Source organism: Cellulophaga sp. L1A9 (assembly GCF_009797025.1).
Classification (GTDB): domain Bacteria; phylum Bacteroidota; class Bacteroidia; order Flavobacteriales; family Flavobacteriaceae; genus Cellulophaga.
This window is the reverse complement of sequence record NZ_CP047027.1, coordinates 3,690,973-3,748,643: the sequence shown is the minus strand read 5'-3', so window position 1 is coordinate 3,748,643 and position 57,671 is coordinate 3,690,973. Positions and strand designations below refer to the sequence as shown.

39 protein-coding genes and 1 tRNA gene (2 of these 40 only partly in view) are annotated in these 57,671 nt (G+C 34.0%); 23 read left to right on the top strand and 17 right to left on the bottom strand.

All coding sequences use genetic code 11. The features are described 5' to 3' along the window. Both GQR94_RS16530 and GQR94_RS16525 read right to left on the bottom strand, forming a co-directional pair. On the bottom strand, positions 1–1,463 hold the start of the coding sequence (locus tag GQR94_RS16530) for an Ig-like domain-containing protein (RefSeq protein WP_158977032.1). It extends 6,244 nt beyond the left edge of the window; only the first 1,463 of its 7,707 coding nucleotides appear in the window; its start codon is at positions 1,461–1,463; its stop codon lies beyond the left edge, outside the window. Between the two features lie 310 nt (positions 1,464–1,773). After that, positions 1,774–2,742, bottom strand: coding sequence for a bile acid:sodium symporter family protein (locus tag GQR94_RS16525; RefSeq protein WP_158977030.1), 969 nt, complete (start codon positions 2,740–2,742; stop codon positions 1,774–1,776). Positions 2,743–3,327: 585 nt separating this feature from the next. On the opposite strand from GQR94_RS16525, the gene GQR94_RS16520 reads away from it, so the two are divergent. The 6 genes from GQR94_RS16520 to GQR94_RS16495 all read left to right on the top strand — a co-directional run bounded on the left by GQR94_RS16520 (position 3,328) and on the right by GQR94_RS16495 (position 15,443). After that, positions 3,328–5,694, top strand: coding sequence for a hypothetical protein (locus GQR94_RS16520; protein ID WP_158977028.1), 2,367 nt, complete (start codon positions 3,328–3,330; stop codon positions 5,692–5,694). After that, positions 5,695–6,411: a hypothetical protein gene (locus tag GQR94_RS16515; protein WP_158977026.1), complete on the top strand. Its 717-nt coding sequence runs from the start codon at positions 5,695–5,697 to the stop codon at positions 6,409–6,411. Further along, a complete protein-coding gene (locus tag GQR94_RS16510) occupies positions 6,411–7,676 on the top strand; it encodes a cation:proton antiporter (RefSeq protein ID WP_158977024.1) in 1,266 nt (421 codons plus the stop codon). The genes GQR94_RS16515 and GQR94_RS16510 overlap by 1 nt, the downstream gene beginning before the upstream one ends. 1,155 nt (positions 7,677–8,831) lie before the next feature. Next, entirely contained in the window at positions 8,832–12,530 is a 3,699-nt protein-coding gene (locus GQR94_RS16505) for a gliding motility-associated C-terminal domain-containing protein (protein WP_158977022.1), read from the top strand. 21 nt (positions 12,531–12,551) lie between these two features. Continuing rightward, positions 12,552–13,490: a type IX secretion system membrane protein PorP/SprF gene (locus tag GQR94_RS16500; RefSeq protein WP_158977020.1), complete on the top strand. Its 939-nt coding sequence runs from the start codon at positions 12,552–12,554 to the stop codon at positions 13,488–13,490. A 12-nt stretch (positions 13,491–13,502) separates the two neighbouring features. Further along, on the top strand, positions 13,503–15,443 hold the full coding sequence (locus GQR94_RS16495; RefSeq protein WP_158977018.1) for an OmpA family protein: 1,941 nt from the start codon (positions 13,503–13,505) through the stop codon (positions 15,441–15,443). A 536-nt stretch (positions 15,444–15,979) separates the two neighbouring features. On the opposite strand, the gene GQR94_RS16490 is transcribed toward GQR94_RS16495, so the two are convergent. From GQR94_RS16490 to GQR94_RS16455, 7 genes are all read right to left on the bottom strand, one after another. Next, positions 15,980–16,651: a DDE-type integrase/transposase/recombinase gene (locus GQR94_RS16490; RefSeq protein ID WP_233268380.1), complete on the bottom strand. Its 672-nt coding sequence runs from the start codon at positions 16,649–16,651 to the stop codon at positions 15,980–15,982. Between the two features lie 221 nt (positions 16,652–16,872). Further along, positions 16,873–17,184, bottom strand: coding sequence for a transposase (locus tag GQR94_RS16485; RefSeq protein WP_158977016.1), 312 nt, complete (start codon positions 17,182–17,184; stop codon positions 16,873–16,875). 389 nt (positions 17,185–17,573) lie between these two features. Beyond that, a complete protein-coding gene (locus tag GQR94_RS16480; protein ID WP_158977014.1) occupies positions 17,574–18,035 on the bottom strand; it encodes a hypothetical protein in 462 nt (153 codons plus the stop codon). Between the two features lie 1,134 nt (positions 18,036–19,169). After that, positions 19,170–19,244, bottom strand: a tRNA-Pro gene (locus GQR94_RS16470). 127 nt (positions 19,245–19,371) lie between these two features. Continuing rightward, complete coding sequence (locus GQR94_RS16465) at positions 19,372–27,939, bottom strand: T9SS type B sorting domain-containing protein (protein WP_158977012.1); 8,568 nt, start codon at positions 27,937–27,939, stop codon at positions 19,372–19,374. Positions 27,940–28,558: 619 nt separating this feature from the next. Next, entirely contained in the window at positions 28,559–29,374 is an 816-nt protein-coding gene (gene murQ, locus GQR94_RS16460) for an N-acetylmuramic acid 6-phosphate etherase (RefSeq protein ID WP_158977010.1), read from the bottom strand. 4 nt (positions 29,375–29,378) lie between these two features. After that, positions 29,379–30,128, bottom strand: coding sequence for a DeoR/GlpR family DNA-binding transcription regulator (locus GQR94_RS16455; RefSeq protein WP_158977008.1), 750 nt, complete (start codon positions 30,126–30,128; stop codon positions 29,379–29,381). A 170-nt stretch (positions 30,129–30,298) separates the two neighbouring features. Between GQR94_RS16455 and nagB the strand changes: the two genes are divergently transcribed. The 12 genes from nagB (at position 30,299) to GQR94_RS16400 (ending at position 44,768) form a co-directional block, all read left to right on the top strand. Then, positions 30,299–32,233 (top strand): glucosamine-6-phosphate deaminase, encoded by a 1,935-nt coding sequence (gene nagB, locus GQR94_RS16450; protein WP_255451571.1) that lies wholly within the window; start codon positions 30,299–30,301, stop codon positions 32,231–32,233. Between the two features lie 23 nt (positions 32,234–32,256). Next, entirely contained in the window at positions 32,257–32,379 is a 123-nt protein-coding gene (locus GQR94_RS22840) for a hypothetical protein (protein WP_255451524.1), read from the top strand. 108 nt (positions 32,380–32,487) lie between these two features. Next, on the top strand, positions 32,488–34,002 hold the full coding sequence (locus GQR94_RS16445) for a glycoside hydrolase family 10 protein (RefSeq protein ID WP_158977004.1): 1,515 nt from the start codon (positions 32,488–32,490) through the stop codon (positions 34,000–34,002). Next, entirely contained in the window at positions 33,995–35,269 is a 1,275-nt protein-coding gene (locus GQR94_RS16440; protein ID WP_158977002.1) for an AmpG family muropeptide MFS transporter, read from the top strand. The genes GQR94_RS16445 and GQR94_RS16440 overlap by 8 nt, the downstream gene beginning before the upstream one ends. Beyond that, the gene (locus GQR94_RS16435) at positions 35,262–36,836 is read left to right on the top strand and encodes a glycoside hydrolase family 3 protein (protein WP_158977000.1); all 1,575 of its coding nucleotides are present in this window, start codon (positions 35,262–35,264) and stop codon (positions 36,834–36,836) included. The genes GQR94_RS16440 and GQR94_RS16435 overlap by 8 nt, the downstream gene beginning before the upstream one ends. Positions 36,837–36,846: 10 nt before the next feature. Next, positions 36,847–37,923 carry an anhydro-N-acetylmuramic acid kinase gene (locus GQR94_RS16430; protein ID WP_158976998.1) on the top strand — a complete coding sequence of 359 codons (1,077 nt, stop codon included), beginning with the start codon at positions 36,847–36,849 and terminating at the stop codon, positions 37,921–37,923. A 268-nt stretch (positions 37,924–38,191) separates the two neighbouring features. Continuing rightward, the gene (gene acs, locus GQR94_RS16425) at positions 38,192–40,099 is read left to right on the top strand and encodes an acetate--CoA ligase (RefSeq protein ID WP_158976996.1); all 1,908 of its coding nucleotides are present in this window, start codon (positions 38,192–38,194) and stop codon (positions 40,097–40,099) included. Between the two features lie 241 nt (positions 40,100–40,340). Then, a complete protein-coding gene (locus GQR94_RS16420) occupies positions 40,341–40,538 on the top strand; it encodes a hypothetical protein (RefSeq protein ID WP_158976994.1) in 198 nt (65 codons plus the stop codon). A gap of 1 nt (position 40,539) precedes the next feature. Continuing rightward, positions 40,540–41,154 carry a ferric reductase-like transmembrane domain-containing protein gene (locus GQR94_RS16415; protein WP_158976992.1) on the top strand — a complete coding sequence of 205 codons (615 nt, stop codon included), beginning with the start codon at positions 40,540–40,542 and terminating at the stop codon, positions 41,152–41,154. Between the two features lie 33 nt (positions 41,155–41,187). After that, positions 41,188–42,048, top strand: coding sequence for an SDR family oxidoreductase (locus GQR94_RS16410; RefSeq protein ID WP_158976990.1), 861 nt, complete (start codon positions 41,188–41,190; stop codon positions 42,046–42,048). Between the two features lie 11 nt (positions 42,049–42,059). Next, the gene (locus GQR94_RS16405; protein ID WP_158976988.1) at positions 42,060–42,788 is read left to right on the top strand and encodes an SIP domain-containing protein; all 729 of its coding nucleotides are present in this window, start codon (positions 42,060–42,062) and stop codon (positions 42,786–42,788) included. 141 nt (positions 42,789–42,929) lie between these two features. Next, complete coding sequence (locus tag GQR94_RS16400) at positions 42,930–44,768, top strand: PLP-dependent transferase (protein WP_158976986.1); 1,839 nt, start codon at positions 42,930–42,932, stop codon at positions 44,766–44,768. 480 nt (positions 44,769–45,248) lie between these two features. Here GQR94_RS16400 and GQR94_RS16395 read toward each other — a convergent pair whose 3' ends face one another. The 3 genes from GQR94_RS16395 to GQR94_RS16385 all read right to left on the bottom strand — a co-directional run bounded on the left by GQR94_RS16395 (position 45,249) and on the right by GQR94_RS16385 (position 48,292). After that, positions 45,249–46,304 (bottom strand): NAD(P)/FAD-dependent oxidoreductase, encoded by a 1,056-nt coding sequence (locus GQR94_RS16395; RefSeq protein WP_158976984.1) that lies wholly within the window; start codon positions 46,302–46,304, stop codon positions 45,249–45,251. 182 nt (positions 46,305–46,486) lie between these two features. Then, on the bottom strand, positions 46,487–47,203 hold the full coding sequence (locus tag GQR94_RS16390) for an RluA family pseudouridine synthase (RefSeq protein WP_233268379.1): 717 nt from the start codon (positions 47,201–47,203) through the stop codon (positions 46,487–46,489). Between the two features lie 24 nt (positions 47,204–47,227). Then, positions 47,228–48,292, bottom strand: coding sequence for a methyltransferase (locus GQR94_RS16385; protein WP_158976982.1), 1,065 nt, complete (start codon positions 48,290–48,292; stop codon positions 47,228–47,230). Between the two features lie 790 nt (positions 48,293–49,082). Here GQR94_RS16385 and GQR94_RS16380 point away from each other — a divergent pair. From GQR94_RS16380 to GQR94_RS16370, 3 genes are all read left to right on the top strand, one after another. After that, positions 49,083–50,999: a DUF294 nucleotidyltransferase-like domain-containing protein gene (locus tag GQR94_RS16380; protein ID WP_158976980.1), complete on the top strand. Its 1,917-nt coding sequence runs from the start codon at positions 49,083–49,085 to the stop codon at positions 50,997–50,999. Then, the gene (locus GQR94_RS16375; protein ID WP_158976978.1) at positions 50,999–51,661 is read left to right on the top strand and encodes a PolC-type DNA polymerase III; all 663 of its coding nucleotides are present in this window, start codon (positions 50,999–51,001) and stop codon (positions 51,659–51,661) included. The genes GQR94_RS16380 and GQR94_RS16375 overlap by 1 nt, the downstream gene beginning before the upstream one ends. 164 nt (positions 51,662–51,825) lie before the next feature. After that, the gene (locus tag GQR94_RS16370; RefSeq protein ID WP_158976976.1) at positions 51,826–52,014 is read left to right on the top strand and encodes a hypothetical protein; all 189 of its coding nucleotides are present in this window, start codon (positions 51,826–51,828) and stop codon (positions 52,012–52,014) included. 3 nt (positions 52,015–52,017) lie between these two features. Here the strand turns inward: GQR94_RS16370 and GQR94_RS16365 are convergent, their stop codons facing one another. Together GQR94_RS16365 and GQR94_RS16360 are read right to left on the bottom strand one after the other, a co-directional pair. Next, entirely contained in the window at positions 52,018–52,974 is a 957-nt protein-coding gene (locus GQR94_RS16365) for a phosphoribosylaminoimidazolesuccinocarboxamide synthase (protein WP_158976974.1), read from the bottom strand. Positions 52,975–53,019: 45 nt separating this feature from the next. Then, the gene (locus tag GQR94_RS16360; RefSeq protein WP_158976972.1) at positions 53,020–53,973 is read right to left on the bottom strand and encodes a PhoH family protein; all 954 of its coding nucleotides are present in this window, start codon (positions 53,971–53,973) and stop codon (positions 53,020–53,022) included. A gap of 128 nt (positions 53,974–54,101) precedes the next feature. On the opposite strand from GQR94_RS16360, the gene GQR94_RS16355 reads away from it, so the two are divergent. Together GQR94_RS16355 and dnaN are read left to right on the top strand one after the other, a co-directional pair. Beyond that, positions 54,102–54,932, top strand: coding sequence for an S-adenosyl-l-methionine hydroxide adenosyltransferase family protein (locus GQR94_RS16355; RefSeq protein ID WP_158976970.1), 831 nt, complete (start codon positions 54,102–54,104; stop codon positions 54,930–54,932). 307 nt (positions 54,933–55,239) lie between these two features. Further along, on the top strand, positions 55,240–56,358 hold the full coding sequence (gene dnaN, locus GQR94_RS16350) for a DNA polymerase III subunit beta (RefSeq protein ID WP_013551970.1): 1,119 nt from the start codon (positions 55,240–55,242) through the stop codon (positions 56,356–56,358). A 79-nt stretch (positions 56,359–56,437) separates the two neighbouring features. Here dnaN and GQR94_RS16345 read toward each other — a convergent pair whose 3' ends face one another. The 3 genes from GQR94_RS16345 to GQR94_RS16335 form a co-directional block, all read right to left on the bottom strand. Continuing rightward, positions 56,438–56,776: a DUF4870 domain-containing protein gene (locus GQR94_RS16345; RefSeq protein ID WP_158976968.1), complete on the bottom strand. Its 339-nt coding sequence runs from the start codon at positions 56,774–56,776 to the stop codon at positions 56,438–56,440. A 69-nt stretch (positions 56,777–56,845) separates the two neighbouring features. Further along, complete coding sequence (locus GQR94_RS16340; RefSeq protein ID WP_158976966.1) at positions 56,846–57,403, bottom strand: hypothetical protein; 558 nt, start codon at positions 57,401–57,403, stop codon at positions 56,846–56,848. 140 nt (positions 57,404–57,543) lie between these two features. After that, positions 57,544–57,671, bottom strand: partial view of a glycoside hydrolase gene (locus tag GQR94_RS16335; RefSeq protein WP_233268377.1) — the 3' portion only. It continues 604 nt past the right edge of the window; only the last 128 of its 732 coding nucleotides appear in the window; its start codon lies beyond the right edge, outside the window; its stop codon occupies positions 57,544–57,546.

Here is a 57,671-nt window from a genome sequence, read left to right as displayed (position 1 = left end):
GTATATGCCTGTCTATGTCCGGCTTCTACAACATCATAAATTCCGTCATTATCCGTATCGAGATCCATTGGGTCTGGAACCCCATCCGCATCAGAATCTATGTCTTTACAAGCTGCAATAATTAATTCTATTTCATCTCCAACACCGCCAGTTCCTCTTTGCACAAATTGCAAGGTAAACGAGCTCACTTTTTCGTTAATTCTAAGTGTCCCTGCTGCTGTTCCGTTTTCGTCATTCTGTGTGCTTTCTGCAGAATATCCTGAGGAAGCAAGTCCCGTTCCTCCATCATATACCGTATTTGATGTAGTCGCAAAATCAAACGTTCCTGATAGCTTAGACCATGTATTCCCGTTCAATAATGTAATTGTAGCCGAATTTTGAATACCGCCAAATTGACCTCCTATGCGATCTAAATGAAGTATTGGTTGGTCAACCTCTATAGGAATATCAAAGGCATCGACGAAACTAACAGTCATAGTACTATTCCATACGTAAGTACTTGCTAAGGATAGTGTTCCTGCTAAATTTTCTGACCAAAAATTAGTTGCGGGAGACGTAAAATTACCACTAGAAAAAGCATTTGAGTTTGTAGTACTTATATTAATTTTTACGCCGTTTCCATAATCATACGAAGCTGTAGTACCTGTTGCCGTCCAGCTTCCTGTCGTAGTTGGTGTACACTTCCCTTCATCTGTATCTAAAATACCATCATTATCATCATCTAAATCACAACTGTTATTAACACCATCTCCATCTATATCCAATGCCGTTGGAGTACCTACGATAGCTCCGTAAGTACATGGGTTGATGACTAAGTTTGATAAAACAAATTCTACAGTATCGTCATTAGCACCAAGCCCTAAGAATGGAAGATTAACCGTTGTATCTATAGTAAGAGAACTTACCATAGCATTTAATTGAAGACTACCGCCTGCCGCTCTGGAACATTCATCCCCAACTCCTGTCAGTAAAAAACCTAAATTAGCTTCAACCGAGTTTGTAGTAGACTGAAAAGAATTATTATTGGAATTTAATTCTGTCCAAGTACCATCCCCTAAAGTAAAAATACCAGAAGCACTTCCAGCAACAGCTACAGTACCTAATCTATCTATATGTAATATAGGATTAAGAATATCCACAGATAAGCCTGTGGCTATTTCTATAAAACTAAACGTAATCGAACCTGCGGAACTTATTACATTAAATTCTAATGATGGATTATTTAATATCCTTGGATCACTATAGGCTTCTGAATTACAACCCATACTTTCAACCCCAGTAATTGTTGCTCCTCCAGTACGTTCTGCTCTAACAAGAACTAACCCGTCTGAGCTCGTTGCTTCCCATACCCCAGAACCTATATTAGTCCACGTACCAGTAGTCTGCGCAGCTATAAATTGCGTAAAAAATAAAATAAAGCATAGAAAAATTAATTTCCTAATTATAGATCTTTGAGCCGTCAATCTTATGTCTTTTAAAATTGCATTTTTACAAATCTTCTAAATGACAGCAGTAAACATTGGCTCTCAAATACTAAAATGCAATAAATCAAACGTAAAAAAAGAGGAAACTAGGCTAGAAAAAAAACAAATGTTGTGAAGCATGTTAAAAATGAGTGCGAAATTAACATTGAACAACATTTAACCTATAAAAAGAATATATCCTACAAGCATATTACAAAAATAGGGTGCTAAAAAGCCGCTATACACAGTTATAAACCGACGAAATACAAGGTATAGCTCTCCCTGAAAGTTTTAATAACTAGAGACTAAATTAAGCGGATTTATTTCTTCCCATTTTTCCTGCAATAATGCTTATTATTAAAATTTGTGTGGCATGAAAAATCATTAAAGGCAACAATATAATCCCTAAAGTAGCCATGTTCCCAAACACAATTTTAGAAAAAACAGTCCCGTGAACTAATGATTTTTTAGTCCCGCAAAAAGTAGCCGTTATTTGATCTTTTTCAGTAAATCCTAATCTCTTGGAAACAAATTTTATCCCAAAAAAAACAACTGCAAATAACAATAGAATAATCCCTAATAACACCAACAAATCTACTAAAGAGACACTACTGAATATCTTTTCTTCAAACGAAGAAGCAAAACTTTTATATATAATCAATAGAATTATAGACTTATCAAAAAGCGTAAGCTGTTTACTGTATTTTTGAGCAAATTCACCTAAATATTTTTGCAAGATTAATCCAAGAACCACAGGTACCACTATCTGACCAATAAGCTGTAGGTAAATACTGGAAAAATCAAAATTAGCATCCGCACTATTCACAAAGATTCCCATCCAAAGTGGTGTCACCAAAATACCAATTATTCCCGAAATACTTGCATTAAAGATAGCGGCAGGAATATTCCCCTTGGCCACCGAAACCATAACTACAGAAGAAGATACCGTTGAGGGTAATGCTGCTAAAAAAAAGATAGCCAACCATAACAATTCTTGTTCCGCTGTTTGTAACAAAGGTTTAAATAAAAGTACTATAAGTGGAAAAAACAGAAAGGTAGTCCCCTGTATTAACACATGTAACTTCCAATTTTTAAGTCCCTCTTTAATTTTAGTAGGGCTCAATTTTAATCCGTAAAAAAAGAAAATTAAGGATATTCCTATCGTACTGATGGTATTGATAGGAATAGGACTTGATGCAGTTCCCCATTGTGGGAAAACATAGGCTAATCCGATGATAAAAAGTATGCTTACTACAAATTTATCGAGCTTTATATTCATTGCTGTGGTGCGACTTTGGGTTGAGACTTACGATGCTGTAAAATTAAGGTTAACTTTTATTCAATATGTTTTTATTTTTAACTTAAATGAGATTTTCAAAAGTGATAAGAATCTTTCATTTCAATAAAAAAGCTTCTCTAATATTAGCTAATGCTCATTTTTATATTAAAAACACCTCCCTAGTATACCGAAGTCGTTAGAAAAGCGTTATTTATTAAAGATTAGTAACCTTCAAAATTTTCAAAGCAACATCATGGAAAAGTATAGAAAAACAAAAGGCAAAAAATACGCAGCTATTCTATACTGATACGGAAATGCCCCAGAAAAAAAACTCTAAACCATTCGTTTAAATACTCCTTTTTTAAAGGGACGGGGTATCCATTATTCTAATATAATTAAAATTCTATTGGTCTAATTTTAGTTAATTATGCATAAATTAGTAGATTCCGTCAATAATATTGCTAAAAAAAGATGAAAATAAACCTAGTACTAACCAAATGCTATTGAATAAATAAGCGATACCTTAAAATATACTTATATTCATTGAACTCATATTTATATAAAAAATTTCTGAAATAATTTTATATGCAGAATAACCAATCCGTAGTTAATGCCCCTTTAGTAAAATCTGTATTAGAACCATTAAGCGAAAAATTTGATTCTTATAAAAACGCACTAAATAACAGTACAGCCATAGCTGCGATCAATAACTTAATTTCTTTTGATTTTTTTAAACTTTGCAATCAATATATCAACTATGCGGATACTGAAAACAAGGAAATGGCCATTGATCAAAAAGACACTTATTTATTACAATATGTGCTTTCTGAGCCTTTAAAAGATCTTATTATTTTACATCGTGATGTTTTGCTACAATTACAAATTGGCAAGCATAAAAATCTAGAACAACAAGCATCTGATGATTCTTTAGAACAGCTTTTAAATGAATCAAAAGAGCTATTGACCAATGCAGTTTCCTATTTTATTTCTGTCATAGGGAAGGAAGAAAAACAACTCCATCAATTTTTAGCTACATCAAAAAAAATAGAAGCTAAAACAAAACATCATTTATCACCTTGGGAAGTTTACAGAGAACAGTTTAAGGTTTTACTTGCTCAATTCTCTTTTATTTTAACTACAAGTAAAAAAACAGAAAAAAACATAATCGCTTTTAATGAAATAAATCAACATACCCACACCGTAATTGACCAAGTAATTAAAGAATCTGAAGTTTTATTAGAAGTTTCAAATACTGCTGTTGCTAAAATTGAAGCAAAAGAAGATAGTAAAGAACTACTTTCCTGGATAGAAAATTGCTTAGCTCTTATTGCAGCTACCGATTTAAATAGTAAAGAAGAGTTTACAACAGATATAGAAAACAAAATAAATAACTTAGATGCGTATGCGATCCCTGTTGGTACCAACCAAGGTTATTTGTTAGACAAGAAAATAAACTTTAATAAGAGTGTCAAAAAATGGATGGATTACAACCTCCTCCCCTTGTTAATGGATCTTTGGGATGGGAATAATAATCTAAATCACTTTATAAAATTATCGTTGTTAAATTTAAAATCTAGCTTAAAACTAGGGAAAGAAAATGATAATTTAATAGTGTATGACATACAGTTAAAATCCTATCAAAAAATTAAAAAATCCTTATTAGAGAATATTGAGACCCAGAAAACGATTGTTTCTCAAATACGGCAAATGTTAGCTACGGAGTTTTTAGTAAGCAACTGTTATAACCGTGATGAGTTTCTTGAAGTCACCATTCAAAATTCTATAAATCAATATACCTCAGAAACAAATAATTTAGTTGCTGGTTTTAAGAGTGTTTTTGAACGGTTAATCGCTAAATTTAATCAGAGCTATAAAAAAGTTGTCTTAGAAGATCCCCAGTCTAAAATAGACAAAGCCTCAAATTGTATTTCCCAAAGAATGTATAAAGAGGTAAATGCTGATTACGACACGTTGTTCCTAAATAAAAAATTTATAGGTGATTTATTTTTGGTTTCTAGAAGTAGCCAAGAAGCAAAACTAAAGGACGCCATAACACAATGGAATGAAGGTTTTAATAAATCTATTCTTGTTTTAGGGAATAGACTTTCGGGAAAAACTACTTTTATTCATCATTCAACAGAAGTTTTATTAGATCAAAAAACTATAAAATTGAACCCTAATGATAGTGTAACTATTGAAGGTAGAAAAATTAAAACCACAAAAAACCTAAAAGAAGCCCTTGATGAAGTGAAGAAAAGTTCATTTTCTAAAAAAAGGATTTTACTAATTGATGATTTAGAACTTTGGCGTGATGATAAAAACACCCTTTTAAATAACACTAGAGCACTTATTGATTTTATTGAATCTGAGTCTGATAATGTACTGGTTATAGTAACAACAAACCCTTCTATGGCTGTTCATTTGAATACAAGGTGTAATTTTTCTAATGTATTTAGCACACATATCGATATAAATAAATGCAATCAAGAAGAAATTTTTAAAGCAGTAATAATACGCCACAGCGCAACGCATAGATCCGTAATCAATAGTGGAAACGAACCTTTGACGGAATCGCAAATTAATGCTAATGTAACCAAATTAAGCAAAAAATTAGATCATAATATTGGGGAGGTATTACAAGCTTGGACCTATGGAACAACAGTGACAGAAGATGGTTCTATTTTATATAAAGACTCTTATTTACCTTTTCCTGATTTTTTCACAAAAGAAGAAATTTTAATCGTTAAATACACTTTACTGTATACCTATATAAGTGAAAAAATATTGAAAGAATTCACGGGAGAATTTTACGAAACTAGCTTAAAATCTAGTTTAAAAAGATTGATAAATACTAAAGTAATTTTAAGAAATGATGTTGGTCTTTTAAAACTTAATCCTGTGCTAAATCACGACATCTATCAAATATTAAAATATAGAGATATAATTAACTAAATGGAAAATATATTTACATTCTACACTTGGTTGGGTTTAAGAAACCTAATTCTAATTTTATTTTTCGGGTATTGGGCTATAAAATTAATTACATTTTTAATTCAAAAAATCACAGTCACTCAAAGGGTTAATAAAAACGTATTAGCAATTTTGAATAAAGTTTTACTCCTGTATAAGCCTATAAGCATATTGCTTATTCTATTAGGTTTTATTGCAATAAACTACATTGTTCATGGAATATTTTTACTTCTAATCTGCGCCATTGGCTATCCTTTTATAAGGAATTATGTAGGTGGTGTTTTATACAAAATTAACTCTATTTTAGCAAGAGGGGTTTCTGTTACCATAAATGAAACTACGGGAGAAATAAAAAAGTTTCTTCCATTTGGAATTGTCGTAAACACAGAAAAAGGAGACAGTTTTATAAATTACACCACTATAGACGAATCCGGATATACTGTAAACTCAAAACACGATACCGTATTAAGACAAACTTTATTTATTAGAACGCTTCTTTCTAAAAAAGAATTACTTGATTTACTTTTTGATAATCCTTTATTAAATTATAAAGAAACCCCTGTTTTGAAAGAACAAGAAGGATCTAATACTTTAAAATTACAATACACCTTAGAAAAAGGAATCCAAGCAGAAAGTTTGATAGCCTTTTTAACAGCGAACAAAATAGAAACAAGTTTAACTAATACCCCAATTGCCTAATGGAAATATTATCTTCTTATAATCTTATAATTGAAGTTTCTGTAATCATAATTTTATCATTTTTATTCAATTCTATAGCTAAAAAAACAAACATCCCTGCAGTATTAATGCTCATTGTATTAGGGGTTGGCTTACAATTTGGTTTAAAATATGTGAATAGTGATGCTATTGATTTTTTTCCTATTCTTGAAATATTAGGTATTGTTGGATTGATCATGATTGTTTTAGAAGCCGCACTTGAGCTAGAGCTTAAACGTGAAAAATTAATGCCCATTTTAAAGTCTTTTGTAGTGGCTCTTTCAGGTTTATTTTTATCTGCTTGGGTTGCTGCGTTGATACTGTATCAATTTATTCCGGATATGAATATGCATTCCGCATGGTTGTATGCTACGCCATTATCCATTTTATCTAGTGCTATTATTATACCCAGTGTAAATGACTTAAAATCACATAAAAAGGAGTTTCATATTTATGAGAGTACTTTTTCAGATATTATCGGGATCATGATGTTCTATTTTCTAGCCGGAAAACTTAACCCTGCAGAAGACACTGGATTTGTTGGCTTTACTAGTAATTTATTGTTAACGATTGTAATTTCATTGGTCGCCAGTTATGCGATAATTCTTATTTTTCAAAACATTAAGAGTCAAGTAAAGTTGTTTTTATTAATTGCTGTTCTTTTACTTCTATATGCTGTAGGCAAAAAAATGCACTTATCATCGCTAATCATTATCTTGATTTTCGGATTGGTAATCGCTAATATGAAATTATTTTTCAAAGGCAAGCTCCTTTCTAAGCTCCTAGACTATAAAAAAGCGCATCATATTTATCATGAATTGCATACGATAACAGCTGAAACAGCATTTGTAGTGAGAACCTTTTTCTTTGTTATCTTTGGTTTAACTATAGCAATTACTTCTATTTTTAATATTAATGTTGCCATAATAAGCTCCCTAATCATTGTCTCTATATACGCAATAAGAGCTGTATTAATGTTGATTTTTGTGGGGAAGGATATGTTACCACAATTATTCATTGCGCCTAGAGGACTTATTACAGTGCTATTGTTTTATGCGATACCTGAAGGAGCTAAAGTAGAAGGATTTGATTCTGGAATTTTATTATTTGTCATTATAGCCACCAGTTTAATTATGACCTTTGCTATGATTTATGATAAGAGGCGTGCAAATGCAGCTATTAATAAAGCAAACATAAACAAAGTAGGAACCACAAAATGGGTTGCTCCTACGATAAAAGAAGAGTAGAAAACTATTCAGCTTATAAAAAAAGGGTTTTGATCGCAATCAAAACCCTTTTTTTTGTTTACCCTATTATAGGGAAAGTAGAATATTTAAAACTCAACTTAACGCTAGTTCACAACTTCAACTGATCGTATTCCTTAGGAGGTTTTGTGATACTAAAAACTTAGTACAACTATCAAACTAGGCGTATGTTTCTCATTTCTAATATTCTGAAACCGTATAAAAGACAAAAAAGCTTCTGTTTTCACAGAAGCTTTTTTCTCGGGGTGGGAGGATTCTAAAATAAATAACAAACACCTAATTAACAATATTTTTAAACACTTTTAATTTTGTATTATTTACCTAATTGAACATTAAAGTCAAATCAAACTATTTATAAACAAATTATATTCCTCTTTATTGCTATAAAGATAGATTATTATAGTCTAAATTAAACATACTATCATTTATTTAGAAAAGCAATAAATGATGCAAATTCTAATTCATGGGCAACCGTACATAAGCTACCTCATTCATTTGCTAACCGTTGTGTAGAGAATAAAATAAATAGTAGGCATTTATAGAATATGTTGTGGTATAGTTCGCCTAAGTAAACTAAATGTATACCAAAACTATTGAAATTAATAATAAGTTATTTAAATTCCTCATTAAAAAATAATATCTACAAAATATAATCGATGCAACTACAACAAATATACTATTCATTGTAGTAGTAGAAGTTTTAGTAGTAATTTAATTAGTTAGCGGTCAAAGAATGTTATGAAGTGATTGTAAAATCGAATTATGAACTTTCCTATTTATAGGGAAGCCTACAAAATGGCACTAATACTTTCCCTAATGTAATTCAAATACCTATAAAAAATAAATTAAATACTATATAACACAAATTAACTTTATTGGAATAGTATAATATTCTTCAAAGAGAAACCAAAAAAATCAGCTTCAAAAGTAAATTATTACCCTGCTAGCCTCCCGCATTTTCATTGATTTTAACCAATATTAACCCTTTTTAACGAAAATTGTAGTACACAATTATTTTTTAATATAATTTTACTTTCGAAATGATTTTTACAAATTTTTAAATTATGTATAAAATCCATATTACAATAAAATTACGTAGATATAATCTACAACACTAAATCTTTTAAACCTAAAAATATGAAAAAAATATACTTTTTTTTGATTTTCCTCTGCATTACTAATTGGTCAAATGCCCAATTAAGTGACCTTCATTATTTGCCTCCACTAAAATTATCAGACAATACGGCAATATTTACATCCCAAGCATTATTTATATCCACTCCAGAGACAGATCCCTTTGATATTGAAATTTATAGAGGAATAAACCCTACCCCAATAACAACAATAACAGTATCAAATGCTACTCCCTACAAGTACAATTTACCCGGTAATAGTAATGATATAACCATGGTTTCTGAAAGTAATACGGGTATTGTATTACAAAATAGTGGACTTAAATTGCAATCTATTGGAGGTCAAGAATTTTATGTGAGTTTTAGAGGAAATTCAACTTCACAGGGAGAATCCTTAACTAGTAAAGGAAGAACAGCTTTAGGTACCAATTTTAAATGGGGGGCTATACCTAATGTAGATACTAGCACTCGTAATAGTAATCACAATATAACAATGGGTATTATGGCCACAGAAGATAATACAACTGTTGTAATATCTGATTATGATACCGATTGTACTTTTCGTTTAGGTACAGATATAGATGGTATTACTGATGATTCTATTACAATAACTTTAAATGCAAATGAAACTTTTGTCTTAGAGGCTCCCTCGTCAGGCAATCCAGATAATAGATTTGGTACTATTGGCGCAAGTATTGTATCAGATAAAAACATAGCATTGAGCAATGGAAACCTTATGGTAGGTTTGATTCAAGATGTTAATAACCAAGATGCAGGTATGGACCAGTCAGTACCAATTGATAGGTTGGGTAGGGAATATGTTTTTATGCGTGGGAATGGTAGTGATGCATTAGAATTTCCCGTAGTTATTGCAACAGAAAATAGAACCAGAGTATTTGTTAATGAAGGCACTACCCCTTTTGCTACATTGAATAAAGGAGAATATATCGCCATTGATGGATCTAATTATTCAGGTAATGTAGCTGGAGATAATATGTACGTAAGAACTTCTAAAAACGCCTATGCCTATCAATTAACTGCAGGTGACGATGGGTATCCTAACCTAGGGATGAATTTTATTTCTCCTGTAAATTGCTTAATGCCCCAGATTGTGGATAATATTGCGAATATAAATCAATTACCAAATGTTACAGTTACAGGAGGCATTACACTTTTGGCATCTACGTCAACTCCAGATGCCAATATCATTGTAACTGATAATAATGGTGTAGTAACCTTACCTACTTCTAAAACTGTTTTGGGGAATACAGATTGGAAAACTTTTTATGTACCTAATCTAATCGGTGATGTCAAAGTTGCATCATCTGGGCCAATTTCAGTCGGATATGTAGGATTTAATGGAGCTATTGGCACTGCATCTTATTTTTCTGGCTTTGATACCGTCCCTGTTGTTGAAATTAAAGAAAGCACTGAGGACTTGTGTTTAGGTAATACTATAACATTATCTGCTATATTTGATACTTATCAATGGTATCATAATGATCAACCAGTTATTGGAGCTACTTTACAGAGTTATACACCTACAGCCATTGGAGAAGTTTATGTAGAAGTAACCTCTGGTGGTTGCGCCTTTACCTCGAATTCATTCAGTATATATTATTGTGAGCCAGAATTGGTTATTACCAAAACGGTTGACCAACAGAGCGTAGAAGAAGGAGATGTGGTAACTTTTACAATTACAGTAGAAAGCCTTGGTATAGATAATGTTACCAATCTTAATCTTGAAGATTCATTACCCACAGGCTTAACATTAGTTGACGGGGCACCAAGCAAAGGAACTTGGATTAGTCCAAATTGGGCAGTTGGTACTATGTCAGCGGGAGAAATACAATCAATATTAATTACGGCAACTGTCAATGCATTGCCAGCTAATAATAGCTCTAACATTTTAACCAACACTGTTTATAACACACAAGATCAGATAGATAGTAATTATACTCAGGATAACCCGTCAGCGTCAATACTAGTGGGTAATGATAGTGATAATGATGGCATTGAAGATGATATTGATTTGGATGATGACAATGATGGTATTTTAGACACAGATGAAACAACATTAGATACTGACGGTGATGGTCTCCAAAATCATTTAGATATTGATTCTGATAACGATGGTATCTTAGATATTACCGAAGCAGGTGGTGTTGATACTGATGGTGATGGTAGAGTTGATTATCCAACTTTAGGAGATGCCTCAACAATGGTAGATATAAATAATAATGGAGTTGCTGATAATATAGAAACAAACCCATTAGCAGATAAAGATTTTGATTTGGATGGCAAAAAAGACCGTTTGGACATAGATTCAGATGATGATGGTATTCCTGATAATATTGAAGCACAAACTACTCTAGGTTATATTTCACCAAATAATGATACAGAAAACACCTATGCTTCTAACAGCGGAATAAATAGCGCCTACCTTGGAGGTATAATACCTAATAATCATGACAGCGAGGATAACCCTGATTATATTGATCTAGATTCTGACAACGATTCGGTTCCAGATAGTAATGAAGGAAACGACTTTAATTTTGATGGTATTCCAGATCAAACTTACACAGGAGTAGATACTGATGGAGATGGTTTAGATGATGGTTTTGAAGGATCAAATATTAATGATGGTTTTGATGTAAATGATGAGATCAATGATCCCTTGAATGATTTACCAGATACTGATGAAACAGAAGATGTTAATTATAGAGATTTAGACGATGATGCTGACACAATAAATACATCAGATGAAGATACCGATAGTGATGGTGATCCAACAAATGACGATACTGATGGCGATGGTACACCAGACTATTTAGACGCAACAGATGACAGACTTGATACTGACGGTGATAATGTTCCTAATACAATAGACTTAGATGATGATAATGACGGAATTTTAGATACTGTTGAGGATGCCAATATTGATGGTGACAATAACCCATTAACAGATCCAACGGATACTGATGACGATAGTATTCCAAATCATTTAGACATTGATGCTGATAATGATGGTATTCCAGATAATATAGAAGCTCAAGAGACATTCAATTATATAGCTCCTACTGAAGCTGTTAATTTAGAAGGGATTGACTTGGCTTACTTAGATGCACTTATGCTAATTGACACAGATGATGATGGTATATTAGATTATTTAGACGCTGATGCAGATAATGATGGACTATCAGACATTATTGAAGCAAATAGAGGTTCTGTTACCAATATTGATACCGATGGTGATGGTTTAGACGATGGCTTTGAAGGTACTGATGTTAATGATGGTTTTGATGTTAATGATGAAATAGAAGATCCGTCGACTTTACCAGATACACAAGTGTCAGGAGGAGATGTTGATTATAGACAGTCATCTTTAGAAGAATTGGCTGAAGACACTATAATTATAGACAATGAGACTGTAGGGCCACAAATAGATGAAGGTTTCTTTAGAATTATAAACATTGAGAATTATCCAGATAATAATTTCCAAGTCTACAACCGTTGGGGTGTAGTTGTTTTTGAAAACAGTTCATATCAAAATGGAACTAATGATTTTAGAGGTATTTCAAACGCAAGAGCTACTGTAAATCAAGAAGATCAACTACCATCAGGCGTATATTTTTACATTCTAAAATATGTTGATGGAGAAACCTCAAAAACAAAATCTGGCTTTTTATACATTGTTAGATAAACAAAACATATTTCTAAAATTATGAAAAAATATATATTATTAACACTAATTATATTAAGTGTTATTACCGAAATAAAAGCACAACAAGACGCTCAATATACTCAATATATGTATAATACTTTAGCTGTTAACCCTGCTTATACAGGGGCAAGAGGCGTATTAAGTATAGGGGCATTGCATAGGTCACAATGGGTTGGACTTGATGGAGCGCCTGTTACTCAAACATTTAATATTCATTCACCAGTTGGAAGAAGAGTAGGTCTTGGCTTATCCATTGTAAATGATCAAATAGGAAATGGTACCAATCAAGAAACAACTTTTGATGCTACATTTTCTTATACAATACCTGTTTCTGATAAAGGCAAGCTTTCTTTAGGATTAAAAGCTGGAGGCCATTTTTTAAATATAGATTTGAATAAATTACAATCATATAGGCCTGATTTAAACCTAGGTGGTGAAGAAACTGTAGATAAAAATTTCTCTCCAAATTTTGGAGCTGGTGTATATTATCATACAGACAAATTCTATCTTGGATTATCTGCACCTAATTTTTTAAAAACACAACATTTTGATAATTCAGGTAATGTAGATTCTTTCACTGCTGAAGAGAGAATTAATTTATATCTAATTTCTGGATATGTATTTAATTTAAATCCTAATTTAAAATTTAAACCATCAACCCTTATAAAAGCTGTAAATGGAGCTCCTTTACAAATAGATGTATCAGCTAATTTTATGTTTAATGATAAGTTTGTATTAGGTGCGGCATATAGATGGGATGCTGCTTTAAGTGGCCTGTTTGGCTTTCAAGTTTCTGATCAGTTTATGTTAGGTTTAGCATATGATAAAGAAATAACTAACTTAGGCAACACTAGCTTTAATGATGGTTCTTTCGAAGTTTTTTTACGTTATGAATTAATATCAAAATTTAAAAAAGTTAAAACATCTAGATTTTTCTAAAACCCAAAAAAAATGAAATACAACTACATATTTATATATATATTATTTGCGTTTGGATATCTTAAAGGCCAAACTAAAATTGAAAAAAAAGCAGAAATTCAATTTGATAACTATGCATTTGAAAATGCAATAGAAGCATATGAATATCTAATTTCAAAAAACTATAGTTCTTATGATGCTTATAAGAATTTAGGAGATGCATATTATAATTTAGGTGAGTATGGTAGAGCTTCAGAATGGTATGGAAAGCAACTTTCATTACCAAATGAATCTTTTGATATAACTTATTTTTATAAATATGCTCAAACTTTAAAAAGTACTGGCGAGCTTGATGAGGCTAATAAGTGGTTACAGACTTTTTTAGATTTAAGTAAATCTGATAATCGAGCAAATTTACTTAAAGCACAGCCAAATTATTTAAATGACATAGATAATAATTCAGGTAGATTTACAATTAAAAATAGTGCTATTAATAGCAGTTACGAAGATTTTTCACCTTCTTATTATGGTGAAAAATTAATTTTTTCTTCAGCGAGGGATACAGGTTTAGTTAAAAAAAATATTCATTTATGGGATAACGGATCTTTTAATGATTTATATATAGCCACAGATAAGTCTGACGATGGCGATTTTACAAATTCAGAATTGTTTTCAAAGTTATTAAATTCGAAATCTGAAGAGACTTCTTCTGTTTTCACTAAAGATGGTAAAACTATCTACTTTACAAGAAATAATTTTGACAAGAAAAATTTTAAAAGAGATGAAGATGGAGTTAGTAGACTTAAAATCTATTCTGCTAATCTTGTAAATAATGAATGGACAAATATTAAAGAGTTACCCTTTAATGGAGATGATTATTCTGCTGCTCACCCAGCTTTGAGTTCAGATGAATCAAAACTATATTTTGTATCAGACATGCCTGGTTCTTTAGGGTTATCTGATATTTTTGTTGTAAGTATTGGGGCTGAAGGTAGTTTTGGTACTCCGGTAAATTTAGGACCTTCAATTAACACAGAGAGTAGAGAAACATTCCCATTTATAACAGATGATAATGTTATGTATTTTGCTTCGGATGGGCACCCAGGTTTGGGAGGCTTAGACGTATTTGTGACTAAGCTAAATATATCTAATGATTTTTATGTTCAAAATGTAGGTAAACCAATAAATGGTCCTTCTGATGATTTTGGATTTATAATAAATAATCAAAAAGGATTTTTCTCATCTAATCGTGAGGGGGGTAAAGGAGGTGATGATATTTATAGTTTTACACAGTCAAAAAGACTTGAATTAATTAGGACTAAAATTATTAATGGTATTGTGAAGCATGAACATTTAGATTCAATTATTACTTCTGTTAATGTAGATTTGGTTGATTTAAATAATGAGAAAATAAAAAGCACTGTGTCAAGTGTTAATGGAGACTTCAATTTTAGTTTACCCTTAAAAGAAGGGAACTATAAATTAATTACAAAAAAAGAAGAATTTGTAAATGATACAACTTCAATTACAGTAAAACCAACAGATAAAGAACTAAACTTAATCATAAAGCTAAACTCTGTACCTATTGAAAAAGCAATTGTAGGTAATGATTTATTTAAACTATTGCAGCTAGATAATTTATACTTTGATTATAATAAATGGAATATACGTAAAGATCAAGAAGAAAAATTGAATGAAATAGTAGAATATTTAAATTTATATCCAGATTTAAATATTCAGGTGAAATCTTATTCTGATTCCCGTGGAGGTGAGAAATTCAATCAAAAACTCTCTGAAAAAAGAGCCGACGCTACAAAATCTTATTTAACACTTAATGGGATAAAAGCAGAGAGGATAAAGAGTAATGGATTTGGAGAGTCTAATTTACTCAATGATTGTATTAATGGTGTAGATTGTTCTGAGGTAATGCACCAGGAAAATAGACGATCAGAGTTTATAGTGATAGATAAATAAATTCTTTAACAAATACAATAGTAAAAGAGCCACCTGATAACAAGTGGCTCTTTTATATTATTCATTCACTAAAAGCCTGAATTAATCCTGGTAACGAATGGCAAGAAGGTGACACGCAGTGGGATGTAACAAAATTTTAACTTATTGAAATACAGTTTTTCAAGTGTTTTTAACCCTAGTTATTCCTTTTAATTTAAGCCAAATCAGCTTGAAACCTCAATAAAATGACACACTTTTACGGTAAATTAAAGAATTAACCCCTCTCTTTTACCAAAAATAGTTAGCTATTAAATCCTGATTACGCGGTCATTATCTAGTAAATTTACCCCATTTCCTTACATTACTTTTCCGGAAAAATGCGGCGTTTAGTAGTCTTGAACAAAAGCCATAAAGTAATTAAAGTTGATTTTTTTGAAAGTTCTTTTTGACTTACGTTCGCCTAATCAAATTATTAGTAGAATTTAACCCTTATACAATCCAACCACTTGTTTTGACCCCTATAAAACAAGAGTAATCTTTTAAATTTCGATTATAGCTTAAGCTGTTATTTTTTTCATTAGAATTAGGTGTTTATCAGCGTTCCATTTTTCCATTGGTGTAATACGCCCTAAGAGCCCATGTAACCTAGTATTGTTGTAAAAAGTCACATACCTTTTTAAGATTTGTTCAATTTGCCCAAAACATGTGTAATCCACTCTTTTAAAAATTTCTTTTTTTAGTATTCCATGATAGGCTTCTATATGCGCATTTTCTTCTGGTGTGGCTATATGTGCAAATTCTTGCTGAACCCCAATTAGTCCAAGATATTCACGTACATTATTTGCAATAAACTGACTACCGTTGTCACTTCTAATAACAACGTTATCAGGGTATTGGTATTCTGCAAACAACTCTGATAAAAACGCTATCACCTTATCCTGTTTAATAGAAAAAGAAAAATAGTCTTTTAATATTCTACGAGTATGTACGTCTATGATGGATAATAAATAAGCGTTTTTACCCACATTAGGAATCCATACCATCTTTATATCCATCTCTAAACATTCCATTGGTCTTGAGGTATTTACTTTTCTGAATTTTACAAATTTACGCCCAGAACCACTCCTGTTTATCCGATTCTCTAGTTTTAGCATTCCCTGTTCTTTCATAATTCTGTAGAGCTTTTTATGATTAATCAGGTATGCTTCTTTTTTTAAGTAAGAAGTCATTAATCGGTAACCACAATCTATAAATTCATGACTTAAAATCTCTTTATAGAAGCAATAAGAGCGTCTTGATTAACCCAACCTCTAGATTTATGATAGGTGAGTTTACTAGGAGTATTACCCTTTTTACCAAAACTTGGAGTACGGTAATAGCTACTATGAACCATCCCTACCATATTAATTATGTTGGTTTTACTAATTTTATGCTTGCTATAAACAGTTCACTAAATCTTTCTTGGATCGGACGTTCCAAACTTTTTTTTTAAAAGTTCTCGTTGTACTTCTAATTCAATTTCCTTATTGGTTAGAAGCTTACGTAGTATTCGGTTTTCTTCTTCTGCCTGCTTGTGTTCTTTACTTTTAGTATCATAGATGACTTTTAAGCCTGCTTCTCCTTGACTCTCATGTTTCGTCTTCCAACTATAAAAAGTACCTGTACTAACTCCGTATTTACGACAGGCTTCTATGATGCCGATCTCTTCTGAAATAGAGAGAATTTCTAACTTCTGATCTAAGGTCCATTTCTTGTATTTCATATCTCAAATATATTAAGTTTGAAATTTAAAAGATCACTCCGAACTTATTAGGGGCTAAACTATTCGCTCAATCAACTTTTTAGTGAACTTTATACGTTTTGCATTTCAATAACTTGTCGCTTAGTCTTCTTTGAGTCCCTTCCCTTTTTGATAGTAAAAGACCAGTATTTAAAATTAGCGGGCACATAAAACGGATTGTCCTGCATTCCTATTTATAACCCTTTTCTATCTTCAAATCCAGAAAGAAAGTCGACTAAAAAAGGTAATCAAAGGACTCTGAAAAAAGTAAATGATCTAAAATATATAATTCAATTGGACTTACAGTGACCGTGTAATGCATTATGTTAGAATATGACCTTAATTTTTTTAAATTATTTGACTTTTTTGCTTTAAAATAGCATAGACGGCTCATAACCCAACAGAGAAAAAATTAGAAAATTACCCAAACTAAAATGTATGTGAGCCACAATGAGTTGAATATAATATATTTTATAATTGATTTGCGGAGGATTAGATGCCATTTTAAAAAGCATAGTCCAACCTAATATTCCTAGTATACCGATAATAATGCCAAATAAAATAGAACCTAATGCATGTTGCAATAACGCTGTATTATACCACAAATAAGTATAAATCACTAAAAAGAATCCTCCCAAAAAAAAATGTGCTAACCAGCCTAAAATTACATACTTTAGACTTTCTTTTTCATTCAGAGAATGGCCACTCATTAATTTAGAAAGCAAAATATTCTCTCTAAATTCACAGTTTGAAATAACACTCATTATTAAGCTAAACATAGTCATAGCCCCTACGGAAGTAAATAAAGCCAATATGTAAGAAAATATATTCATGTTCATTTAAATTTAAATTATCAATAAAAACTTAATTTATGATGATTAATGCGCTACTTGAACGGACAATATGCTTAGCATTTGCAATTGCTAAAAACAACTATTCAATTTTTTACTTTCAGTTTGCGTTAAAAGGAAATTTTTCGTGATTAGGAATATCATCCGAAAAAATTGAGTGCTTCAAATATCAGGATAATCAACTAAATACTCGCTACCGATAGCTGCTGCAACAGAACTTGTACTTATAATTTTATCGTATAAGAGTAAGTTCTAAAATAAATCTATATTTTTTACCGGTTGTGTTTGATTTTGCTCTAGAAACTCTTTTTAATTCATTCCCTTTACGTTTACACTATTTCAAATTAATAACTAAAATCAAACAAACATGAACCTTTTTAAAAGAATAATTAACGCTATTAATTTCAGTGAAAATTCAAAAAAATTTCATAGAATACACTTGGCTTACTAATGTCTTTGACTACAAAAAAACGAATTAAAACTTAAATGATTTAACAATCTTATTTTTAAGCTAAAAAGCGTTCCTTAAGTTTCTGCATATCTTCGCTCACTTTTCTTTCTATTACTTTAGCATAAATCTAAGTGGTGGTAATTTTTGAATACCCTAATAATTTAGATACCGTTTCTATTGGTACACTAGTAATTAAGCTACCCGTAGCCGCAAAAGTATGTTGCGCTAGATGAAAGGTAAGGTATTTATTTATTCCTGTGAAATCCACTATTTCCTTTAAATAGGAATTCAGCTTTTGATTAGAGATCGTCTGAAATAACCTGCCTTTTGTATTTGGGATACGTTATGACTCGTGTTTCTCAATAACCTGCAATGCTTTTGAAAGTAAAGGAATTTTAATGGGAACACGCGTCTTTTTCTTTTGAGAATAGATCAATTATTTTCTATCTATTCCCAAACACAAATTATCCTTGGTTAAATTCATTACATCTCCATAAGAATGTCCCGTATAACAGCTAAAAACAAACATGTCTTTGATAAGCTGCAATCTGGGAATACTAAACTACTTGCTTTCTATAGCTACTAGTTTTTCTATGCTTCTCATTTCTAATATTCTGAGACCGTATAAAAGACAAAAAGCCTCTGTTTTCACAGAAGCTTTTTTGTCGGGGTGGCAGGATTCGAACCTGCGACCTCCGCGTCCCAAACGCGGCGCGATAACCGGGCTACGCTACACCCCGAAAATGATATCTTAAACATCCTTATTTTCGGACTGCAAATATACAACAATACTTAACATAACAAACTATAAAAACAAAAAAAAGACATCTATTTCTAGATGTCTTTTTTATTCCTATAATTTAAGGCTTATCTGTATAAAGTAAAATGACCTACATACTGTTGTTTATCAGCATCATTCGCATTGACTACATACCAATAATCTCCTGTTGGTAATTCATTGCCTTCGTATAATCCGTCCCAAGATTTGACCTGATCAAGAACCGCTACTACTCTACCATATCTATCATAAATTTTCACATCAATGTATGGAAAATACTCACGATTATACGGTGCCCAGGTATCTCCTTTATCATCACCGTTTGGCGTAAAGAAATTTGGGAATTCTACCATAGAATCAAAGTTAAACGGTATTTTCACTAAAGCCACACAACCTCTTTCATCTTCTACCCGAACATCTACAGTAGCATCTACAATAAGATTAAATGTATTGTCTGCACCCTGAGCTTGCCCTTGGAAAGAATATTCATAATTTCCATAACCTCCAGTGGCAATTGCTGTAATTTCATCTGGACCTGTCTTCGTAACCGATAAGGTTAATGGTAAATATTCATCAATAGTAAAACTCACTTGGTCCATACAACCATTGCTATGATAAATATATACTGTATGATCTCCTGCTGGTAAATCTCCAAAGGTTCTTGTACCTGTAGCCAGTGTCATATCATTCACATCTAAGCTGAACAACAACTCTGATACAATTGACGTATCTGTCATTTCTACAGTGACGGTACTGTTCGGGAAAATACCTTCACAACCGTATTGTGGGATAGCTTCTGATTCTAAATTAACACCCAGCCCAACATTTACGACTCTCTCTGTTGTACAGTTATTGAAATCTCGAACATATATAGTGTATGATTCTCCCCCTTGTAAATTAGGGAATATCAAGTCGTCATTTCGCACAAATCCTTCTGTTGGATCTGCAGGGTCTGGTAAAGGAATATTTATACCTTCTATTCTTGTTTCATAATACTGAGCAAAAGTAAGTGCATCTGTAAAAGGCGTACCTCCTGTGATAGTTAATCTAGCTTCTCCATCATAGGCATTTAAACATATTTCTGGTTGTGTTACCACATCTGAAATAGCTAACTGCTCAGGTTCCGTAATTGGTGATACTAATACTAACTCACCACATCCTTGCGTATCTTGAATTAAGATTTCATAATCAGATCCTGCTGCTAAATTCTCAAAAGTATATACTCCAGGGTTTGCTGGATCACTAAAGAACTCATTAAAGTTAGGATTGATAGCAAATTGTAATAAGCCTTCACCACCACTAATTACCTCAACAGTTATGGTTCCGTTATCATCCCCATTACACAATACATTGGTCGTCGTAATAGTATAGACGATAGCTTCCGGTCTTCTAATTACTAATGGTCCTTCAACATCATAACAGGTAAGTCCGCTTACCACAGCAATGTAATACGTGCCATCTGCTAAGCCTTCAAAAGTACCATCGGTTTGTGCCGCTCTAACTACGGTTGCCGCTGGATCAGGATTAAACCCTGTGTATGGTGATCCTAATGGCGTTGGGTCTCCTAAGTATAAAGTATACATTTCATTACCCACACCTCCAGAAGAGAATGATTCTATTCTACCATCATTTTCTGTCGCACAAGAAATATCATCTGGTAAGTTTGCTACTAAATCAATTGCCTGAGCATCTACCAAAGTAATTCCTTCAGATCGTAAACTTGTACAAGCTCCTGCTCCACCAACTTTACGCACATCATATTGATAGAAACCTTGACCGCCATCAATTAGAACAGACGTTCCTGACATTGGAATAAAAGGATCTGTTGCTAAGGCATCAATAGAACGATATTCATACGTAAATCCTGCTTGAGGGTTTTCTACACTTAACCTCATTTGACCATCGCCACCACAACCGGGTGCGGTAACTTGAACCAATTTAGGATCCAATGGTGGTGGTGCTATTACATAATAAGGTATGGATACACCAACACATTCGTAGCTAGAAGAAACTTCTATTGCATACCAACCTTCACTTATAAATCCGCCACCAACACCATCAAACGTTGGGGTATCTTGCAAACCACTTCTTGAAAGTACGTCTGTATTATCATCACTATTCAAGTACAGTAATTGGTATTTATAGCCTGCTCCAGGTACCCCACCGCTAGCACCAGCCGTAGCGGTTACACTATCTCCTGTGGTGGTATCATAAGCTTCCAAAACAGCATCATTACCATCTGGACAAACTAAACCTTGCGGCTCTCTTATGCCTACAACAATAGGATCTACAGGTGCCAATGTAATTTCAGAGAAGTTAGAACACAATTCAACATCTTCAATTTCTACACGATAATCACCACTAGGTAAATCTGTAAATTCATTTGCAGTTCCATAGACTACTACTTCAATATAAGTATCTGAACCAATAGTTATAGTTCCTGCTGCATCTTTTCTTAATAATCTATAGTTGTAAGGAGAAGAATCCCATCCACCAACACCTGTTGCTACGATTTTCCCAGTATCATCAGTACAGCTTACATTATCTATTTCAACCGTTGAAACTAATAATGTTCCATTAGGCGTACGAATATTAGTAACGTTACTATCATCAATACATTTAGGATTATCTAATGCTCTAACCCTTACATAGAAATTTCCACCTGGTAAACCAGTAATACGTGCATCCTCGCCTGTTACAGCATCTGGGAAATTAGCCGTATCAAAAGTTCCTGTTGTAATCGGAGTTGACTGTGTTAAATCGTCACTTCTATATACTGTATACTCATATACCCCTGTATAGTTTATGACACTAATGAATAGTTCTCCATTAGAATCTCCGAAACATTGTACTGGTTTTGCTTCAGAAATTGTTGCAAGTGGATTTATTGGATCCACCACATCATGTCTTGGCATTGGATATAAACATCCGGTAACATTATCACGTACTACAAATAAGTACTCACCAGCTGCAGGTAAATTAATATCTACAAATTGATTTCCTCCTGAGTTTGTAACATCTGCTACAGCTACTGCCGAAGTTGTTTCTATCGTAAAGTCCGTAGTACCTGTTATGGTAATTCTTACCGTTTCAGGATCCTCACAATTTAAAGGAGACTGTACTGCCAAAACACTTTGCACTTCAGACGGTGGTGCTATCGCTGGTAGCGTAAATTCATCTCTACACCCGTTACCGTCTATGGCATACACGGTAATTACTTGTGGTGATCCATTATCAATAATTTCAAAAATATTTGAATCTTGATAATTTTCATACCCAGAAATACTATACTGATACCCACTACCCACAGTACCCACTTGATCGATAACTACAGTAATTTCGGAAGAGCTAAAACGATTGGCTCCAATTTCACAGGTAAAAGGTGTGCTAGTCGCTGAAATTTCAAATATAGCTGGATTAACAATCGTAAATACACTAGAAAGCACACTACAATTACGTGCTGTCAATACCTCAACTTGGTACGTGCCATCAGTAAGATCATTAAAAACTCCAGAATTATTTCTAGTAACTTCCGCAGCTGTAACTGTATTTCTTAAAATATAATCAATAGGCCCGTCTACATCTGTTCCTGCTTGTAAAATAATGGTAATACTCCCATCATCAGCGCCACTACAACTAATATCATCTGAAAATTGACTATCAATTATTGGAGGAATAGCGATATCTAAATTTACAGGCACTAAAGTGGTACACAAACGGGTACCATCTCCAACAATATCATCTGTAATAAACACTCGATATTCTCCTGGACTTTGATTTACAAAAATTCCTGTTGCGTTTACTGGAACGCTACCAATAGGATTTCCAAGATCATCTTGTAATTCAAAAGTAAAATTACCGCTACCTCCATTGGTTGTTATTTCAATCGTACCGTCGTTATTATTACATAATGGTATAGCAGTAAACTCACCTGTTCCTGATAAGAACTCATAAACATCTGCAGTTCCTACACCCGTACATCCATTAGCATCTACAACACTAATAGGATAAGAACCTGGCGTATTTACCGTATAATGTGCTTCCCATACATTATCTGTAGCATTGAATACGCCAAACTGACTTTCTCCATTTAAGGTAAAGTTTGGTGCATCTGTAGCTGCCGGCATAGTCACTGTAATATTAAATGATGAAGCTGTTGCTGCACACTGATTATTTACAATTGCTATTGGTGCTGGTAATGGTGGTTGTAATAAGATGATATCTTCGGATACGTTAAACGTACATCCTCTAGAATCGATCACCCAGATATCATAAGGGATACCAAGTTCACTCCCTGGTAATACAGCTGTAGTAGCTGAAGTATAATCACCAGCATTCGGTGTAGTTCCTGCAGGTACAAATGCGTAACTATAAGGTCCGCCCGCACCGCCACTACCACGCACGGTCAATTGACCTAAAGCGTTACAGTTTGCTGGTATATTGGAAACAATATCAAGATTAGGCATGTTTAATATAACATCTATAATCGTGGCATCTGTACACGTATCAGCATCGGTTACCCGTATGGTATATCTGCCTGGCGCAATATCAAAAGCTCCAGAATATGAAGATCCTACTCCACCAGTTAATCCTGTTTGAGCATCTGTTTGTAAAACAGTATCTGTCAATGGATCTATTAAATCTATCGTAATATTAGGTCCTGTAAATTCGGTTACTGTAAATTCTGTTCTACCATTACCCGCATCATCACAAAATGCCGTAGGCGATGTTGCTACAATATCTAAAGGTGTTGGTCCTGCGATAGGAGGAATTTCTTCAAAATAAATACATCCCGTAGCTGTATCTGTAATTTCTACAATATAGGTAACTCCAAATTGCATTCCGTTAAATGTATGTCTCCTTGGAGGCACATTTGGAGCAACTGGTGCAGCGGTATCACTAGCCAATCGGATTAAGAATGGTCCTGTTCCTCCAATAATTGTTACCGTATTAGAAAAACCTGCTACATTACATACAGGAGCAGGAACCGGATCGGGCACCACAGATACATCTAATTGTTCTATGGTTACCGCATCTACATCACTACAGCCCAAAGCATCTACGGTTCTAACCGTGTAATCTCCGGCAACTAATAATGGATCCGAAATTGTTTCCACCGTACTTGTTGTTGGTCCTACTCTTAAAATTTCTACACCAAAACTATTATAAACAATATAGGTAAACTCTGGAGTACCATCGGTCACTCCTGTAATTTCAATAGTTCCTGAACTAACTCCAGCAGGGCTACAAGTAGTATTAGTTGCCGTTACTGTTGCATTTGGCGCAGCACTAATTGCTGATGGAATGGTTACTGAGTTTCCTAAAGTAACACAACCTCTTGCATCACGTACGGTATAATCATACGTACTTCCCGCAGTTAATCCTGTATATACGGTTTGAGACGTATATGTTCCTGTGTTTCCAAAATCAATTTCAAATGGAGGTATTCCACTTGTGGCATCAGGAATAATTTGTACTCCTCCACTATTTGGATCCCCACAACTTGCTGGAATAACCGTATGCGTTGCTATAATATTTGCAGGATCTTCTACCTCTAAAGGTTCAGAGACCGCAATACAAGCTTCATTATCTGTTACTCTAAAGATATAATCTCCTCCTGCCGTTACAGGATATAAGAATGAATTTGATGTAAATGGTTGGAAGGCTCCAAAAGTAGCTCCATTATCAGCACTCACTTGGTATTGCTTAGGCGATGCATTGGATAAATAGCCATTAGAAATATTTACGCGGATTTCTCCTGGCGCTCCTCCACAAGGGATTTCTGTTTCTACAGCAATGCTCACTCTTAATTGTGCATTGATGGTAAGCTGAATTGTATCTGTACAATTATTAACATCTCTTACTTCAAAAGTATGTGTACCTGGTGTTAAATTTGTGAAAGCTGGACTCGCTTGATACGTGCCATTATTAATTCTGTATTCATAACTACCTCCTCCGCCAGTAGCTGCTACAGTAGCAGAAGCTCCTGCAACTGGCTCATAACATAAACTTGAAGATGCTATAGAAATAGTTGGAGACTCAAGTTGCGTTAATTGAAACTCAAACGTAGTGGTACACCCTTCTGCATCTTCTACAGATAAAATATAAGGTGTAGTTGGTGTTGATGGCTGAGTAAGGTTACCAAAGGTTCTATTAGACGTTGGTCCTGCTGTTGTACCATTCGGACTTTCTAAAGTATACCTATAGCTACCCCAACCTCCTGTAGTATTTGCCACTACACGGCCTATATTACCATTAGCACAACTCATTGCTGTTACTGTTGGTGTTAACGTAATTGCTGCAGATTCTTCTACAGTTACTGAAGCAGTATCTGTACATCCTGTATCACCATCTGTAACGGTAATCGTATACGTACCTGCTCCTCTAGAAGAAATATCTACTTGCGCAGCACTTTGTAAAGCACTTACGGGCTCAGCATTAATTTGGTAGGTATAATTGGTACTAAATCCATCAATAATAAATGCTCCGCTGCCATCACTAGCACCGTTACACACTTTTAAATCTCCTCCTGCTTTTACACGCGCTCTAATAGAACTAGTGACTACAGGAGTAAAACTTTCGGTATAAATACAACCATTTGCATCGGTAATTCTAAACGTATATGTTGTAGTTGTACTTAATCCTGTAAAGTTAGCACTATTGCCATTATCAAGAGTACTAGGGCTAATGATACTGTAATTTGTTATTGCTACCCCACTAGTTGGTGTTAATTGAAGATCTGTTGTTCCTAATCCACAATTAATATTACTTTGAATAAAATCTAAATTTGTTGGTGGATCTACTTGATCTATTACAATTGGAGTAAGTTCTAACCTACAACCCGTATCATCTCTGATGATGGGTGTATACGTTCCCGGAGCTAAGTTTGAAAATAATTGCGTTGTTGTAAAATTTACGCCATCTACACTATATTCATAAACTGTTCCCGAACCACCACTTGCTGTTCCAAATTGTATGCTACCTTCATTAGTTCCTCCAGTACCATCACAAGTTTGGTCGCCCAATTTTGTTGCTGTTCCTGTTATACTCGCATCACTTGTTACGGTTACAGACGGTAAAGTCATCGTACACGAAAAGCTGCCTTGCTCATACCTAACTTCTAAGTTATTATAGGTGTCATCTAAAACAGAAATCTGAGTAGAAGCTACCCAAGGATCTGTTGTTTGTGTTCTAAAAGATAAATTATACCCTTTAGCATCGGTTACATTGAAATTTATTTTAGCACCACCATTAGTACAGGTGCCATCTACTCCTGAGGCCGAAACCACGGGAGGCGTTAATTCTTTTACGTTTGCTGAAGCTGTTATGGTACAGCCATTTGAATCCGTAATTAAAAAATTGTAATCACCTGGAGCAGTAACAGTATACGTAGTTTGCCCTGTGTAAGACGGACTAACTGCAGCACTACCATTCACTGTATAGGTATACGGTGCAGCACCTCCCGAGGTACGCACAATAATATCCACACTGGTAATATTTGCACAACCAAAACTACTATTCACTTCTGTTGATGCAGCCAGAGCAACCAAGCCATCTCCAATAACAATTGGATTTCCGCTGGTATCTACATCTTGTCTAGGGGCTGCAATACCATTTGCTATATCTGCTTTACACTGTTGTGTTTCTACTTGTACACTATAGGTACCAAAACCTACAGCAGCAAAATTGTAGGTATCACTTGCTATAAAGGATGTAAATTCCTGAGGGAACCCACTACTATCTAATAAGGTATATTTATAAGGACCAGGAACATCATTTACCTGGACGGCTATACTCCCATTTTCTCCAAAACATTGCGCATCAACTACCGTAACGTCAATATCTATTTCTTTAGATTCAATTTCAATTAATTCGTAAGGATACTCACACGTATTTGGTGTGTTTTTTAATCTTGCTTTAACGATATAAGAACCTGGTATTAAGTCATCAAATATCGCTCCTTGCCATGCGCCAAAACCACTACCATCGTTAATAGCATACTCATAAGCACTAGATAAGTTTGTTACTTGAATTCTACCTGCAACCCCACAAATATAATCGCGTTTAACATAGGTCTGACTAATGGTACTTTTCTTTACCTTAATATAATATGGAGCACCTCCATTAACACTTACCCTAAACTCTGCTCCTGTACCTGCGGAAACTGAACTTGGATCTATCGTTAATGTAGGAGAAGTCCCTGCGGATACCCATGATGTGGAACAGGTATAGGTTGGACATTGTAAATCAACATTAAAACTAGGACAAGAACCTACCGTTAAGCGTTCCCAATTGTACGAACTATATGCCTGATCTAAAACAATAACACGAGAATCAAAATCACCACACAAATTAAAACGTGATAGCGTAGCCCCATCATTTGTACAGGTAACAGTTTCATCTGCATTTGCTACAACGGTCGCGAAGAAAGGTGCTGCTGCGAGAGCATTGTTTGTTTGTTCAGAATTAAGTTGTGATTGATTCTGTTCTTGAGCTTCCTTTTTTGTAAAACTTTCTTCAATAGAAGAAACTATATCCGAAGAAAATTCCCCGATATAGTTAAAAATTTTGGTTTCAGCCAAAATTGAAGAGAAAACAAAAAAGAAAACAGGTAGTACTAAAAAGTACCAAGATTTTCTTGATTTTTTGGATAGCATAGGTTACGTAGGTTATTTGTGAAAATTGTAAGACTTGGGATCAACAATAATCGTATGTGTACTTGTTTATACTTAATATTTCTGTTTTTCCTTAAAATGTACTTTAAATCCTTATATATAGCTTAAACGCAAAGGTATGAAAAATAGTATTATTCATACCCATTTTATCGTTGTAACGCTATGTACGAACATGGCGAAAAGCCTGTAAAAAGGGCGAAAAATCGAAAAAAACCTCTGTTTTCACTAATGTCATTTATCGATAAAACACTTATTTTATTAGGTAAATCAGCACTAGTTAGTGCTAAACAATCCGTTTCTTGCTTTCAATATACTTTTTAAAGTCAAAATTTGAAAAAATGAAATTTTCTATAAGATTCCACCCTGTCAAAGTATGAAATTCTGATTTTTAATTGAAGGATAGACAGCTATAACAGCCATTAAAAAAAACTATTTTAGGCAACGGAATCTAAAAGGTAAAAAACACTATTAGAAGAATATTCAAGGGTGAAAAAACGTTCATAAATCCTTTTACCAGAGCATGGTAAAAATTTCATGAACGTCTATCTCATGAATTAAGGACTATAATCTCTTTAGTAAATATATAGCCTTTTAAGATAAATTACTTTACTTTATAGGCTTCAGTAGCATCGTGAACAGAGCCATGTATTTTAAGTAACTTTTCTGCTTCGTCATATGAAATTCCTAATGCTTCCACTAGGTATCTCGTACCTCTATCCACAAGCTTATCATTACTCAGTTGCATGTTCACCATTTTATTTCCACGCACACGACCAATTTTAATCATTAATGCTGTAGAAATCATATTCAACACTAATTTCTGTGAGGTACCACTCTTCATTCGAGTACTTCCGGTTACAAACTCTGGACCAACATTAACTGCTATAGGAATAGCTGCTGCTTGAGTTAAAGGAGAACCTGGATTATTAGTAATACAAGCCGTTAAGATTCCATTTGCTTTTGCTTCATTAATTCCACCAATAACATAAGGTGTCGTTCCTGATGCTGCAATACCTACTAAAACATCATCTTTAGTAATTTGATGTTCCTTTAGATCTAGCCATGCTTGTTCCGGATTATCTTCTGCATTCTCTACCGCCTTTCGTATAGCAATATCACCACCAGCAATAATACCTACTACCCTTTCATGAGGCATTCCAAACGTTGGTGGTATTTCTGAGGCATCTAATATTCCTAATCTTCCGCTAGTACCGGCGCCTATGTAAAATAAGCGTCCTCCTTTTTTAAAACGCAAGGCAAGTTCATCTACCAACTTCGTTATAGAAGGAATAACCAAATTGACGGCTTCTGCAACCTTTTGATCTTCACGATTAATATTTTCCAATAAGAATTGCGTATCCATTTGCTCCAAATTATCATAATTTGAAGCTGTTTCTGTGATTTTTTTATAATTCATAGGTTTATAACAAACGAATGTCTTGTTTTCTAAAATTATCTAATAAAGTGTTTTTGGGATCAATTTCAGTAATCATGGTATTAATTGCATTAATCTCACAGGTCTTATACCGATGTTTAGAGTTTAATTTTTCTGATATTAGCAAAAGTACAGTTTTCTTAGAAGATTTGATCACTGCTTTTTTTACTTGCACACTTTCTAAATCAAATTCCGTCAAACCATAGTCCACATCTACATACCCTGTACCTATAAAACTATAATCTAAGGTAATTTCTGAAAGTTGATGAATAGCACTAGCGCCTATTGCTAATTGAGAATCTTTAGACAGCCTTCCTCCTATAAATAAAACATCTACCCCTTTTTTGGTAAGTAACTCCATGGCTACAGCAAGACTTGTGGTAAAGCACGTAATTTCTAATTTATTCGGAATTGCCTTTGCTAATTCTAGGCAGGTTGTTCCGCCATGAATAAGAATAGTACTTCCTGAGTGAATTAAGGACAACGCCTTCTTTGCTATGATTATTTTATCCTCTTGGGCATAAATATTTTTGTTGGTCGTAGCATAGTTGGTAAACCCTAATGCGATAGCGCCTCCATGCACTTTTTTTAATTGCTCCTCTGCATCTAATTCTTTTACATCTCTACGAATCGTATCTATAGAAACACCTATTTGCTCTGCAATATCTGTAAGCAATACGCGGTTATGCAGCGCTACTTCATTAAGAATAAACTTATGTCGCTCTTCTTTTAACATCTTATTAATTAATGATTATTATCTCTGAAAAGATACAACAAATATAAATACAATTTTGCGGCTTTATGCAATTTAAATTTATTTAAAATAAAAAACAGCAAAAAACAGCAAATACAAATTTTTTGTTTATTTTTGGGTACACTCTTTTACTTTATTACGAAACAAAGACAATTAAAGCACGAAAGATTATGCAGGCAACACTTGAAAAAGATAATGAGATTATCAAATTTGAAAAAATTAACACCATTGTTCACACTAGCTCTGAAGAAGCATCCTTATATGTTGCAAAAGAGATTGTTCATCTTATTAAAGAAAGACAAAAAGAATCTAAAACCGTTGTATTAGGTTTAGCTACCGGCTCTACCCCAACAAAGGTTTATGAGTACTTAGTACAATTTCACAAAGAAGATGGCTTAAGTTTTAGCAATGTAATCACCTTTAATTTGGATGAATATTTTCCGATGCATGCTGATTCTATTCATAGCTATGTGCGTTTTATGAACGAACACTTATTTGACCATATTGATATCAAGAAAGAAAATATTCATATCCCTGATGGAACACGAACATTAGAAAATGTTAAGGAGTTTTGTGAAGGGTACGAGACTAAAATCGAAAAATCTGGCGGTATCGATATTCAAATATTAGGCATCGGTAGAACAGGACATATAGGATTTAATGAACCTGGCTCTTCACTCTCAAGTAAAACACGTGTAGTAAGACTTGATAGAGTTACTTTATTAGATGCTGCAAGTGATTTCTTCGGACTAGAAAATGTTCCTTCAAAGGCAATCACTATGGGCGTTGGTACCATAATGGCTGCAAGAAGAATTATATTGATGGCTTGGGGTGAAGGGAAAGCTCAGATTATCAAACAAGCAGTAGAAGGTGAAATTCGTGAATCTATTCCCGCCACGTTCCTACAACAACATGGCAATTGCGATTTCATTTTAGACAATGCAGCAGCTTCTAGCCTTACAAGAATATATAACCCTTGGTTGGTCGGTGAATGTATTTGGACAGATGATTTGATTAAAAAAGCTACTATTTGGCTCTCTGAGAAATTAGATAAAGCCATACTAAAACTTACCAACGAAGATTATAGTGAGCATGGTATGGGAAGTTTAATAGCGGATATAGGTTCTGCTGAAAACATCAACCTTAAAGTCTTCAATACCTTACAAAGAACGATAACAGGTTGGCCCGGTGGCAAGCCTAATGCCGATGATACGAATAGACCTGAACGAAAAGGACCGTTTCCAAAAACATCGTTAATTTTCAGTCCCCACCCAGACGACGATGTGATTTCCATGGGAGGAACATTATTGCGCTTAGTAGACCAAGGACATTATGTTCATGTCGCCTATCAAACCTCAGGAAATATAGCTGTTTTTGATGATGAAGTAATTCGTTTTCTAGTTTTTGCACTCGAGGTACAACCAGATAACAAAGAGCTACAAGTACAGTTTGACAAAATTAGAAATTTTCTTAAAAACAAGAAACGTGGGGAAATTGACAGCCCTGAAATACAACGAATAAAAGGATTGATTAGAAAAGGTGAAGCACTATCTGCTTGCAGATACTGTGGTGTAGAAGAAGAAAATGCACATTTTCAAAATCTTCCCTTTTATGAAACAGGAACCGTAAAGAAAAAACCACATTCGCAAGAAGACATTCAAATAACCTATGATTTACTTAATAAACTAAAACCAACTCAAGTTTTTGCTGCAGGAGATTTATCTGATCCTCACGGCACACATAGAGTTTGCCTAAAAGTAGTATTTGAAGCTTTTGCACAGCTTAAAAGAGATAAAGTAGCTTGGATAGAAGACTGTTATTTATGGCTATATCGTGGCGCATGGCAAGAATGGGATATTGCCGATATGGAAATGACCATTCCTATTGGCCCAAAAGACATGCAACGTAAAAAGAATGCCATCTTCAAACATCAATCTCAAAAAGATGCTGCAATGTTTCCTGGTAATGACGACCGTGAATTTTGGCAGCGTGCGGAACAAAGAAACAAAGAAACTGCAAGAAAATATAATGCACTAGGCCTTGCGGAATATGAAGCCATGGAAAGCTTTGTTCGCTATAAATTTTAATATTAACTAACTAACTCACTTTTATGATGAAAAAAATGCAACTCGTATTCTCATTTTTTCTATTGCTCTTTTTTGCTCAAGGCGTTCTTGCGCAAACTACAGTAGTATCAGGTACAGTAAATACTCCAGATAATCCTACCTCATAATAAGTAATTAGTGTTTTGTGAGTTGATTTTTAAAGATGCCCAGTTACAACTTTGTTGTGCTGGGTTTTTAAAAAAAAGAATACTTTACCTTGGCGAATAAAAGCGTAAATGAAAAAAATATTTCTATTTCTATTGGTTCCACTTCTTATCTCCTGTGTTGCGCTGAAAAAAAAGCTGCCAGAAAGAGAATTTAGAGGTTTTTGGGTGGCTACTGTCGTAAATATCGATTGGCCAAAAAACGGAAATGATGCTATAGAAAAGCAAAAAGAAGACTATCTTAAAATTTTAGATTTTTATGATAAGCTAAACTTTAACACAGCCATCGTTCAAATACGAACAGCCGGAGATGCTTTTTATCCCTCTGATTACGCTCCTTGGTCCCAATATTTAACAGGAAAACAGGGTGTCGCACCTGACACCAAGGAAGATATCTTAGCATGGATGATTTCTGAAACACATCAAAGGGGCATGGAATTTCACGCCTGGCTAAACCCCTACAGAGCTACTTTTGATCTTAAAACTGAATTTTTAAGCGAGCAACATGATTACGTAACGCATCCTGAGTGGATGGTGAAATATGGTAAGAAATATTATTACAACCCGGGAGCGCCTGCTGTCCAAGATCACATGACGGCTATTATAGAAGAAATAGTGAAAAATTATTCGGTTGATGCTATTCATTTTGATGATTATTTTTACCCGTACAAAATAACTGGAGAAACTTTTAATGACGCGGAGACTTATAATCAATACAAATTACCACAACAAACCTTAGAGGACTGGAGACGTAGCAATATAGATTCTCTCATTCAGAAAGCAAATTATACCATTAAGAAAGAAAAACCGTGGGTGCAATTTGGCGTAAGTCCGTTTGGTGTATGGAAGAATAAGGCTACAGACGCTAGAGGTTCAGATACTCAAGCAGGGCAAACAACTTATGATGACCTCTATGCCAATCCCTTACTTTGGATGCAGAAAGGCTGGATAGACTACATTATTCCACAGGCTTATTGGAGCATAAGTCTACCTGTAGCATCGCATAAAACTATTATGGAATGGTGGGCAAAAAATAGTTATAGCACGAATCTTTATATGGGTAACGGTCCCTATAAAATTAGAACTAATAGCGATAAAGCATGGGATAATAAAAGAGAACTTCCGAATCAAATAAAATTAGGTCGCGAGACACCCAAAATTCAAGGGAATGCTTTTTTTAGTGCTAAAAGCCTAATGAATGAGCACGAAGATGTGGTAAACATATTAAAACGAAAATACTATAGTCAGATTGCTTTAAACCCAAGTGCTCCTAACCAAACTACAAATAAAGTCGCTCGTCCAAAAATAGAACGTATTACTATCGCAGATACCATAATCGCTATTCAATTTGATAGCCTTGAAAACTTCAACTATGGACTGGTTTTTCAAACAAAAAAAAGCAAAAAAAAACAACCTGATTTGAAAAAACTATTGAGTCTTAAGATTGCTGTATTGCCCAATTCAGTTTTAATTTCCAAAAACACGATAAAAAGGAAAAAGAAAATTGCTTTAGTCTTTATTGACAAATTCAGACAAGAAACAGCACCTATTTTTATAAATTTAGATCAAATATCACAGTATGATTAAAAAAGACAAAGGAGCATGGGCTTGGGTGCCTATTTTATATTTCACACAAGGTCTTCCTTATGTTTTAGTGGTGACGGTTTCTGTAATCATGTATAAAAAATTAGGGGTGAGCAATGAAGATATTGGTCTTTATACCAGCCTATTGTACCTGCCATGGGTTTTAAAACCATTTTGGAGTCCGCTTGTAGATTTAAAAAGCACTAAACGAAAATGGTTTCTAGGTATGCAACTACTTATTGCCTTAGCCTTGTTTGGTGTTGGTTTAACCATCCCTACAAATATGTTTTTCACCACTACCCTAGCTTGTTTTTGGATGGCTGCTTTTGCATCTGCAACCAATGACATTGCTTCAGACGGGTATTATATGTTGGGATTAACAGAAAAAAAACAATCCTTTTTTGTAGGATTAAGAAGTACCTTCTATCGCTTGGCTATGGTTACTGGAGAAGGTTTGATTGTTTTTGGCGCAGGGTTTTTAGAAGAAAAATATGGCGATTCTACAAAAGCTTGGAGTATAACCATGACCGCAACGGCTGTTTTAATGCTTGCATTGACTGTAGCTAACTTTTTTGCAAGCCCTAAGTACGAATCTTCATCCGAAGAACCGATTCAAAAACCAGAAGGTTTCCTAGAAATATTTCGCAGCTTTTTTAAGAAACCACAAATAGGCATTGCCTTAGCTTTTATTCTTACCTATCGTTTAGGAGAATCGCAATTGGTAAAAATGTCTTCTCCATTTTTATTAGATACTCCCGAAAAAGGAGGTCTAGGTTTTACCACAAAGGAACTAGGAATTGTTCTAGGGACTATTGGTGTGGTGGCACTTACTGTAGGCGGAATATTAGGTGGCATATTGATCTCTAAAAACGGATTAAAAAAATGGATGCTCCCCATGGTATTATCCTTAAACATCCCTAATTTTTTCTATGCTATTCTTGCCCTTACAAAAACTACAAATATTATTGCGGTCTCTGCTACTATTGTACTAGAAAAATTTGGTTACGGGTTTGGTTTTGCTGCATTTCTAATGTACTTAATTTATATCGCAGACGGCAAATCTAAAACCTCACACTATGCTATTGCCACAGGGTTTATGGCATTAGGGATGATGGTTCCTGGGATGATTAGTGGGTTTATGCAAAGTTGGCTAGGCTATGGCGGCTTCTTTGTATGGGTAGTCATTGCTGCCCTACCCTCTTTATTTTTATTAAAATATTTAAAATATCCGGCAGATTTCGGAAAAAAAGATGTCATAAAAAATGAATAATATTACCGCATATAGCAAGGCTAAAACAACGCTTTCCTTATCTGAAAAAGTGGGACAGTTATTTATGCCTGCTGCCTTCATAAATGATTCTGAAGAAGAAATTTTACAGGTAGAAAAACTAATTTCTGAGGCTGCCATTGGGGGCTTATGTTTTTTTCATAGTCGCGCAAGTGCCGCAACTAATTTTGAAGGCAAAAAGAAAATTGTGTACAATGAAAACAGCTTTGAAACATTAAGGAAGTTAATCCAACGCTATCAAAACAAATCAAAATACCCTCTTTTAATAAGTATTGATGCCGAATGGGGTTTAGCGATGCGAATTGAAAATACACCACAGTACCCTTATGCTATAACTTTAGGAGCCATACAAAACAATGAATATTTAATATTTAGCCTAGGAAAACAAATTGCACGCGATTGCAAAACAGCAGGAATCCATTGGAATTTAGCACCCGTTGTAGATATTAACAATAACCCCAACAATCCCGTAATAGGCTATCGTTCTTTCGGTGAAAACAAATATTTAGTCACCTTAAAAGCGGCTGCGTTTATCAAAGGCACTGAAATAGAAGGTGTACTTTCATGCATAAAACATTTTCCTGGTCATGGTGATACCGCTGTAGATTCACATTTGGGACTTCCCCTAATTGAAAAGTCAAAAGAAGAATTAATTAAGAATGAATTATTTCCTTTTCAACACTTAATTAATGAAGGTGTTGATAGTATTATGGCTGGGCATTTGTCTATTCCTGCTTTAGCCGATGGAGATAAAATTCCCTCTAGCTTATCAAAAAAAATGCTCAAAGATTTACTCAGGGATGAAATGAATTTTAAAGGCGTTATTATTTCCGATGCGTTAAATATGCATGCCATATCTAAAAATTATACAACAAAAGGAGCATTAGAATGGTTGGCTTTTGATGCAGGAAATGACGTTCTATGTTTCTCTGAACATGTACAAGAAGGAATTAAAACAATTCTTAACAATGCAACAGAAGAACAAATAGAAGAAAGTTTTAAACGTATATGGTTGCTAAAAGAAAAAGCTATTAAAAAAGAGGTGCCCACCGTACCACTATCTAACGCCTCGGTTTTAAATAAAGCTATTGCTAAAGAAAGTCTAACTCTTTTTCAAGGTTCCATAAAGGATTTCAAGAGGCATAATTTTATCGGATTGACAATTGGATCAACAGAAGATTCCACTTTTTTTGATACTATCGCTGAAGAAATAAGTTTTCAAAAAGTTGATGGTTTACAGCAATTGGGAACGCAATTATCAAAATTTGACAATGTGTTGATCGCAATTTATCCGCCGAAGGCTAAACCTGCAAATTTATTTGATATCTCCCAAGAACAGCTTGATTTAATCGACACCCTTATTGCGACAAAAAACGTAGTACTTTACCTCTTTGGAAACCCTTATGTACTAAATCACCTTAACACAGAGAAGGCAATAGCCGTAGTCATTGCCTATCAGAATTTTGAAACATTTCAAGTGAATGCAGCACAGCACTTTTTAGGTCATAATACAGCACCTGGAAAAATCCCTGTTACCATTAAAAGCTAAAGGAAATTTTATGAAAAAATATAAAATTATAGGATTAATGTCTGGAACGTCGTTAGACGGATTAGATCTCGCTTATTGCCACATCTGGGAAGAAAATGCCGTATGGGATTTTAAAATCATGGCTACAAAAAGTGTTTCATATTCTCCAGAAATGGAAAAAAAGCTAAAAGAGTCCATTTTCCTATCAGCATCAGATTTATTACAGTTTCATAATAGCTATGGCGAATGGCTTGGTATCGAAGCAAAAAAGTTTATTCATGAGAATCATTTAGAGGTAGATTATATTGCGAGTCACGGACACACTACACATCATCAACCTCAAAATGGATTTACGTTTCAGATAGGTTCTGGTCAGCATATAGCAAATGAAGTAGGACTTCCTGTACTCTGTGATTTTAGGACTAATGATGTTGCGCTTGGGGGACAAGGTGCGCCCTTAGTCCCTATTGGAGATCAGTTATTTTTTAGTGATTATGATTTCTGTTTAAATTTAGGCGGAATTAGTAATATATCGTTTGATTTTCAAGGCAAAAGAATTGCTTATGATATTGGCTTAGCAAATATGGGATTGAACTATATTACCAAAAAGGAAGGTTTAGATTTTGATGATGGAGGAACACTAGCTCGAAAAGGAAAACCGAATAACATGATGTTATCTGCCTTAAACAAATTAGAATTCTATGAGTTGCCATTTCCTAAATCTATTGGTTTTGAATGGTTTGTTGCAAAAGTGATTCCTATAATTGATGCAACAGAAGACACATTAGCCAATAAATTACACACCATGGTGCTTCATGTGAGTACAAAAATCGCAGAAGAGATTTTACAAAACACAATTAAACCAGAGAATGAATTACTTACCACAGGTGGCGGCGCATTAAACACTTTTTTAATCGAAATGCTACAAGAAAAATTAGGCCATAGTGTACATGTGGTAATCCCAACGAAACAAATTATTGACTTTAAGGAAGCTTTAGTTTTCGCTTTAATGGGGGTGTTACGCATTACGGAAAATATAAATGTCTTGGCTTCTGTAACAGGGGCAAAAAGGAATTCTTCAAGTGGCGTTATTTACTTACCAAGTTAAAATTTTGCCTATTTACATTTATATAAACTATTATCTTAAGATATTTATAAATAATTAAAGCGTAATTTCATTAAAATACATTTATTAATTAAATTTATAACATAAAATCTCCCCCAAGGTTTTGATAGGATTTCTTTACCAACTAGCTATACTAAGAAACTAGGCATTATAAGGAATACTTCAGAACGCACTAAAAATTAGAAAATAGACAAATACTCAATCGCTCTAAACCGCAAGAGAGTATTAAAAAATTAAAATAGGCAGCGCAATGAGTAATTATCACATCAAACATTTAGAAGAATATTTTCAAGTCTACCGAAAATCTGTTCGTAATCCAGAAGCTTTTTGGGAAGAAATAGCTGAAGAACATTTTTTATGGCGCAAAAAATGGGACAATGTACTGAGTTGGGACTTTTCCAAACCAGAAGTAAAATGGTTTGAAGGTGCTCAATTGAATATTACAGAGAATTGCATTGACCGTCATTTGTCTACAAGAGGCGAAAAAACAGCTATTATCTTTGAACCTAACAATCCAGAGGAAGACGCGCAACACATTAGCTATTACCAGTTACACGATCGTGTATGTCGGATGGCAAATGTATTAAAAGAAAAAGGGATCAAAAAAGGAGATCGTGTATGTGTTTATCTGCCTATGATTCCTGAATTAGCCATTACGCTTCTTGCTTGTGCAAGAATAGGAGCTATTCATTCTGTGGTTTTTGCTGGGTTTTCATCCAATGCATTAGCGACTAGAATAAACGATTCTGATTGTAAAATGGTAGTTACTTCAGATGGTTCTTATCGTGGAAATAAATCTATAGATTTAAAAGGTATTGTAGATAAAGCTTTAGAAGAATGCCCAGAGATAGAAAATGTATTGGTGGTAAACCGCACCAATAGCACTATTGATATGAAAAAAGGTCGCGATCAATGGCTGCAACCACTTTTAGATGCTGCATATGGGGATTGCGTTCCTGAAATCATGAATGCCGAAGATCCACTATTTATTTTATACACTTCAGGATCAACAGGAAGACCCAAAGGTATGGTCCATACTACAGCAGGTTATATGGTATACACTGCTTATACCTTTAAAAATGTGTTTCAATACCGTGAGAATGATGTCTATTGGTGTACCGCAGATATAGGTTGGATTACAGGACACTCGTATATTGTGTACGGACCTTTAGCTAATGGTGCTACCACATTAATGTTTGAAGGCGTACCTTCTTATCCAGATTTTGGACGCTTTTGGGAAGTGATAGAGAAACATAAAGTAAATCAATTTTATACAGCACCGACTGCCATTCGTGCCTTGGCAAAACAGAATTTAGAGTTTGTAGAGAATCATGATTTGTCTAGTTTAAAAGTGCTAGGATCTGTAGGAGAACCTATTAACGAAGAAGCTTGGCATTGGTACAACAACAATGTTGGCAAGAAAAAAAGTCCGATTGTAGATACCTGGTGGCAAACGGAAACTGGTGGCATCATGATTACCCCTATCCCTTACGTAACACCTACTGCACCTACCTATGCTACCTTACCTTTTATTGGAATACAACCTGCATTGATGGATGAAGAAGGTAATGAAATTAAAGGCAACCAAGTCGAAGGGCGTTTGTGCATAAAATTCCCTTGGCCGTCTATGGCAAGAACCATTTGGGGAGATCATGACCGTTATAGAGACACGTATTTTACTGCGTATAAAAACAACTATTTTACGGGTGATGGTGCTCTGCGCGATGCTGTTGGTTATTATAGAATTACAGGACGCGTAGATGATGTTATTATTGTTTCTGGGCACAATCTAGGAACAGCACCTATTGAAGATGCTATTAACGAACACCCAGCGGTTGCCGAATCGGCTATTGTTGGTTTCCCACATGATGTAAAAGGGAATGCATTATACGGTTACGTTATTTTAAAAGAAACTGGAGAGACTAGAGATCGGGATAATTTAAGAAATGAAATTAACCAACAGATTACAGAACATATTGGTCCTATTGCTAAATTAGACAAGATTCAGTTTGTTTCAGGTTTACCAAAAACTAGAAGTGGAAAAATTATGCGACGTATTTTACGTAAGATTGCAAGTAATGACGTTTCTAATTTAGGAGACACTAGTACCTTATTGAACCCAGAGGTAGTTCAAGAAATAATTGATAATGTGATGTAAAGGAAAATTTTTAAGAAACCATTGATCAATAAATAACAATGAATTTTCGGCTATGTGTTTAAATACGCATAGCCGAAAATTTATCTTATAAAATTGAAATCTCATGGTACTAGTAGCTCGAAATTAAGCGTACTTAAAAATAACATTTCTTTATTATATCGGTTTCATATTTACCATTTTTAGCATAGGTTTTACCTTTTAAAACCACGCTCCTGTCGCGATCTTTGTTTAAAAACAAATTATGAGCGATGTAGCAAAATGCCCCACTTGCGGTAGCATTTCTAAAATAAAAGAAAAAGATGGTCACATTACGTATTCTGCAGTTCAGGATGAAGAGGCTTTAAAAAAAAATGGTCTGCTTAAAAAAGCCATGGAGACGTTTAAAACTAAAGCAGAGGCCTTAGAAAAAGAGTTACAAGAATTGAACGCTTTAAAATAAAATGAAGTTTCTAAAAAATAATTACGGCTGGCTCATCGTAACCGTCCTAGCAATTATCCCATTGTTTATTCTAGCAAATTTCTTAGCCGTTGATTACACATCAGGTTTTGCGATCACCTTAAAGGAAGGCGTTGAAAATAGTGATGAAAGCACTTTAGAACTGTTATATCACATTTCTGGTGAATTTGCTATCCGATGGATGACAGCAGTACTTAGTTGTACCCCATTTTTTATACTATTTGGAGTGACCAATCTCTATGTACGACAAGCCATGGGCATTGCAACTGCAATTTGGAGCATTATTCATTTTATAATTTTTTATGCTGCAGAAGGGTTCCTTGAAACGTTTACACAAGTAAATTATATGGCGGGGTTTCTAGCCGTGTTATTATTAGTTCCTCTTTTAGTTACCTCAAACAGAAAAGCTATGAGACGGTTAAAAAGCAAATGGAAAAAGCTTCAGCGTTTGTCTTATGTCATTATATTTTTAAGCATCGTACACGTGGCTATTTTAGATAAAACATGGATTATCTACGCAATTATTGTAGGCTTTGGTTTTATACTCCGAATACCTTTTATTAGAGCATCAATTATAGCATTTAGAAAAAAAAGTTAGAATAGCTTAATTTAAAACATAACAATACATCATATGAAAATAGCAGTTACCTCAGCAAGCGGACAATTAGGTGCTTCCATTATAAAACATCTCATTAAATTAATCGGAAAAGACAACATTATTGGTATTGCAAGAGCTCGAGAAAAAGCGAAACATTTAGGGGTGGAAATTAGAAAAGGGGATTATAATAATCGGGAAGATTTTAATAGTGCACTTCAGGGTGTAGCTACCGTGTTATTGGTTTCTGGAATGGATGAACCTCAAAAAAGAATTGAGCAACACCGAAATGTAATTGAAGCCGCCAAAAACCAAGGCTTTCAAAAAATTGTATATACGAGTATCATTGGGAGTGAAGACAAAAATGCTTTTAGTCCTATCGTTCAAAGCAATAGACAAACAGAAGAAGATGTTAAAAACTCCGGACTTCATTGGGTGATTGGAAGAAATGGCATTTATATAGAACCAGATTTAGAGTATATACCAACATACGTAAAAGAAGGAGAAATAAGTAACTGTGCTGGCGATGGCAAATGTGCATACACCAGTAGAGAAGAATTAGGTTATGCCTATGCAAAAATGTTAACGGAAGAAAAGCATAATGGTCAGATTTATAATCTAATAGGAGAGGCTGTAACCCAAACACAACTTGCAGAAGCGATTAATGCAATTTACCACACCCATCTAACTTACACTTCCGTTTCTGTAGCTGCATATGCCCAAGAAAGAAAAGAAGCTTTAGGAGATTTTATGGGAACTGTAATTGCGGGTATTTATGAAGGCATAAGAAATGGCGCTAATAATGTTCCATCAGATTATGTACGAGTAGCTGGAAGGTCTCATAAATCGCTATTGAAAATGATCGAAAACTACAATAACAATCACCCTCAAAAATAGAACAGATAACCGTGAGTATTCTAGAACGTATTTTAAAAACCGTAGTTTTAGACGAAGCTACTATTACAGAAAAAGTTGCGCTTTCTAAAACAGCTTTTAAAATTAGACTTCAAAGTAATAGCATTAAAAAAATCAGTTTTATCCCTGGCGCTTTCCTAAGGTTAGGAATTGGTATTGGCAAAGAAGAATTGCCTATGAAAGATAAAATAAGAAGCTATAGCATTTGGAATATTGATGGTACTAAAGGATATCTAGACCTAGCGATTGCCACGCATAGTAAAGGTATCGGAAGTCAATGGGCTAAAGATTGTAAGGAAGGAGATACCGTATATTACAAGTTTAAAAAAGGTAATTTTATTGCTGATGATGCTGCGGATAGTTACCTCATGATAGGAGATCTTTCTTCCCTTTCACACCTCTATATGATTAATAGAGCTCTTGGAGCAGAAAAACAAGTAGCTAGTATAATTTACAACACCCCAAAGGAGGAATTCTTCCCTGATATTGATGGAAGATATCCTTTTGAAATTAAAGAATTATTGCAAAATTCAAACGAAGAAATTAGTGCCAAAATTAAGGACATAGCACCTACCTTAAAGGGGAAGAAAATGGTCTACATTGCTGGTGATAGTAGGGTTTGTATTGCGGCACATTCTTTCTTTAAAAATGAACTAGGTTGGGAACCTAAGCAGATAAAAACAAAACCTTTTTGGAATCCTGATAAAAAAGGATTGGAATAAGCTTTTAAAAAAGGGAATGACAACATTAAAATTGTTTAAATCATCGTGATTTGTCTTGACTACCCTACTATAAAACTTCTTAGAATGACCCCATAATACATCTAATTGATGTAAATTAGGGCCCATCAGAAGGTAATTGTTATGAATGATATTAAAGTCGGTAAATATATTAAAGAGGTTTTAGAAAATATGCCTAAAGGTTGGTTGACAACGACAACACACCGGCTAGATATCTATGACGAAAAATTAGCTAAAACGGAATTTCTAACCCAGTTTGAAGCATTATTTCAAGAAAATACTACAAGTCCTTCTACTTTAAGCGCATTACCTACGGCCTATGATTACATTCGTTTAGGACACCCCTTATCTTGTGTTCTAGAATGGGCTATTGCAAAATTACATGGTTTAAAATCTGAAAATGTCATCAGTTTTTCTTCTAAGACGATTCCGATACTCGCTATTCTGAGAAAAAATCTATTAGAAAATAGAAATACCCGAATCGTTTTCTTGGGAGCACTCCCCTCTTGTTTTAATGCTGAACTATTAAAAAGCGTATACGGATATACATTTGAGCTAACTAAAATTGAAGCTGTAGAAGAAATAACTGCTTTTGAGGGCAGCACAATCCTCCTTACAGAACAAGAACTAGGAGCAATGAACACCAATCCAAACATAGACTTTTTTATTAATTTTCATGGATCCTTAGGAAGTATTTTAGTAGTAAATGGTGAAAAAAATGAGTCTTATGTGTCAGACATACAACATGTACGTAGAAGAGAAACTATTGCCATGACTCCAGCAAATTCTCTTACAGCATTAAAAGCTTTAATTGCCCAATCTGCTATTGAGAATAAGAATACTGTTGAAGCAAATAAAACAAGTGTGTTGCATGGGATTAAAGAAATTACAGGAACAACTACAAAACCTCTTGTTGCTTCTAGTGGTCTCTCTATGCAATATGCAATCATGATGGGACTTGTTGATGATGCCTTAGAAAACCATAAAGGAAAAGCTATAAAATTTATTGTTCCTCCTAATTGTTATGGAGGTACAAATGACCAAGCTAGACGTGTTGCCGCTTGTCTGGATAATGTAGAAGTGGTAGATTTATTGGTTGATGGTGGTCATGACATGATACGTAGTATTGATGCAATTTTGGATGATCTTGCAAAAGAAGATGCGGTACCGTATATCATCGCTGAAATCCCTACAAACCCTAGGGTTGAAGTTCCTGATCTTAACAAATTAAAAGAAGTTTTAAGCAAAGAGCGCAAAACTGCAACTGGTGGCATTGCTATAGATCCCGTTTTTATTTTAGATCAAACATTTTGCCCTAACGTACATTTTTTAGGTGAAAATAAAATATTATCTAGCGTTAGAACAATCTCCTATGTTAGCGGCTCAAAATTCCCGAGTGGTGGACGATGTACCGCTGGCTATTGTGTTGCTAACACCAAATCTGAAGCTTTGCTTGAAAAAATAGAAACACATCTAATGCTGTGTGATAATGAGGCTACAGCACTACAATATGAACTATTGGCAAGCCAGTTGCCTTCTATGAATCAGCGCATTCATGATGCCTATAAGAATACACGCGAATTTGTAAATTTTATCCACACCACTTTACCAGCCGCTAAAATAAATTTTGTTTCGGAAGCATTAGCCGCACAAGGATTTACACCTTCTGTATTTTCATTAGACCTTCCTACCAAAGGAACTACGGATAAAGAAAAGGAAGAATATAAGAGAGCGTTGAATTTGAAGTTAATCCATTTAATGATTACAGAAATCCCTAACGAAAGTAAGTTTTGTGTGAGCTACGGACAATCAAAAGGTTGTTATTGGACTGTACCTGCTACTTCTACACAAGGGACTACTAAAGAAGGTGATAAAGATTATATTGTTCGTGTATCACTTTCTCCAGATTTAGATTTACAACTTCACAAGGACGTGTTTTTGAAATTTGTTGAGAATATATAACCTTGAGAATGACTTTATTATTATTAAAAATAGGCACAATAATTGAGCGAAAATTTTAGAAGCATAAGTACATAAAGCATACATTGGATCGTATATTTCAAGCAGTTTATAATATTTTAAAATGGATTTCTAAAATCTCTGGTCTTACGTACCATGAAGTCAACATAATTATATATTATATTATAATCCCAGGCCTCTTTATTCTTTTGATAAGCAAAATACTTAAATCAAAATCATTAATTTTTGGCTTTATAGTCTTTGTTTTATTTGCTATTTTTATAATCCCTGATTTTGAGAAATTCGCTACTACCCTATTTGAACAGTCTGTTCTATTTTTAAATTGGTTTGAATATTTCGGATTAAATTACGTACAAGCTTCTGTTGTTATTTGTGTACTAATTCCTATTTTGATTATAGTACTGCTAACTTATTTGAATAAAAAACCAACGAACTAAAAATCTACACAAGCAATAATTAAAATTAATCATTGTTACGTATCTCATTCGCTAAATAACTAGCATCCTTAGATACGCCTCCTAAAGTTGCAGATCCACGTGTGTACATCCATGGTAACCCAATAAAATATAATCCGGTTATATTACTTACGCCCCTATAATTTTTTGGATAGCTATTAGCATCCAGTTCCAAACCTTCTATCCATTTAAAATTTGGACGGTACCCTGTTGCCCAAACAATATTTTTAATGGTAGAAATTTTCTTAGATTCAAAAAACATTTCCTCCTGCAAGGCATCTTTAGTTCTTCCTACGGGGATGACGTTTTTTCTAGAAAGAATTTCCTTAACATCTGTACCGATTACTGGTTGCGTAGAGGAATTAATCTTCTTACCTATCCAACTATATTTGGTATAACTTAAAAAACCAATTAAGGTAAACCACCACCATATTGTTTTACCTAAAAATTGCTGAGGAATGGATTTTACATTTGTGTTCCCAGAAAAATATACGGTTCTAGAGCCATCTTTAGAAATTTCATTTAGAATTTGGTATCCAGAATCTCCACCACCAACAACCAAAGCATCTCCCTCTTGCAACTGGTTTAATCCTTTATAATAATTACTATGCATTTGGAGCACACTCTTTGATAGTTTGGTATGACAAGGAGGTGTATAAGGAATATGGAATGGTCCTGTCGCTACAATGACATGATCTGCCTCGAGCATGCCATCTTTATGCGCAATAAAAAATCCTTTTTCTGTTTTACGAACGGAGGTTACTAAAGTGTTTAGCTGTACAGGAATATCAAATGTCTTTACATATAATTTAAAATAGGCCGCAACTTCAAATTTCGTAGGATAATGTCCTTTTGGGGCATCAAATTTTAAGCCAGGTAAATGATTGTATTCGGTAGATGTAAATAGCTTTAATGAATCCCATCTATTTAACCATGAAGCTCCAATTTCTTCTTCACCATCAATAACCAGAAACTTCTTATTCATATTTTGTAAATGATATCCCATAGCCAAGCCCGCTTGAGCCGCTCCAATCACTACATAATCTAACTTCTTATTACTCATTCTAATCCTATACAAAATTAGTCGCAAAAGTAACCATCATTAGATGGAATCTAAGTCCATTTCCGGAATTAAAAAGGAGATACTTTTGATTGCCTATAAATTATTAGTTTTTTTTGATGTCATCAGGAATCAAAGAATACAACCAATGTTCTTTGTAAAAACGACAAGCATTTTAGCATAGTTTACAAAGATTTAAATTCCCAAAACTTATTCTTTGGCAAAGGAGCGACAAAAGTTTTATTCTCATTAGTCCCAGAAACCTGATAGCTTAACTTCCAAGAATGAAGACAAACAGAAAGAGGATAATACTCTTGATCCGATCCATATTTTTCGTCGCCAATAATTGGCACTCCTAAATGTGATAATTGCGCTCTTATTTGATGAAACCTACCCGTTTTTGGTTTTACCTCTAAAAGATAACCAAAGTCGTTTTCAGCTATAACCTCATAGCTAAGGCTACAGTCTAAAGCCTCTTTTGATTTAGTTAGCACAATGTCTGCCCTTTTTTCCAGGTTATTTTTCACTAGAAAATTCACCAAATTCCCTTTGTTCTTTGCAGGCTTGTTTTTAACAATTGCCAAATATGTTTTTTGAACTTTTCTGCTACTAAAAAATTCATTAAAAGCCACAAGAACACTTTTCTTTTTAGCAAAAATTAATACCCCACTGGTAACTCTATCCAATCTATGAATAACCCCGACATAGGGTTTTCGCTTCTTTTGTAAAAGGTGTTTAAAAACCTGGTCTTCTATGGTATTGTCCTCATAAGGATTCTTTTCACTTATATAGCCGGCTGTTTTGTTTACGACGATATAATCATTATTTTCTTCTACTATTTCTAGATTTGGCATTTGCACGCTACTTTTTTCTTGATAATTTGGGTATTCTTGACTAGTCATTAATGAATAGGCACGTATTATTTACTAATGGGTTAACACCCATAATTCTACTTCTTCTAAAGTACGCCAGTGTTGCTCTCTCTTTGTTTTATCTGAGGCTACTTTTACCGATTTTTTATAGCACTTTTCTAATTGAAACCTTCCTCCATTCGCTAATTCCATTTCTATAGGATGTTCTTTTGTTGCATTTGTTATTTGTCCTAAATTAGAAAACAAAACCACTAACTTACCTTCTGGCAATAAGTGTTTTTTTGCTTCTGCAAAAAAATCTGAAAATAGATTTTTATTGTAATAAATAGCTTCGTCGATTCGGTCTAAATTATGTGCCTGCGGCAACCAAGGCGGATTAAAAACGATAAGTTCTGTCTGTTTATCAAATTTCCCAAACAACGAACCATGATCTAAAGCTATCTTTCTAGACAATTTTGTATCCCCCATAAATTCCGTTAGCCCCACAATTGCATTAGGATTTGTGTCCGTTCCAAAAACTGTCTGAAAACCGTACTTTATCATCTGAAGAGAAAGTATGCCACTCCCAATACCGATATCTATCGCAGATTTTTTAGCGCCTTCATAACGTTTTAACCATTGATCAAAAAGTATTAAATGATCAAAACGCGTTGGAAAATAAACGCCATAATACGGATGCATTTTATTTCTCAGTACAGGAACCGAAATTCCGTTTTCAAACCATTGCCAAGCACTATTTAATCCTTGCACTTGAGGCAAAGGTAATAGAAAATCGCTTATTTCAGGATACAACTTTTCCAACCAACCAATAGACGGTGCTTTTTTTACACTCAATTTATGAGCGACAATTTCTATTAAAATAAGATTGGATAGTTTCTGGTATGCAGCACGAAATTTGCGCTGTTCTTGAAAAGAATCATTAGGGAATTTCTTTTGAAGGTATTGCTTCAATTCTTTAAGAAGTACTAGTCCGTTACTATAGAAGGCTGTTACGAGCACAGGTCTCCCTGATTCTAGAGCTTTAATGGTGCGCGTAATGTCTGTTCCTCTATTGAACAATTCTAATGGTGTATTTAATAGAATAGGTTCTGGCTTACTGGTTTTTATAGCTGTACTCATATGTTTAGTTTATGGTGTATAATGACTGATGTTTACTGTTTTATGATTGTAATGGCAAAAGGGATGCGTGAGGGATTGCAGTGTAAATCCCGGAGCCCGATTCCGATGCTTCGGAAGTGGTGCGAGGAATTGAAACGGAAAGCCCGACCTTGCGGCTGAACCTTTTTCAGCAACAAGGACACGCCCAAGCCTGAAAATAGAGCATCTACAGGAAGCCCTTTCCTCTTTTTGTGATGTGGATCCTCCTTATTCCGGGTGTAGCATCTAAGAATAGGGTCTTATATAAGGACAGACCTGTCTATAGTAAAAGTGCTTTTAAATAAACCATGCTTTTTTGAATTGAAACGAATTGCAGACTAATGACATTAGCAATGCGTAAGATTAAAAACTATTAAATAGCTACTTACTAGCAATCAGGCATTAAGTTGGCCACTAGCGTTTCATAAATCAAAATAAGGGCTCATAAAAAAAGCCACAGCAATTCGCTCAAGTGAAGCGAAAGGATAAATAATACGGTGTAAATATACTTTTTAAAACCCTATTCTAGGAAGAATACTAAAGTAATAATCAATAGATATGCAACATTGAAAAAATAAACCTCTTGAACATAAAAATGGAATGTAACCTCTGCACTATCTTACCTAATGTTGACTTCTTAATTTTTACCGTAATTCTAACAAAACAAATAAATAGCTACGATACTTTATTTGTAATTCCCTGTGATAAAAACTGTCTTCTTAAAAACCACATTTGACTTAGATACATTATTTTTACTGTAGAATGCTTTTCCATGAAAAACACCATATCGCAACGCGTAGCAGATTTTTTAAAAAATTACCCTCCATTTAATGGATTAAAAACGAACGATTTACAGCTCCTTTCGGAACAAATAACTATTATATACCAAGAAAAGGATAGTGTAATTTTTACAGAGAAAGAAGTGGGTCACGACCACTTCTATGTGATACATAAAGGTGCCGTATCATTAACTAGAAAAACAAGTAATACTATCGTAGATATTTGTGATGAGGGAGACATTTTTGGTTTACGCCCTCTAATGGCCAACGAAAACTATGAACTGGAAGCAAAGGCACATGAAGAAAGTATTCTTTATGCTATTCCCATTGCCTTATTTAAACCACTAGCTTTAAACAATACAGCGGTAGGTAATTTTTTAATTGAAAGTTTTGCTTCTAACACTAGAAATCCATATTCAAAAAATTACCGCGGTAAATTATACAGTGACAATTCTGATCCAGACCAAAGCACTCCTAATTTGCCTCTTATAGATTTGCAACCTGTACAATATTCTAAAAAAATTATTTCTTGCGGCCCACGAACTACAGTAAAAAAAGCTGCCGAGATAATGACCTCCAAGCAAATTGGAGCCATTCTTATTGTTAAAGATATGTTACCTATAGGAATTATTACAGACAAGGATTTACGTAATAAAATAGTGACCGGCGATTATCCTATAACTACCGCTGTTAGTAAAATTATGACGAGTCCTGTGATTACGTACCCTAAAGACCTTACGATTACACAGGCACAAATGGCTATGATGAAAAGTAACATCAGTCATTTATGTCTTACAAAAGACGGAACGGTAGCAACTAAATTAGTCGGAATACTCTCAAAACACGATGTAATGGTGGCTTTAGGTAACAACCCTGCTGTTTTAATTAAAGCCATAAAACGTGCTAAGAAAGTTAAACATCTTAAACCTATACGCAAAGGTATTATGGATTTATTGCAAGGGTATCTATCTCAAAATATTCCAATGACCTTGGTATCTAAGATTATATCTGAGTTAAATGATGCTTGTTTAAAACAAGTGATTAAAATTTCATTGGATAAAATGGAAAGTAAACCGCCTGTAAAATTTGCTTGGTTGGCCCTTGGAAGCCAAGGAAGAAGCGAACAAATGTTACATACGGACCAAGATAATGCATTAATTTTTGAAGATGTATCGGAAGATATGCTCCCTAAAACGACGACCTATTTTTTAAATTTTTCTGCATTAGTAACAAAAGGTTTGAATGAAATTGGTTATGAATATTGCCCTGCTGAAATGATGGCATCAAATCCGCAATGGTGTTTGAGTTTTAGTGAATGGAAGAAAACAACATCGCACTGGATTATTAATCCAGGAATTGATGAAGTATTACTATCCTCCATCTTTTTTGATTACAATTTCATTTATGGAGAACCTAGTTTAGTAACTGGACTTTCTGAACATATTTTTTACACGGTAAAAAAGTATCCAATATTTTTTGTGCATTTAGCGAAAGGAGCACTTCAAAACCCTTCGCCTACAGGTTTTTTTAGGCAATTTTTGGTAGAACAAGATGGTGCTCATAAAGACTCTTTTGATGTAAAAAGTAGAGCATTAAGACCCTTAACCGATGCGGCACGGGTACTGATTCTCTCCCACGCTATTAAATCTATAAACAATACCGCAGAACGCTTTGAAAAATTAGCCGAATTAGAACCAAACAATAAAGAAATTTATATGGCTTGTTCTTACGCTTCAAAAGCATTACTAAAGTTTAGAACAAAGCAAGGTTTAGCACATAACAACTCGGGACGGTATATTGATTTGAATAATTTGAGTAAAGAGGAAAAGATTAAACTTAAACGTACCTTTAAAACAATAAAAGAAATACAAGAACTTGTCACGCTAAGGTTTCAATTAAAATCAATGTAATGTTTCACTTTTTTAAAAAAGACAAACCCGAACTTCCTCAATTTTGGAAAGATTACGAATTAAAGTTTAAAGAAAAAGCTTCTGAAAAACTAAGTGATAACGTATTTACTGTTTTAGATACGGAAACCACAGGTTTTGATTATTCTAAAGATAGGATGTTGTGTATTGGCGCTCTAAAATTAGTACAACAACGCATCATAATAAAAGATGGTTTTGAAGTCTATATTACGCAACAAGTATATGGTAAGGATGCCGCTCCTATTCACGGAATACTTAAAAACAGTAAAATTTCTAGGGTAACTGAATTTGAAGCTTTAGAGCAATTTATTAATTATGTTGGGAATAGTATACTCATTGCGCACCATGCCATTTTCGATTTAAATATGATTAACAATGCCCTCTTGAGAAATGGATTGCCTGAATTAAAAAACATCTATTTAGACACTTCTCATTTATACAAAAAGACCATTATTAGATCCAATTTAATTGTAAAGAAAGATAATTACAGCTTAGACGAATTAGCCGATAAATTTAGCATCTCTAAGAAAGACAGACACACGGCCATGGGCGATGCGTATATCACTGCCATTCTCTTTCTAAAGATTGTCAACAAATTAAAAGAATCAAAAAAAGAGGTGACACTCAATTTTTTACTAAAGTAATTATCAAAATACAAATTAAAACCCTCTCTAATTGCGAAAAAAGGCGAAAAGGGACTCAAGAACCTCAGATAACAAACAATTTACCGTTTAAACGTAATTTTTTAAGATAAAATGCACTCTTTTAGGAATATTTTATTAATTTCAGCAAACAAACCTCCGAGAGCATGAAAAGAATTCAAAAAATTAAGAGCTTTATTTTCCTTATGACATTTATTGGGTCAGCAACTTTTTACGGAACGACTCAAGAAAATCCTAAATCTTCAGCTATTAAAAATATAGAAAAACAAAATACAAGTCATAAAATGCCTGTAAAAAAAGCAAATCTTATTTCTGCTCTTAATATTACAAAGTAATTTTTATTTCGTTTTTTCTAAATAGGCTAAAACATTCTTTTCTATTCTTGCTTGAATATCAGAAATATTAGCTTTTTGAAAGGTCTCTCCTACTATATTTTCATAAAGTTCAATATACCTGTCTGATACCGTTGTAATATAATCATCAGACATTACTGGTACTTTTTGACCTTCTAAACCTTGAAAATCATTTGCAATTAACCATTGACGTACAAACTCCTTAGAAAGTTGTTTTTGTTCTGCCCCATTTTGCTGTCTTTCGCTATACCCATCTGAATAAAAATAACGTGAGGAATCTGGAGTATGTATTTCATCAATCAATACAATTTTTCCATCTTTGGTTTTTCCAAATTCATATTTAGTATCTACTAATATTAATCCTCTCTTTGCAGCAATTTCAGTTCCACGCTGAAAAAGAGCTTTCGTATAGTTTTCTAAGATGATATAATCCTGCTCAGAAACAATTCCTCTTTTTAAAATATCTTCTCTCGAAATATCTTCATCATGATCGCCCATTTCCGCTTTTGTAGCTGGTGTAATGATAGGTTCAGGGAATTTATCATTCTCTATTAACCCTTCTGGTAATGCTACCCCACAAAGCATTCTTTTACCCGCTTTATATTCACGAGCGGCATGACCAGACATATATCCACGAATTACCATTTCTACTTTAAAAGGTTCACAAGCGTGACCAATAGCAACATTTGGGTCTGGCGTTGCTAACAACCAATTAGGAACAATATCAGCCGTGTCTGCCATCATTTTCGTAGCAATCTGATTAAGAATTTGCCCTTTGTAAGGAATTCCTTTAGGCATCACCACGTCAAAAGCAGAAAGTCTATCTGTAGCAACCATCACCATTATATCGTTTGCTAAAGTATATACTTCTCTTACTTTTCCTTTATAAATATTAAGTTGCCCTGGGAAATTAAAATTTGTATCTGTAATTGTATTGCTCATGCGCTTAGGTAATGTGATTGCTATTATTTTATTTTAAACTGAAGGCTAATTTTGGTGTTCTAAACCTTTGTAAGCTTCAATTACTTTTTTGACTAATTTATGACGGATAACATCTTTATCATCCAAATGAATAATGGATATTCCCTCTACGTTTTGCAGGACTAATAATGCTTCTTTAAGGCCCGAAACCGTTCTTCTAGGCAAATCTATTTGCCCTGGATCTCCTGTAATTAAGAACTGCGCATTTTTACCCATCCTTGTTAAAAACATTTTCATCTGGGCATGGGTGGTATTTTGCCCTTCGTCCAAGATGACAAAAGCATGATCTAATGTTCTACCGCGCATAAATGCCAATGGTGCAATTTGTATGGTGCCATTTTCAATATAAAAAGCTAATTTTTCTGGCGTAATCATATCGCGTAAAGCATCATATAAAGGCTGCATGTACGGGTCTAATTTTTCCTTTAAATCGCCTGGTAAGAAACCTAGATTTTCACCTGCTTCTACTGCGGGACGAGTTAAAATAATTCGCTTTACTTTTTTCTCTTTTAATGCTTTAACAGCAAGCGCAACGGCAGTGTACGTTTTACCAGTACCGGCAGGCCCAATAGCAAAAACCATATCATTTTTTCGTACGGCATCCACTAATTTGCGCTGATTGACCGTTTGTGCTTTTATTAAACGACCACTAACGCCATGAATAATAACTTCCCCACTACTTTCCGAAGAAGATAAATCATCTTTTGCTGTACTCATCAGCAAACGTTCAATACTATTCTCATCAAGTTTATTATACTTGAGGTAATGCTCCTTTAACATGTCAAAACGCCTATTGAACTCTTCAAGGAGTTCATCATCGCCATAGACTCTTATTTTACTACCTCTTGCTACAATTTTTAGCTTTGGAAAGTATTTTTTTATTAAGTCTATATTTTCATTTTGCTGTCCAAAAAAATCTCTAGGACTAATTTCTGTGAGTTCAATTAGTAGTTCTTTCAAAGAATATGGGATTTAATTACTTGCCTGTTGAATATTAATTTTAGTTGCTTTAAAATTTGCGTAATTTTGTTAAACAAACTTAAGTAAAAATCAGTTTCATAAAGTAAAAAACATATCAACAGTCTTATATGGCAATAATTACATTAACTACTGATTTCGGATATAAAGACCATTTTGTAGGCGTTATTAAAGGCGCTATATATTCGGAATTAGCCGATGCTAAAATTGTTGACATCTCTAATGAAATAAGTCCGTTTAATATTCCAGAATGTGCTTATATTTTAAAAAATTCTTATAAGAGTTTTCCAAAAGGAACCATACATATTGTAGGCGTAGATTCTGAGCCAACTCCTGAAAACCAACACATTGCAGTACTTGTAGATGGCCATTATTTCATAACTGCAAACAATGGTGTAATAGGTTTAATCACCTCTGAAATAACTCCTGATAAAGTAGTTGAAATTAATATTCCTAACCCCGAACACGGATCTTTTCCGGTACTAGATGTATTTGTAAAAGTAGCCTGCCATATTGCACGCGGAGGGACGCTAGAAGTTGTTGGTAAATTATTTAATAAACTCAAAGATATTCGAGAATTTGCTCCAAGAATTACAGAAAACGGCAATGGTATTGTAGGTAGTGTAATATATATAGACAATTTTGGGAATGTTATTACCAATATAGAAAAACACACCTTTGATGCTTATCGTAAAGGAAGAGACTTTATTTTGAATGCTCGGAATAGAAAAATTACTAAAATACATAATAAGTATAGTGATATTATAAATTTTGAATTAGAAAAAGATAAGCGAAACGGGCCCGGAGATCTACTAGCACTTTTTAATTCATCCAATTATATAGAATTAGCAATTTACAAAAGCGATTTAAATACCGTAGGAGGTGCTTCGACCCTGCTTGGTTTAGATTATAGAGATACAATCACCATAGATTTTGAATAAAACAGAAGTCGTTTTAGGCTACTTATAAACATTGTTAAAAATCAGTATATTGAATCTAAAAAAAATAGCCCCTAAACTTTATAAGATTTATGCTGATTAACAGTAGGTTTAGATCCTAAAAAAGCATAATTATTATGTTATATTTGTACAGACATACAGGACAATAACTGTTGATAAGTTTGTTTCATTAAAAACAACATTTAAAATATCTTTGTTTTTCTTGCGATGGTCTTAGTAATTCAGGGGATTCAGTTTTTAAGTTACCAATTCATCAATAGATTTAAAGAGAAAATAAAACACATAAGGAATGAAATTTATAGTATCTAGCACGTATTTACTTAAACAATTGCAAGTTTTAGGTGGCGTAATTAACAACAGCAATACACTACCAATTCTAGATAATTTTCTATTTGATTTAAAACAAAACCAATTAATTGTTTCTGCTTCAGATTTAGAAACTACCATGAGTTCTGTTTTAAACGTAGATTCAGACAATGAAGGTTTAATTGCAGTACCTGCAAAATTATTATTAGATATATTAAAAACCTTTCCAGAGCAACCGTTAACCTTTGTTGTTGAAGACAACAATACTGTTGAAATTAGCTCTAACCACGGTAAATATGCTTTAGCCTATGCAGATGGAGCTGAGTTTCCTAAAGCTGTAGAATTGGCGAACCCAAGTTCTACAACAATTATAGGAGACATTTTAGCTACCGCTATCAACAAAACCATTTTTGCTGCAGGTAATGATGATTTAAGACCTGTAATGAGCGGTATCTTTTTTCAGTTCTCTCCTGAGAGTTTAACCTTTGTAGCTACCGATGCACATAAATTGGTAAAATACCAAAGAACAGATATCTCTGCTTCGCAAGTGGCGGAATTTATTATGCCTAAAAAGCCTTTAAATCTTTTGAAAGGTATCTTAGGAGGTAGTGAATCAGACGTAACAATAGAATACAACGAGAGTAACGCAAAATTTAGTTTCGAAAATACAGAACTTATCTGTCGTTTAATAGACGGTAAGTATCCAAATTACGAAGCGGTGATTCCTAAGGAAAACCCTAATGTATTGTCTATTTCTAGAAATCAATTATTGAGCTCTGTTCGTAGAGTTTCTATATTCTCAAATAAAACAACGCACCAAATACGTTTAAAAATTGCTGGTGCAGAACTTAATATTTCTGCTGAAGATATTGATTACAGTAATAAAGCAGAAGAGCGTTTAACATGCTCATACCAAGGTGATGATATGCAAATTGGTTTTAACTCAAGATTTTTAGTGGAAATGCTAGCGAACTTAACTTCTGATGATGTTTCATTAGAAATGAGTTTACCAAATAGAGCTGGTATTTTAACACCTGTGGATGGTTTAGATGAAGGAGAATTGGTAACAATGCTTGTAATGCCTGTTATGCTTAATAATTAATACCAACCAGATTTTTTTATAGAAAAACCCCAATAACTTACGTGATTGGGGTTTTTTACTTTTATACCTTTTTTTTTGATTATAAGAACTTGATGCTCATTGGGTAATAAGGCTGTTCATCATTACTAACTCTTATTGCATTTACAATAGGAAATACAAACGTTAGAATACCTAATACTAAAAACCCTAGTAAGCCTAAGCCAAATAATAAAATCAAAGGAATACAAATTATAAAATATAGAAACATACTTATTCTAAAATTCATAATTGCCTTTCCATTTTCATCCATATTAATTACTGTATCTTTTTGGGTTAACCATATAATTAATGGTACTATAAAGCCTCCAAAACCTGTAACAATATCTAATAACTGACTTAAATGTGTAATGACTAATAATTGTTTGTTTTCTCTTTGCATGATATTTTGATTTTTGATTGATGTACTAATATGACGCTTCAAAAACCAAAATGTTACAAAAAAAGATAATTATTGTTGGCGTTCTAGTTTTCTCAATTTTTCAGATTCCTTCAGAATTGTGATATTTTCTTTCGCAATTTTATCATTCAACTTACCAATAGCTACAGGAGAAAGTTTCCCTTTTCGCTGACCTTCGGCAAGTTTCATTTCATATTTAGCAATCTTATCTTCGCATTTCTGAATATCTTGATTCTTACTTGCTATTGCACTTTTTAATTTTTCTTGCTTTTGAGCCTCTTTTTCTTTGGCTTTAGCTTCCTTTTCAATCTTCTTTTGCTCTTTCTCTGCTTTCTTCTGTTCTTTCGCTAATTGCTTCTGCTCTTTTGCAGCAGCTTTCTGCTCTGCTTTGGCTGCAGCAGCTTCTACTTTAGCTTGCTCTATCTGCTTTAAATCTTCTTGTTCTTTTATCATATCTTTTACGACTACGATAGAATCTTTAACTTGTTCTGTTTCTTGTGCATAAGATTTTCCTAAAGAAAATAATGCAATCACTGCTACTACTACTAATTTATTCATATTTAATTTAATTGTTAATGGACGGCGAATGTACAAAATAGTATGAATCACAATCATAAAATATTTTTAATTCGCACGTTGCTATACATCGCTTCTTTTAACGATCTACTTATGGGTATAACAAAAAAAATGCCACTTTTATAAAGTGGCATTTAAAACTCGTAATTTTAGGTTTTAATTTTATAGGTTTTCTAACTTATAGGTACGTACCCAGTCATAGAACGTTGTACGCTCCCCCAAGTACCTTTCATACCGCCATCTGCAGGAACTGGATTCCAATCATAGGTTTCTGTAACCAATTTTAAATATAATGGCAAGT

Bases quoted from the DNA above. Each gene is read 5' to 3' on its own strand.
- GQR94_RS16375 (WP_158976978.1), top strand. From the start codon at position 50,999: ATGTTTCACTTTTTTAAAAAAGACAAACCCGAACTTCCTCAATTTTGG.
- GQR94_RS16430 (WP_158976998.1), top strand. From the start codon at position 36,847: ATGAAAAAATATAAAATTATAGGATTAATGTCTGGAACGTCGTTAGAC.
- GQR94_RS16440 (WP_158977002.1), top strand. From the start codon at position 33,995: ATGATTAAAAAAGACAAAGGAGCATGGGCTTGGGTGCCTATTTTATAT.
- GQR94_RS16465 (WP_158977012.1), bottom strand. From the start codon at position 27,939: ATGCTATCCAAAAAATCAAGAAAATCTTGGTACTTTTTAGTACTACCT.
- dnaN (WP_013551970.1), top strand. From the start codon at position 55,240: ATGAAATTTATAGTATCTAGCACGTATTTACTTAAACAATTGCAAGTT.
- GQR94_RS16365 (WP_158976974.1), bottom strand. From the start codon at position 52,974: ATGAGCAATACAATTACAGATACAAATTTTAATTTCCCAGGGCAACTT.
- GQR94_RS16500 (WP_158977020.1), top strand. From the start codon at position 12,552: ATGAAAAAATATATATTATTAACACTAATTATATTAAGTGTTATTACC.
- GQR94_RS16480 (WP_158977014.1), bottom strand. From the start codon at position 18,035: ATGAATATATTTTCTTACATATTGGCTTTATTTACTTCCGTAGGGGCT.
- GQR94_RS16505 (WP_158977022.1), top strand. From the start codon at position 8,832: ATGAAAAAAATATACTTTTTTTTGATTTTCCTCTGCATTACTAATTGG.
- GQR94_RS16445 (WP_158977004.1), top strand. From the start codon at position 32,488: ATGAAAAAAATATTTCTATTTCTATTGGTTCCACTTCTTATCTCCTGT.
- GQR94_RS16415 (WP_158976992.1), top strand. From the start codon at position 40,540: ATGAAGTTTCTAAAAAATAATTACGGCTGGCTCATCGTAACCGTCCTA.
- GQR94_RS16385 (WP_158976982.1), bottom strand. From the start codon at position 48,292: ATGAGTACAGCTATAAAAACCAGTAAGCCAGAACCTATTCTATTAAAT.
- acs (WP_158976996.1), top strand. From the start codon at position 38,192: ATGAGTAATTATCACATCAAACATTTAGAAGAATATTTTCAAGTCTAC.
- GQR94_RS16345 (WP_158976968.1), bottom strand. From the start codon at position 56,776: ATGCAAAGAGAAAACAAACAATTATTAGTCATTACACATTTAAGTCAG.
- GQR94_RS16380 (WP_158976980.1), top strand. From the start codon at position 49,083: ATGAAAAACACCATATCGCAACGCGTAGCAGATTTTTTAAAAAATTAC.
- GQR94_RS16510 (WP_158977024.1), top strand. From the start codon at position 6,411: ATGGAAATATTATCTTCTTATAATCTTATAATTGAAGTTTCTGTAATC.
- GQR94_RS16485 (WP_158977016.1), bottom strand. From the start codon at position 17,184: ATGAAATACAAGAAATGGACCTTAGATCAGAAGTTAGAAATTCTCTCT.
- GQR94_RS16525 (WP_158977030.1), bottom strand. From the start codon at position 2,742: ATGAATATAAAGCTCGATAAATTTGTAGTAAGCATACTTTTTATCATC.
- GQR94_RS16390 (WP_233268379.1), bottom strand. From the start codon at position 47,203: ATGACTAGTCAAGAATACCCAAATTATCAAGAAAAAAGTAGCGTGCAA.
- GQR94_RS16520 (WP_158977028.1), top strand. From the start codon at position 3,328: ATGCAGAATAACCAATCCGTAGTTAATGCCCCTTTAGTAAAATCTGTA.
- GQR94_RS16495 (WP_158977018.1), top strand. From the start codon at position 13,503: ATGAAATACAACTACATATTTATATATATATTATTTGCGTTTGGATAT.
- GQR94_RS16400 (WP_158976986.1), top strand. From the start codon at position 42,930: ATGAATGATATTAAAGTCGGTAAATATATTAAAGAGGTTTTAGAAAAT.
- GQR94_RS16420 (WP_158976994.1), top strand. From the start codon at position 40,341: ATGAGCGATGTAGCAAAATGCCCCACTTGCGGTAGCATTTCTAAAATA.
- GQR94_RS16355 (WP_158976970.1), top strand. From the start codon at position 54,102: ATGGCAATAATTACATTAACTACTGATTTCGGATATAAAGACCATTTT.
- murQ (WP_158977010.1), bottom strand. From the start codon at position 29,374: ATGAATTATAAAAAAATCACAGAAACAGCTTCAAATTATGATAATTTG.
- GQR94_RS16515 (WP_158977026.1), top strand. From the start codon at position 5,695: ATGGAAAATATATTTACATTCTACACTTGGTTGGGTTTAAGAAACCTA.
- GQR94_RS16410 (WP_158976990.1), top strand. From the start codon at position 41,188: ATGAAAATAGCAGTTACCTCAGCAAGCGGACAATTAGGTGCTTCCATT.
- GQR94_RS16435 (WP_158977000.1), top strand. From the start codon at position 35,262: ATGAATAATATTACCGCATATAGCAAGGCTAAAACAACGCTTTCCTTA.
- GQR94_RS16395 (WP_158976984.1), bottom strand. From the start codon at position 46,304: ATGAGTAATAAGAAGTTAGATTATGTAGTGATTGGAGCGGCTCAAGCG.
- GQR94_RS16455 (WP_158977008.1), bottom strand. From the start codon at position 30,128: ATGTTAAAAGAAGAGCGACATAAGTTTATTCTTAATGAAGTAGCGCTG.
- GQR94_RS16490 (WP_233268380.1), bottom strand. From the start codon at position 16,651: ATGACTTCTTACTTAAAAAAAGAAGCATACCTGATTAATCATAAAAAG.
- GQR94_RS16370 (WP_158976976.1), top strand. From the start codon at position 51,826: ATGAAAAGAATTCAAAAAATTAAGAGCTTTATTTTCCTTATGACATTT.
- GQR94_RS22840 (WP_255451524.1), top strand. From the start codon at position 32,257: ATGATGAAAAAAATGCAACTCGTATTCTCATTTTTTCTATTGCTCTTT.